Here is a 57,671-nt window from a genome sequence, read left to right on the forward strand (position 1 = left end):
CGCTAGGTCCTTCCCCTGATTGTGGATAATGGCACCATTCTCAGCGATGTAGTAGAGGTTGGAGTGGTGCTCATGTCCAGCCATGTACTGCTGGATCTTGGGCATCTGGTTGCCGGTAGCGATAGCCAGGTAGGAGCCTTGCTCCGCCAGCAGATCCATGACCCGGTCGAACTGAGCATGGTCATAGGTTTTATCTTCTGCAAGCAGCGTCCCATCAAGGTCTACAGCGTACAGGTGGGGGGCTTTCGCTTCCTTGTCATTCACCACAGGTTTTTCTCCTCGCTCACGGGTTAGCGGCTTGTCTTGACCAGGGGACCAGAGCGCTTTTGAACAAACAGCACAGCCAGAGCCCCTATGTCTGCTTGACCTTATTCTGCCAAAAGCAAGTATATAGGCCCCGCTAGAAAGAAAATCAGGGAGATCGTCCCCGGCTCTTTAGCCTGATCACCAAGGATGGACTTCTATCTAGGCCCTCTAGGCGGCTACGCTTATATAAGTTTTGATGCCACCGGTGCTGAGACTATCTACACTTAGTCCCCTAGTTCAGGAACGCATACTCTCTATGGGCGCGGAGCGATCTACTGGCATTGGAGGAATAACGGCTTTACCAGTGTTTATGGTTATCCTGTTACTGATGAAGCGTATGTAGGTAACGGTGTATACCAGGTGAAGTTCAGTTCTGGTAGGGCGATCTCTTGGAGTGCTGCCAGGGGGCTTTTCTAGTATATGAGGGAGGGGTGGTCGGTGACTGCCCCTCCTTTACATTGCATCATACGTTAATCTGGGTTCTATCAACATCTGAGGATTAAACTTGAATGATTGTTGCTTGGTCTACCCACCGAGCCAATAAACTAAAAGCCGCCAACTGTTCCAATGCTATCTGTTCCTCATCATCCGTATTTTCATGCAAGGTATGCATCGCGGGGTTTCTAATACCCGAGTACAGACCTTCAGCAAGGGCTCGCGCACCTCGATGGATACTCTGATAAGTGCGACTATCGTCATCGTCCATAAGACGCAACCGAGGTTTTCCAATTTTGGGGGCATCTAGTGAAAATGCTTGATTAAATAAATTAGTTTCAGAGACATCTTGTCGCCCTAGTTTTTTCTGCGTTTCGGCGTTTACTTGGATTGCAGCATCCCTTACTGCTTGGTGGTAGTGCCCGCCTTGCCATAAGGATTGAATATTGCCCCATACCCAAGGATGTAGGTTTGAGGTATCCATTTCAGGCGAGTTATCTCCAAGTTTTTGTGCTAGTTCTTCTTCACGTTCTAAAGCTACTTTTGCTCGTGATGCCTGTTTACGTAGCCAGCGGAAGTCTTTGTCATTCGAAGGCCTGTCTTGCTTCCAGTTGGGGATGGTCCTATCAAGAATTTGCTCAACTACATAGGCTCTTTCGGAAGCTTCTGTCAGGGGGCCTTTCATAACGGTCCCCAGATAAACGGTCCCAGGAGCTGTCCGGGGATGGACTTGAGCGGTGACTTCAAGAAATAGCTCTATTTCCCTGATTGCCCATTTTTTATCTAACTTTGTCATAGCCCTATCTTAGTAACAGTGGCGACGAGTTCAGCAAAAATTTGCTATCCTTGCCCCCCTTAGTTCTAAGCCGATGCGCTGACACGAGGACTTAAATATACTGACAGAGGAAACCCAAGGTGGAGAACACTTCCCGGATAAGGTTCTGCTTGGGAACATGAAAAGACACGGAAGAAAGCTCCCGCATCCTTTTACAGATCGTAATATCGTTTCTTAAATAAATCCCGATGCGCAGAATCAACCTCTAGATCACGATATTTTTCATCCGCACAGTCTGCTTGAATCATATCTTTAGTCTGCTCATACCTTTCCCGAATCTCAGCACGAGACAAACCTGGCTTCCACGGCTTTAACAACAAACCTACAACCCCGAAAACAATAAAGAATACAAGCGCACACACAAGACCAGCCACTGCCTCGTGAGAGATTAGAAATGCTCCCACCCCCGCCAAACAAGGGAGCACTAGAAACTCAGGTAAAGCATAGCCCCATCCACCCGGGTCACCGTGAGACGCCTTGATAATAAAGGGACGTTGCAACAGCACCACAATCAGCTCACCCCCAAGGACCACAGCACTGATAAAGACAACGAGGCTTTGACCCCCAAAATCAAGGGCAGGGAAGAGGAATGAGAGTAACCAGTAGATAAGGCCTGCCAGGAAAGCCAGAAGAGCACTAGTCATCAGGTGCCCTAGATAGGCTGCGGACAAAGAAACGTATTCTGGGTGATTCTGATCGTATGTCTGGTTAGATGTCATGAGCACTGCTCCCCTTGATTTGAGAAACACGTGGAGGGATATCTGTGATTGTATCCCTCCACTGTTGAGAATAGTTGAGATACTGTCCGTGAGGGCGTCACTGCATCCTAATATTTCTTGAAGAACGCCTGCTAAGTAGTCACCGATTTTCGCTGCGGTGGTAACGGTTCGAGCAGCACACCAGCTACCTCAAGAGTTGCGGTTTCACCGGTAGGCAATTCATCAGTAGTCCATATTGATAGGATGCCAGCCCCAAAAAACTACCCTCACGCAAAAAATTCAACCGCCAAGGATAACCAGCCCCGCCCAACAAGACCCCTCCCTTGAACCCCAAGGAGAATCCTTTACTCCTGCGGCAAATGAAGATGCCCCGGAGCTAAATCCGGGGCATCCAACATACACGGCTACTTCCTATATATTCAATATATTCCCGACTGAGCACCAAGAACAGAGGCCACTAGAAAAGCAAACGGTACAGCAAAGACCGCCAATACTGCGCTTACAATAGCCATCTTTACATTCTCCCCAAAGGCAAACAGGAAGAAGGATAGGGCAAAAAGAGAAGTAAGAGAAACTACCGTGACAAAGGTCTGAAGAGGGGTTTCGGTTCCCGTGAACAAAAGATATATGTACCAAACAACAGTGGGGGCCAAAACTATGAACCCCAGACGCGAAAGCATCTTTTCTTTATTTTTCACTGTTCACTCTCAGTCTCAGTCTCAGTCTCAATAGCTGCAGGAGACAAGAAAAACGCCCCGTTGGGCTTCAAACCAAACGGAGCGTCCTAGCAGGTGGTGCCCCCACTGGGACTCGAACCCAGAACACAAGGATTTTAAGTCCTCTGCCTCTGCCAATTGGGCTATGGGGGCTAGGGCGGTGCCAGCTCGGCGCTTAAGCCGGGCTGGCACATTCTTCGCCTCTACATTTATACCAGAAAAGTCTTTAGAGCTTGGCCTTAGACTTCTCGGGGGCGGTACCGGTCGCCTGCTGGAAAGCCCGGCGGGGTGAGCGCTGGTGGCGGATTGATGAGGTGTCACGGCCAAAGACCTGGTTGAGCGCCCAGGTAGTCATGACACGAGCGGTACGCTCAGTAGTGGGGATAGCCAGGCCGTGGTAGCCACGGTGCATAATCCAGGCCAGAGGACCGCCGATGGTCTTACCCTTGATATTAGCAACACCCTTCCACAGGCCTAGACCGGCAACAACGCCAATAGTCTCGTGGTAGTAGTCGGTCAGGGCTTCGCCACGGCGCTTAGCCAGCAGGTTCTCTGCCAGCTTGAGAGCCTGACGTGAAGCGTGCTGAGCGTTAGGCACGCAGAAGCCACCAACCCCGCCACCGGAGAGATCGGGGACAGCGGCATTATCGCCAGCGGCCCAAGCATCTTCAATCACGCCGTCCTCGCCAGCAACACGCAGGTCAGCCTGAACACGAACGCGGCCGCGCTCGTCAACGGGGAAGTCAGTTTCCTTGAGCATGGGGGAAGCAGCAACACCGGCAGTCCAAATCAAGGTGTCGGTGTCGAGCTCACCAGCGGGTGACTTATCGCCCATATTGATGAGCTTGAGGTGGCCGTCGGTTGCATCGGACAATGAGGTGTTCAGCAGAACCTCGATGCCGCGGGCACGCAGTTCAGCAACAACTTTCTCGGCGCGGTCTGCGGGGACCTCGGGCATGATGCGGGGTGCCGCTTCGACCATCACAAAACGCAGGTCAGAAACCCGCAGGCGCTCGTTACGGTTAACTGCCTCGCGGGCCATGTCTTCGAGCTCAGAGATGGTTTCCACACCGGCAAAGCCACCGCCGACGATGACGAAGGTAAGTGCACGACGGCGCTCGTCCTCATCGGTGGTCAGCGAAGCGATTTCGATGCGTTCCAGAACCCAGTTACGTACAGAGACAGCTTCTTCAACGGTCTTCATACCAATAGCAACCTCGGCCAGGCCGGGGATGGGGAAAGCACGGGTTACAGCACCGGCACCCAGGACGATTTCATCGTAGGTCAGCTCAAAAGGCTCACCGGCGTTGATGGGTTCGATGGTTGCGGTCTTGGAGGCATGGTTAATCGACAGCACGCGGCCACCGATAATTTCTGAATCGCGCAAGTGCTGACGAAGCGGAACGGTCGCATTACGGCCTTCCATGGAACCAGCGGCAACCTCGGGGAGGAAGGGCTGGTAGGTCATGTAAGGGTTGGGATCAACGATGGTGACAACACCACCGGATTCTTTGATAACCTTCTGAATCTTCTTTGCAACGGTGAAACCGACGTAGCCGCCGCCGACAATGAGAACGCGGGGGCGATCCTGTGCAATCTTGTTGAATGCCATTCGTGTTTAACTTCCTGTTGATGTGTTGCCGGTACTCCGGCAAAAAGTCTCCATGCTTATCTTGCCACTTTTAACTGCATAAATATAGTTTTTTACCCAGCATGTGATGGGCAGAGCGGTCTGAAGGGCCTTGCAGGGAATAAGACCGGGGCTAGGTTCTCTGCTTCCGCTCCCCTAGCGTCGCCGGTTACGCCGTAGGATCCCGGTAAGTTGATGAATACTGCCCAGGGTAATAATTCCTAGCCAGAAAGCGAAAGCAGCTAGCACGATAAAGGGTAGAACCCCTGAGTCTTCCACTGGCCGGGAAGGAACGGGGGCCGCAAGCGGGCTAATGCTCTCGCCCACCTTGTGCAGAGGTGTTTGGCTGGGGCTGGGATCAGCGGTAGAACTGGCCGCGTTCTTTCGGTGAACCCTGATCCAGTCCTTCATGGAGCCTAAGGGGTTGGTCTGGGTATCATCCGGGGTATCGGCTGCCAAGGCTTTGGCGGGGTTGATAATGCCGTAACCGTAGAGCACATCTCTCCCGGGTGCCCCCTCATCATCTGCCGACGAGATAATCCGTTCAATGACCTGATGGGCGGTGAGGTCCGGGTATTTCTCCATGATGAGGGCGGCCAACCCGGTCACCAGCGGTGCCGAGGCGCTGGTTCCAGACCAGGTAGCGTACTTGTTACCCGGGATAGCACCAACCATTGACTCACTCGGTGCGGACACGGCAATGGAGATACCCTGGGAGGAAGAAGACCAGGAATCCTGACGGTTGGTATCAACACCACCTACGGTGAGCACACCGGGCATGGTCGCTGGTGCCCCAACCTGGGTGATCCCAGCACCCCGATTCCCCGCAGAAGCAATCACCAGAACCCCTTTTTCTTCGGCGTAAGCAAAGGCAGAATCCCAAGATTCCGGCCACGAGGTGTCGTTGGACCCTACGGAGAGGTTGATAATGTCGGCCCCCTTGTCCACCGCGTAGCGGACGGCATCAGGTATCTGCTCGTTGATGGAAGGGCTACCGGCAACGCTGGTTCCCAGTTCAAGAGAAATCGGCAGAATGGTGGCATCGGGTGCGACCCCTATCACGCCAGCAGGTTTGCCCGGCTGACCGGGGTTAGCCGATGTTGAGCCGTCGCTGTGGCCGTGGCCAGCAATCATCGAAGCGACCAGGGTACCGTGCTCAGGCTCAAGGCCCAGGCCTTTCCACCCCTTAGAAGAACTGCTCACGCCCGAGGCATCGTAGCCATCAATGACGTTATTCACGAGGTCCTGGTGGGTTCCATCCACACCCGTATCAATGACGGCAACAGTGATTCCTTTGCCTGTGGTTTGCTTCCACAAGCCGGTGATACCGTACTGGGTCAGCCAGTACTCGCGGCTACGAATAGAATCGCCCCGGGGAGATGTCGATGCTGAGGGGCTAGCCTGAGGGTCCGCTGAAAGGCTCGGGCTGGCAGTTACTGCCTGCGCGGTGGGGGCTAGGCCCAGGGCACCGCTACAGGCTACAAAAGTAGCGCAGAGCAGGGCTAGGCCTTTTCGCAAACGCTGGTGGGCCATTGGTTCCTCTAGAGCCCCGCGCGAGATGCTACTGACAGGGCAAGGCCATCCAGAATATCCTTTTCAGAGGCCAGGGCACTGATGACGGCGCCCCCTGTCATGGCCGAAACTCGCTCTACAATGCGCGCCCAAATCACTGAGCCAGCGGGAATCACATCGACCCGCCCATCGTGCATGTACCCCAGCTTAGAGCGCTGGGCGCTAGTCATAGCCACCATGTCAGCAGCCGCCTTGCTGATGTCCTTGATGCAGATATCAGCCCGGTCGATACGGGCAGGGTCATAGCTCTCCAGGCCTAAGGCGTGAGCTGCAACCGTTGTCACGGTACCGGCCACACCGACAATGCGCTGGGTAGCGGAAAGGTCAACAGTACCCAAGGCGGTAGCAAGAGCTTTATCGGTATCGGCAATAACCCGAGCCACCTGCGAGACATTGGGCGGGTCAGAGCTAATGTGCCGCTCGGTCAGCCGCACGCAACCGATATCAACGGAACGAGCCGCAAGAACACCCTTCTGATTACCCAAAACGAACTCGGTGGAGCCACCGCCCAGGTCAACCACCAGGGTTGTTTCACCGGTGTTGCCTACCGATGACAGGGCACCCGCAAAGGACAGCTCAGCTTCTTCGGTCCCGGTTATTACCTCGGGCTCAATCCCCAGAATGTCCTGGATACCGCGGGTAAAAATATCGCGGTTACCGGCATCTCGGGTGGCGCTGGTCGCGGCAAAACGCACCTGCTTGACCCCGTACTCTTTCAGGAGCGCCGCATAGTCGCGGGTTGCCGCGAAGGTACGTTCCAGGGATTCCTTAGCCAGCCAGCCGGTCGCATCCACGCCCTTGCCCAAGCGCACAATTTTCATCTGCCGCTCTAAGTCTTTGAGCTGGATACCGTTGTCGGTGGGCTGGGCTTCAGCGATCAAGAGGCGGATTGAGTTGGTTCCGCAGTCGATAGCTCCAAGGCGCATGGGTTCTCCCTCAGATAGTCTCGGGGTGGGGGTGGCTTACTGGTGGCTGAGGTTTAGTCGCGCCAGGTGGGGTCGCAGTGACAGGTGTCAGGGGTCCACCACTGAGCAATCAAATCTAGGGTCTGGTCCCCGTAAGGGTTGATGCCGCGCCCAACCGCCAGGGTATGCCCAAGAACAGCGTGCAGGCACTTTACGCGAGTCGGCATACCCCCGGCAGAAACACCCTCAATTTCAGGTACCTGATCGAGGCCGGCAAGGGAGCGGATACGGTCGCGTTCAGCCAGGTAGTTCTCGTGGGCCGCCCTGTATGCCTCAGCTTTATCGACCTTATCGGTAACCTCATCGGTCATTTCATACATGACCCCCTCGGCCTCAAGACGGGAGACCGCGGCGGTAATCACGGGGTGAGCCAAATAAAAAACGGTGGGGAAGGGTGAGCCGTTAGCCAGCCGGGGTGCGGTTGCCGCAACCAGAGGATTCCCGCACACACAGCGGGCAGGGATTTCCACAACATCACGCACGCTTCGGCCTAGCTGTGCCGAAAGCACCCGGATATCAAGGTCGGTGGGGGCAAGAGTCTCGGCTGTCACGCCAAAGCCTTGGGGGTTGTGTGTGGTCATGGTGTCCTTTGATGTGGCCGGTGGGCATTGTCGGTTTAGTCTAGTGGGTGGCCCGTCACCGGGTACCCGGATAAATTCTAGGGAGCGGTCGGACTCCTAGGGGTTTCTGTTGGAGTAGCAGATCCCGTGGAGGTAGGGCCCTTTGCCTTCTCAGACTGAGGAGCATTGGGGTCTTCAGCCGCGAGCTGGAAGGAACCCCACAATTTAGTGGTCCAGGAGTCCTCGGGTGCTGTCTTGGCGGCGGCACTGGTGTCATCGGCAAGTTCGCTGGTGGGATCCAGCCCGACTACCAAGTAGGGGGTCTCCCCCGGCTCCACGTAGAAGAGACGGCTACGAGCCTGCTGCTTGACGTAGTTGTCGTCCTGCCAGAGGTTAACCTGATTCTGCAAATCTTTCTTCTCAGCCTCCAAGCTAGTGATATTGTCCTTGGCGGCCTTAATCTCCTGGTTCTGTTTGATAAAGGATGTAAGCGGGCTGTAGACCGAAAGCGCGATAATGACCAGGACCAGGGCGAAGGTGATGAAGTGACCCGAGAAAGAGTGCGCCGCGACAGGCTTATCGGGGAGCTCAGAGCCGGCAGAGGGCACGGGCTGTTTAGCTCGCTGAGCCCGAACAGATGAGGCGGCCGGTTTTCCCAGGCCAAAGCCAAAGAAAGCCGCAATGCGGTTAGGCTTTTTGTTCCCCTGTTGCCGTGCCATGCTGTATTTCCTGATTCTGCGGGTTGGTCCGCCGCTCTTTTGCTAGGGCTTCACTCAGAAGCCCGCATGCTCTCTTCCGTCAAGATTACCAGTCTACCCGCTCCCCCACCCACCCCACCAAGGCAAAAGGTAAGAGCTATGCCCTCATAGGCTGAACAGTGACCGAGTATAAAGAAGTGCCCCGGTAGGTAGCTACCGGGGCACCGCAGTCAGTCTATAAAACAGACTTACTTGGCAAAGCGGGGGAAAGCGCTCTTACCGGCGTAAACAGCCTGGTCGCCGAGCTCTTCCTCGATACGCAGGAGCTGGTTGTACTTAGCAACGCGCTCTGAACGCGCGGGAGCGCCGGTCTTGATCTGGCCGGCGTTGGTTGCAACAGCCAGGTCAGCAATGGTGACGTCCTCGGTCTCACCTGAACGATGTGAAACCATGCAACGGTACTCGCTGCGCTGAGCCAGTGCCATAGCGTCAAGGGTCTCGGTCAGTGAACCAATCTGGTTTACCTTGACCAGCAGGGCGTTAGCAGCACCGCCGTTGATGCCCTGGGCCAGACGCTCGGGGTTGGTCACAAAGAGGTCATCGCCAACAATCTGGACCTTGTCGCCGATTTCGGCGGTGAGGGTCTTGTAGCCCTCCCAGTCATTTTCATCCAGGGGATCCTCGATAGAAACGAGGGGGTACTTGGCAACCAGGTCAGCGTAGTAGGCGCTCATTTCAGCAGCGGTCTTCTTCTGGCCTTCAAAGTCGTATGCGCCGTCATTGTAGAACTCGGAAGAAGCGACATCCAGAGCCAATGCAATCTGCTCGCCGGGCTTGTAGCCAGCCTTCTCGATAGCCTCAATGATCAGGTCGAGAGCTGCCGCGTTGGACTCCAGATTGGGAGCAAAGCCACCCTCGTCGCCCAGACCTGTGGATAGGCCACGATCGTGCAGAACAGCCTTGAGCGAGTGGTAAACCTCAACGCCAGCCTGCAGGGCAGCAGAGTAGGTGTCGAAGCCGATGGGGGCAATCATGAATTCCTGGATATCAACGTTGGAGTCAGCATGTGAGCCACCGTTGAGGATGTTCATCATAGGAACGGGCAGAAGGTGAGCGTTGGGGCCGCCCAGGTACTTGAAGAGGGGCAAGTCAGCGGACTCAGCGGCGGCCTTAGCAACAGCCATGGAGACACCAAGGATAGCGTTTGCACCCAGCTTGCCCTTGTTATCGGTGCCGTCAAGGGCAATCATGGCTGCATCAACAGCACGCTGGTCAGTGGCATCAATACCAATAACCTCTTCAGCGATTTCATCAATCACAGCAGATACAGCGCCAAGAACGCCCTTGCCCAGGTAAACAGCCTTGTCGCCATCGCGACGCTCAACTGCCTCCCATTCACCGGTGGATGCGCCTGAGGGAACTGCTGCGCGGCCAAAAGCGCCGTCTTCCAGAAGTACCTCTACTTCAACTGTGGGGTTGCCGCGTGAGTCGAGAATCTGACGGGCATGTACTGCGGTAATCAAAGCCATGAAAATGCTCCTTGAAGGATAAAAAGGTGGAATGGCTGTATAGCGTCAAGCTGATTGCTCAATAGGCCTTTCGGCCCAGACGCGTTTATGCTTCCAGTCTACCAAAAAACCCACATAAGCACACAGAAATTCAATATTTCCCACCTTTTTCTTCAATACGTCTGTGATTTGTGGGAGCAGAGCCAACGGCTCACAACACCGGAGCCTCCGAGCTGCCGAGTCCCCCTACAGGAGAGGTGCCCTACACTGACCCGCTCAGAGAGCATTGAGGGAGAGACTATTCAGAGTGGTGCTGAATATAGGAGCGGGTGTGGCTCCTCAGGGACCGTTCAGCGTCCAAACCAGCGGCACGGGCAGCAGCCACCAGCTCAAACAGGTAAGCACCCAGGGCCTCTTCAGTCTCGATACCGGCAGGCAGACCGGCAGGATTCTCCCCCTGACACGGCCACAGACCGGCTTTTGAGGCCTTATCCAAGGTCTTATCTGCCAGAGCAAGGGCAGGCAGGTGCGGTGGAATCCCGTCCAGAAGCCCCCTACGTTCAGGCTTCTCAAGCTTCTTGAGCCGGTCCCAGGCTTCACATATTTCCTGAGCGCTCGGGCCGGGCCCATCACCCTCACGGGGAGAAAAGACGTGAGGGTTACGGCGAATCAGTTTTGCGGCCAAATCAGCTACCACATCTTCCATGCCAAACCCACCCAGCTCTGCGGGCACCTCTGAGGCCATCTGGGCATGAAAAATAAGGTTGAGAAGCACATCGCCCAGTTCCTCCCGGAGCAGGGGAAGGTTAAGACCCCGAGGGTCTTCAAGAGCTTCAAGAACCTCGTAGGTTTCTTCAATGAGATAGTGCATGATGCTCTGGTGGGTTTGTGCACCGGTCCAGGCGCACCCGCCGGGCTGACGCAGGGTCTGCATGATCTCCAGGAGCTGGGAGAAATCAGCCGCTGTGGGAGTCCTATCAGAGCCCGGTATCTGTTGCCCAGTCCCCTGCCTGTTAGTAGCTTCATGGGGTTTGGGAGTTGAGGGTTGAGGCTCCGAGGGTTTAGGCTCCTGAGACACTGCTCTCCCCTTCTTGTTCCTGGAGAGCTAGCTGGCTGTAGACCATCTGGACGCTCCGCAAGAGTGCCTGCTTCTCATCCTGGGAACAGAAAGCACCGTTAATGGCGTTGAGAGTGACCTCAAAGAATTCGGTCAGACCAAAGCCGTGATATCGGGCCAGCTCAGCAAACTCACGGGTCATGCTGGTGGAGCTCATCAGCCGGTTATCGGGGTTGATTGTTACCGCAAAGCCAGCCTGCAGGAGCAGTGCCACCGGGTGCTCCTCGTAGGAACGGGCAGGTTCAAAGTCGAGGCCGAGCCCCACCCGGTCAAGGTGTTCCGCCGCATCGGTTTGCAGGTTAGAACAGGGGCAGGTTTCCAGGGTAGTCCGGCGATTCTTAACCCATTCGGCAACCTCACCCAACTGTAGGACGGTCTGCTCCCGGTCAGCATCGGGCAGCAGCTCACCGGTCGGGTCAATCTCAGCCAGGGTACGAGCGGTAATGTCCTCTGTGATACGTACACCGTGGCCCAGGCGCAGAGCACGACCAGCCACCAGGGCGTGACGAATCGAGTCAAGCCCGTAGGCCTCTCCCGCATGAAGGGTGACCGGCAGAAAATGACGGGCCGCAAGATCAAGGGCCTCCGCGTGGTCAGCAGCAGAGAAGCCGTCCTCCGGGCCAGCTAGGTCAAAACCCACCACACCCAGGGGGCGGTAGGCCAGAGCTGTTTTCACAACCTCCAGGGAATTATTCTGGTGGCGCATGGCGCACAAAATCTGGTTGACCAGAATACGCCCGCCAGCCTGCCCTACCTGTTCCATACCGTCCATGAGCCCGTCAGCTACCGCTTCAACAGCCTGGGCCATACTCAGCCCCTGGGTCAGGTGCAGTTCGGGGGCCCAACGGACCTCGCCATAGATCACACCGTCAGCAGCCAAGGTCAAGACATGCTCCATAGCCACCCGGCGCAAGTTTTCAGTAGTCTGCATCAGCGCTACCGTGTGCTCAAAAGTTTCAAGATACCGTTCTAAAGAACGAGAATCAGCGGCCTGTTTAAACCATGCCGCTAGAGCCTGAGGCTCCTCAGCAGGCAGCTCGTGCCCTATCTCCTGCGCCAGCTCAATCATGGTTTCCGGGAGCAGACCACCGTCAAGGTGATCGTGCAGACAGACCTTGGGCAATGACTGTAACCAGGTAGTGGGGGTATCGTTCACTCGTTTTCTTCTCTCATGGTTTTCTTGTGGAAACCGCCCCGCCACACGCGAAGGTGTGCCGGGGCGGTAGCTGGGGGCCGGTCATTAGTGAAAAACCCTAGCGGTGACTAGCTAGAAATTCCAGGAGGCCAGAGCTTCACTCATATGCGCTGGGATATTAGCTCCGGTGCGGGGGAACATACGCAATTCCTCTACATACTGCTGTGCGGGCAGATGCTCGGGGTAGCGCACGAAAGCCTCTTCATCGGCGTAGTCAAAGGAGGCAACCACAGGAATACCGGGGGTAAAGCGCAGATTGATAGCCAGCGGTGAACCGTAGCCTTCCTTGTAAGAATCAGCCTTGAGCTGCAAAATGCCCAGAACATCTTCGGGAATCAGGTCAAAGGTGCGGACCTGCTCCCAGAAACCGTTCCGACGCACGTGAGTCAGGGCATCGTAGTAGGAGCCCAGGGTGCGTACACGGATCAGAACTGTTGAAACATCCAGCGCGGTACCCTTGAGGCCGAACAGGGCATCATAAGCCGGGGCAAGTCGGGACACGACCTCAGCCTCAGTCAGAATCAGGTTGCCATCTGCCTTCTGCGTCTCAGAGGGCTTGGCCTGGCTCTGCTCAGAGTAAGAGGGAGCTACGTCCACGCTGGCGCCGGTCATAGGGGCATCCAGGGTGGCAGCGGCAACCTTGCTCGGGGCGGCGGGGATAACAGAAGCAGATGCCCTTGTTGAGGGTGCGGGCTCTTCGTCAGTACCGAATTCGCTGTCGTCGATATGGCTGGGCAAATCCTCACTGGCGTAAGGGTCAGCTACGATGCTTTCACTGTCATCCTCAGCAACCAGTAGCGCCGGAACATCAGAAACAGGTTCAGGTGATGTGGCCTGGCCCAGAAGATATGAGGGAGCTTCTGCCTTCTCAGCCGGCTGCGAAGCCGCTTGAGAATCATCGACATTAACGGTGCCCTCAAAGTGTCCGCCGGTTGCCGGGTACTGGCTTGCAGACTCGGAATGAACAGCGCCTCCTTCTTCAGCCTTGTTCTCAGCTTCGACAGGCTCATGGCTGGACTCAACAGTGGGCTCTTCTACACGGGGGGCCTCTTCAATCGCTTGGGGAGCGATGTGCGCTGAGTTATCTGCAACCTCGTCACTGAAGCCCAACTCGGGGTCAAGAGTCCCAGCTACAGAAAGGCTCTCTTCCCCAGGTTCTTGGGTTCCAGCCGTGTTTTCACCCTCGTCTGTGTGAGCAAACCGCTGGGCTACGTAGCTGGTCTCAGAAACAGAGTCAGCTTGCTCAGTAGCCAGCTCAGAAGATTCTTCGACGGTCTCAGACAGGCTGAGGCTATCAATGGGTTCACCAAGGGCGCTGGCGGTTGATACCTCATCGGAACGAGTAACAGAATCGACGGTCCCTACCTCATCAGCATCGGCCTCAGCCAGATCAGCATCGAGCCCCGCACCGCTCTGAGCGGTTTCTTCTTCATCAGATGCTAGACGAGCAGAAACCCGGTGCAGTCGCTCTTCAACAGGCTCCGGATTCTCCGTAGTTTCAGGTGCTTCTTCGGTCTGAGCAGCCGCAGCTACCACAGCAGGTGCCTCGATATGGCCCAAATTCAGAGAATAGTTAAGGTTGTGGGTCCGGCTGGCCTCAGTATTCATGAAAGAAACCTGGACCGCAGTTTCGTTACCCACAGCGGGGTTGACCACAATCAGTGCCCTAGTCCATGCACCGCGTTCGCTTTTTTCCTCTTCGACGTAGAGGTCAGCTACCGGGCTGAACCACTCGCTACCGGGCTCAATGACGCCAGATTCAATTTCCTGGCCCCGCTGGTAGAGCGTGTAGCTCATCTCATTACCCGCCTGAGTCAGGCTCAGTGTTACCTGTCCATCGGCCTTGGAGCGCATCTTCTCGACCGTGGCTTTGAAGCCTTTACCTGCGTTTGCCTCCGCAGAGATTCCCGCCGCAACAGCGGTCTCAGCAGGTGGCAAGGAGGCGGAACCCGCTGATTCTTTACTGGTTTCTGCATCACTTGCAAGGACATCACGGGGTGATGCTGGGCTAGGAGCTGGCTGGTTTTTCTTTCGGCTAAAAAGTCCCACGGTTCTTCTCTTTTCTCGCGGTTGGACAGTTACTGGAGGGAGGTAACCCTATGCGTTGATTCGGTCCAAAATGATGGTGGACGGCGTGTACTCGCCGCCAATAGTCCACGCACCCTCAAGTGACTCGAGGGCTCGGGCAAATCGTTCGGGGGTATCTGTCATGAGAGTCATCAGGGGCTGACCTGCTGTAACAGTATCACCGGGCTTGGCGTGAAGCATAATACCTGCGGCAAGCTGAACGTCGTCTTCTTTACGTGCACGGCCTGCACCCAAACGCCAGGAGGCTACACCAACGGCGAGAGCATCCAAGCGGGTTAGAGTCCCTGAGCTATCAGCTAGCACGGTATGAGTTTCACGGGCTGTGGGCAGAGGTGCATCGTGGTCTCCGCCCTGAGCAGCAATCATCTGACGCCACTTATCCATAGCACGGCCATCTGCCAGCGCTTCAGCGGGGTCTGCCTCGACACCGGAGTTTTTCAGCATGACCCGGGCTAGCTCAACGGTCAGCTCCACAAGATCTGCAGGCCCCCCGCCCGCGAGCACCTCAACGGACTCAGCGACCTCACAGGCGTTACCAACGGCCAGACCCAGCGGAGTGTCCATATTGGTCAGCAGGGCACTGGTTGTTACGCCTGCGTCCTGGCCCAAATCGACCATAACCTCAGCCAGCTCGCGAGCCTGAGCCAGGTCTTTCATGAAAGCACCGGAGCCCACCTTGACATCGAGCACCAGTGAACCGGTGCCCTCAGCAATTTTCTTACTCATAATCGAGGACGCAATCAGCGGAATCGCCTCAACAGTGCTGGTGGTATCACGCAGGGCGTAGAGCTTCTTATCGGCAGGTGCCAGGCCTGAACCGGCAGCGGAGATAACCGCCCCAACACTCCCCAAAATCTCCAGGGTACGTTCCTTGCTGATATTGGCCTGCCAGCCAGGGATAGCTTCAAGCTTGTCCAGGGTGCCACCGGTATGGCCCAGACCCCGGCCTGACAGCTGGGGAACAGCGACCCCGTAGACAGCCACCAGAGGGGCCAGCGGCAGGGTGATCTTGTCCCCCACCCCACCGGTAGAGTGCTTATCGGCAGTAGCCAGCTTCTTGTCGGGACCAATGATTGAGGAAAAGTCCATGCGCTCACCAGAACGAATCATGGCATCGGTCCAGCGCACAATCTCGGGGCGGCTCATACCGTTGAGAAAAATAGCCATGGCAAGAGCACTCATCTGCTCATCGGCAACCACACCGCGAGTATAGGCATCAATGACCCAGTCAATTTGCTCGGGTGAGAGGACACCTCCGTCTCGCTTGGTGCGGATGACATCTACGGCGTCAAAAGCTTCGGTGCTCACGCTGTCCTTTCTACGCGAGTGCTACCTTGCTCCCCGCGCTCTTCTTGCTTGCTACTAACTCTATGTTCAAGTATGCCAGTTCAAACCGGCGAGCGCCCGCTCCCGGGCAGGCAACCGCAGTGAAAGATTAGCCTCTTGCTGTCTCTAACCGTTCGGGGCCAAAGGCATCGGGCAGCATCTGTTCAATCGTCATCAGCCCGCTCACAGACTGTAGGAGCATACCGGGTGCGCTGTGCTCAAAGAGGAGTTGGCGGCACCTGCCGCAGGGCATGAGCGCTTTTCCGTCCTGATCGACGCAGGCAAAAGCTACCAGCTGCCCTCCCCCGGTGCGGAAAAGTTCAGAAATCAAGGAACATTCGGCACAGAGAGTAATACCGTATGAGGCGTTCTCGATGTTGGCCCCGGTAATAACGCGGCCGTCCTCGGTGAGGGCTGCGGCACCTACCGGGTAGTTGGAGTAGGGAGAGTAAGAACAGGCCAGGGCATCGGTAGCGGCCTGGGTCAGCTCTTCCCAGTTAATCTCGGGCATCTTTGTTCCTTTGCTTAAGACAGGGGTGGCTACCGCACCAAGCGGTAGCCACCAGAGATTTATTCCTTGACGTAGGGAATGCCTACGGCTGCGGGGCCTCGTGAACGGCCCACCAGGCCTGCCACCGCGAAGATGGTCACCAGGTAGGGCAGCATGGCCAACAGTTCGGTGGGTACGCTGGTGCCCAGGATTGAGAGAACGAACTGCAGGTTCAGTGAGAAGCCAAAGAGCAGGGCGGCGCTCAGGGCACCGATCGGGGTCCAACGTCCGAAAATAAGGGCAGCAAGGGCAATGTAGCCCTGGCCGGCGGTCATGTCGGAGTTGAAGGATGAAACGGATACCAGGGTGAAGAAAGCTCCGCCCATACCGGCAACGGCACCAGCTAGCAGGACGTTGGTAGCGCGCAGGCGGTTGACATTCACACCCAAGGTATCAGCGGCCTTGGGGTGCTCGCCTACGGCGCGGGTGCGCAAGCCCCAGCGGGTCTTGTTCAGTGCGAACCAGATAGTAGCAACGACGATATACATGATGTAGACCAGGACGTTCTGGTTGAAAAGCACCGGACCGAGCACGGGGATCTCCGACAGGCCGGGGATAGCGAAAGCAGGGAGTTTGGGTGCTGAGTTCAGCACTGATGCGTTGGGCTCCAGAACTCGGGTGAAGAAGAAGCCGGTCAGACCTGATACCAGGACGTTGACCACAACACCCACGATGACCTGGTCCACCAGGTATTTGATGGCGAAGACTGCCAGCAGGGCAGAGACCAGCATGCCACCCACCATGGCAGCTACCAGACCAGCCCAGGGGCTCTTGGTCAGAGATCCGACGAGTACTGCACTAAAGGCACCCAGCAAAAGCTGGCCTTCGATAGCGATATTGACAACACCAGAACGCTCACAGAGCAGGCCGCCCATTGAACCGAAGATCATGGGAACAGAGAGCAGAACAGCACCGTTGAGCAGGGAGACCAGTGACAGCGAGGGGCTAGCTGTTGAGCCAACTGCCCAGACCAGCAGGCCGGTTGCAAAGAGTAGCCAGAAGAGAGGGGCTACCCACTTACCCAGTGTCTTACCCGCCTTGGCGGTCACCAGAGAGTAAAGGGCCAGTGCCAGCATCAGGGCCGATGCAACCCACCCGTAGGTCTGGGGGTTGATCCGCAGCGGCTCAGCGCTAAACCAGCTCACGCCGTCTGAGATACCCAGGCTAATAGTTGACTGGGGGGCGCGAAGACCTATCAGAAGGGTTGCAACTAGGGCCAGGACGGCATAGATAACAGGGTTTTTCCAGTCTTTGACGACCAGAGTTTCAGTGTCGGAAGAAAGGCTGGTTGCCTTGGTTGCTTCTACACTCATGGTTATGCCTCCACAGCCTTCTTTTGAGCTGACTTTTTCTTGGTGGTTTTGCCGGTGGGGTCGGGCAGGTGGAAGATGGAGCGAACCAGCGGGGGTGCTGCGATGAACAGAACGATCAGCGCCTGCAGAACCAGCACGATGTCGATAGAGGTACCAGTAGATACCTGCATAGAAACCCCGCCTGCACGGAAGGCACCGAAAAGCAGTGCCGCGAAGAAAGTACCAACGGGCTTGGATCGACCCAGCAGAGCCACGGTGATAGCGTCAAAACCCAGTGAACCTGCAATACCTGTGGTAAGTACCTTTTCGCTACCTGCCACCTGGGCGGCACCGGCCAGACCAGCGAGGGCACCGGAGAGCGCCATGACGATGATGTAGCCTGAGGCCACCTTGATGCCTGCGGTGCGAGCAGCGTGCGGGTTAGCGCCAACGGCACGCAGCCGGAAACCAACGGTGGAGCGGTTCAGGAGCCACCAAACAAAAGCTACAGCCAGGATAGCTACGATAAAGCCCAGGTGCAGGCGGAAGGCTGGCCCAAGAAGCTGGGGGAAGACCGCCGTATCGGGCAGTTTCTCGGAGATGGGGTTGGAGCTACCCGCACGCTGAAAGAGCGGGGTCTTGAGCAGGTAGACCAGCAGGTTGGCGGCAATGTAGTTCATCATGATGGACAGGATGACCTCGTGGGCACCAGTCTTAGCTTTGAGGACACCGATGATACCGCCCCAGAGGGCACCACCGACGATACCGCCAACAATAATCAGGGGAACCATAGCAGCTAGGGGCAGGCCAGCGTTCAGTGCAACCCAGCCTGAAACCAGGGCACCAAGGATAAGCTGGCCCTGGGCACCGATGTTAAAGAGACCGGCCCGGAAGGAGAGGGCGACAGCTAGGCCCGCAAAGATCAGCGGGGTGGCTACAGTCAGGGTTTCGGTGATGGGGCGAAGCTGCTGGTTAAAGGTGCGCCCGTTGGGGTTGAAAATCGCCCCCTGCAGCAGTGCCATGTAGGCGTCATAAGCTGCGCTCCAGCCTGCACTGAGGGTGTCAATGGGGCGGGCAAAGAAGTACTTTGAGGCGGCCTGGGTGGCGGGGTCCGTCGCGGCAATGAGCAGGCCACCCACGATAAAGGCGGCCAGGGCGGCACCGATTGACAGGCCGATGTTACCGCCGGCAATGCGGGCAAAGGTGGAAGGCTTGGGCTGGATGACGGTCTGACTTTCAGTTGCCGGCGCGGGGCTAGTAGCCGCACTCTTGGCAGTCTGAGCGGGGTCTACCTGCTCGGCTGCGGGCTTGTTGTCACTCACGCTTATTCTCCTTCTGCCCAGGGGGTTTGGGGGGTGGTTACGGCTGAAACTTCTTCATGTTCATCGGCGGCTCTCTGGGCCTCCTCGTAGGTTGCCCCGGCCATCATCTGGCCCAGTACCGAGCGGGGTGTCTCAGGCGGGACAATGCCCATGAGCTCCCCGTGGAAGAACACGGCGATACGGTCAGCAAGACCGTAGACCTCATCAAGTTCAGTCGAGACGATAATGACCGGTAGGCCCTTATCTCGTTCCTCAACAATGCGCTTGTGAATGAATTCGATGGAACCAACATCCACGCCACGAGTGGGTTGGGAGGCCACAAAGAGTTCGAGGGGGCGGCTGAGTTCGCGGGCCACCACAATTTTCTGCTGGTTACCACCAGAAAGAGTGGACGCGGTATGTTCTTTGGAGCCCATGCGGATATCAAATTCGGCTCCGGCGCGGTCCGCGTTCTCAGAAATCTTGGACCGGTTGAGGGTTCCCATGGACGAGAAATCTTTGCTGTCAAAGAGGTCAAGAATCAGGTTCTCGGAGATAGAGAAGGAGCCGATCAGGCCGTCCTTGCTGCGGTCTTCGGGAACAAAGCCAACACCCGACTGTAGGACCTGCTTGGTGGAAAGCCCCAGCAGTTCTTTACCGTTGAGCTTCATGGATCCGGTTGCCTTGGGGTGCAAACCGATAATACTTTCTGCCAGCTCGGTCTGCCCGTTGCCCTGAACGCCGGCTACGGCCAGGATCTCGCCGCCGCGGACGCTGAAGCTAACGTCCTTGAGTAGAGGAACACCGTTACTGGCAATCAGGGTAAGGTTTTCAAGCTCGAAAGTCTTTTGGGTGAGCTGGGGGGCGCCCTTATCGACGGTGAGCTGAACGGCCTTACCGACCATCATGGAGGCCAGCTCGGTAGTGGACATAGCGGGGCTGGCCTGACCCACCACCTTACCGCGGCGAATGACGGTAATATCATCGGAGATCTCACGGACTTCACGCAGCTTGTGGGAGATAAAGAGCAGGGATTTGCCGTCTTTGCGCAGTTCGTCCATGATGCCCAGGAGCTGGTCGGTTTCTGCGGGGGTGAGCACAGCGGTAGGCTCATCGAGAATCAGGATTTCGGCCTCCCGCACCAGGGCCTTAATAATTTCAACGCGCTGCTGAACACCCACGGGCAGGTCTTCTACTACCGCGTCGGGGTCCACGGCAAAGCCGTAGCGGTCAGAGATTTGGCGGATTTTACGGCGGGTAGTTTCCAGATCCAGGGTTACCCCCTTAAGGCTCTCTGAACCCAGAGCCACATTTTCTGCCACGGTAAAGACCGGAACCAGCATAAAGTGCTGGTGAACCATACCGATACCGGCGGCCATAGCATCGGAGGGGCCGGAAAACTCGACCGGCTGATCATCAATATAGATTTGCCCCTCGGTGGGCTGATAAAGGCCGTAGATGACGTTCATCAGAGTGGATTTACCAGCACCGTTTTCACCCAGCAGACAGTGAACTGTCCCCGGGGTGACCGTCAGGTCGATGCTATCGTTCGCGGTAAAATCACCAAATCTCTTGGTCACCTTGCGCAGTTCGAGTTTCATGGGGGTGGCTTTCTGTGAGAGAACCTGGGCACATCACCGCGCGGGGCGGCAGAAAGGTTTGCTTCGTGCTTTAGTTTAGCGGGTTGAGGCTTACTTACTGGACACTGCCCCTTCACCGCACAAACGGCTCACCCCTCTAGCGGGTAGAGGGTGTGAGCCGTTGCGGGGGTTAGCAAGTGGCTAACGGGTGCTTATTATGCAGCAGTGGGTGAGCCTTCAGTCTCAACCTTGATGGTGCCGGAGATGATATCTTCCTTAATCTTGTCCAGCTCCGCCTTGGTCTCATCGGAGACCTTGCTGTCGAAGTTGTGGAAGGGAGCCAGGCCAACGCCGTCGTTCTCCAGGGTACCGATGTAGGCCTCGGAGGTGAACTTGCCGTCCATGTCAGCCTTGATGGTCTCGGTGATAGCTTCGTCCATCTTCTTCATGATGGAGGTCAGGATGATGTCCTGGAAGTCGGGGTTGGTTTCGTAGCCATCAGCGTCAACCCAGACAACGGAGGCGGGGGCATCGGCGTGAGCCGCGTTGTATTCCTTAACAGCTTCAAGGGTGCCTGCACCTACGGGGCCAGCAACGGGCAGAATGATATCGGCGCCCTGGTCCAGGAAGTTCTGGGTATTGGTCTTGCCCTTGGTGGCATCTTCGAAGTCACCGGTGAAGGTGCCGGACTGGTTCTCGGTGTTCCAACCGAGGACCTCAACCTTGGTGCCCTTCTGCTCGTTGTAGTATTTGACGCCCTGGGCAAAGCCGTCCATGAAGATGGTTACGGTGGGGAACTGGGCACCACCGTAGGTTGCGACCTTACCGGTCTTGGTCTGGGAAGCGGCCAGGTAGCCAGCCTGGAAAGCGGCCTGGGCGGTGTCAAAGACGATGGGGCGCACGTTATCGAGCTCGATGGAGTTATCGTCCACGATGGTGAAGTGCAGGTCGCTGTTGGCTTCTGCTGCTTCCTTGGTCGCGTCTGCCAGACCGTAACCCACGGTGACGGTCAGCTTACAGCCGGCCTGGACCATTTCGTTGAGGTTGGGAGCGTAGTCAGTCTCAGCGCTAGACTGAGCCTTCTTTTCCTGAATGCCGTATTGGGAGACGGCGTCGGTCAGACCCTTGTAGGAGTTCTGGTTGAAGGACTTGTCGTTGAAGCCACCGGAGTCAGAGACGATGCAGCCCAGGTAGTCTTTGTTGTCGCCGGAGGCCTTGGAGGACTCTTCGGGGGCTGAGCCGCAGCCTGCCAGAAGCAGGGCGGAGATGCCCAGGATAGAACCGGTTGATGCGAAGTGCTTGCGTGAGAGAGCCATGAAGGTCCTTTTCGTGCCACTCTGGGAGGTAGGTGCATCAGTGCACTACTACCCGCGTGTGATGTGTAATCCCAGAAGAAATTTTGCGTAACACAACACATCATAGTGTGATTTATCTTCCGGTTCATCTCTGATTCACCCAAAAAGGAGTGACCCCAGCAACAAGGCTCTGCTATTTAATCACACCGGGATTATTCGCCCTGATCACCCAGCACCCCTAGGTAAAGAGTGCCAATTTGTTCCAATGGTGCTCAGCTGACCAAAGAAGCGACACCTCTTCCTCAAAAGTGGGCAGACACTTTTTAGGCAAGCCGTGAACGCTCTAGACTAATAGCCTTTAAAGCGGTAGCGGCCATTACCCGAACGCCATATTCGATAGCCCGCTCATCGGGGGCATAGTCTCCCCGGTGTAAATCGTAGGTTATTCCACCTGGCACACGAGTACCTAGGCGAATGAGGGCACCGGGGACTTCCTGCAGTATCCAGGCGAAGTCTTCACCCCCCATAGATTGTTCCACTAGCACCACAGAGTCCTCCCCTAGTTCAGCCCTGCTGGCTGCTTCGACCAGGGCGACTTCCTCTTCGGTGTTAACGGATGGGGGTACGCCGCGAAAATGCTCTAGTTCAATCTCGACCCGGTAGGGGGCCGCGACCTGCTCCACCACCTGATCGAGCATGGCTCCTGCCTGTTTCCAGACCTCAGCGTCTAAGCAGCGCATAGTTCCGGCCAGGAAAGCGGTGGAGGGGATTGCATTGGGGGCCACTCCGGCTTCGATCTGCCCCCAGGCCACTAGCACACCACTGCGTACATCGGTCTTGCGTGAGAGCACTGCTGGGACGTTGATGGCTATCTGGGAGAGGGCGTAGATGATGTCTTCGGTCAGGTGGGGCCGAGAGGTGTGCCCGCCGCGGCCTTTGAGGCTGATTTTGATGGTGTCGGAGGCGCTGGTTATAGCCCCAATACGGGTGCCAATTTTGCCCACATCTACCTTGGGTTCACAGTGTAAGGCAAAAGCGCGCGGCACCCCTTCTAGGATGCCCTGGGCAATCACATCAACAGCCCCGCCAGGCAGTTGTTCTTCGGCAGGCTGGAAGATGATGCGGATGCGCCCGCCCAGGGGCCTGTGCTGGTCAAGCCGATGCAGGAGGATGGCAACGCCCAGCATGACGGTCTGGTGGATGTCGTGCCCGCAGGCGTGCATGATCCCGGGGTGGCTGGAGGCGTAGGGCAGTTCTGTTTGCTCTTGAATGGGTAGAGCATCAATATCTGCGCGTAGGGCTGCTGCCAGGGGGCCCTGCCCTACATCCACATAGCAGCCGGTGCCCTTGAGGTGGCGGGGCGCTAAGCCTTCCTGGGTTAGGGCGCTAAAGATTCGCTCCGTGGTTTTTTTCTCTAGGTAGGAAAGCTCCGGCTGGCGGTGAACCTCCCGGCGGAAGGCTTTCAATTCAGGAATCAGGTTGTCTACCGAGTTTTTGAGTATATCTTCAGTCTGTGTCGAGCTCAGCCCTGGAAACCCTGAAACTACGTCTTGAGTCGTAGAAGATTTATCCATAAGCCTACCTTACTGGCAGTATGGGGTATAACAGAAGAATGTTTAGACAGCTCCTAGTCGAAGGGCTCTTTCGATAAGTTAAAAATAGCCCTAACTGACCAATAAATTAACAAAAACAGATTTATTGTCAGAAAAAAGGGTTTATCTATCCCCCACTTAGTACATGGTAGCTGGAGGGCCAGACTCGGCCAGTAGGCAGTAGATGTGATTAAACTAATCTATATCCCCAAATTGTCTAGCCCGTAGGGCAAACATCCGCATATACAGTTAAAAATGTAGCTATAGCTGATTTTTAAAATTTAGCGCACTGGTTGGTTAATGACGATTGACCTCGCCTTATAGTACAATAGAGTGAGCATCGGTAGAAGAGCTTAAATTAGGTTCACCCTGGTTTGCCCTCTAGGTAACGCTTAGGGATTATAGCTTAACTGGGCATACCCCCTAGAAGCTCACCTACTCTTGAACTTGAACATCATTGATCGAAAGAAATCACGCACCATGACCCCTCAAATTTCACGCCGTAACATCGCCAAGGGCGCCGCCTGGGCCGCCCCGGCTGTTATCGCCACCTCAGCAATTCCAGCCTACGCAGCATCCTCATCTGATCGCACCCCCAATGATCCCTTGGGCACTATCTGCTCCCTCTTCTTCGGCGGAGGCAATGTCAATTCACAGACAACCTCGGTTTACTTGGCTGTTGAATCTGCCGACGGCTTTATTCACGCTGGCGAAACCGTCTCCTGGGTAGTCGATATGAGCCGGGGTACTGTGCCTGGCCTTAATTACCCCCAGGATGGCTCCTGGACTCTGACCACAAGCGTTCCCAAGGGTCAGTCCGCTACCCAGTTTGTAGTTACCCTAACCGCTAACCAGGATGTCCCCGTCCAGAACGTCAACTGCGTGGCTCGTATGATCTGGGATGGCTCTGCCTCAGCAGGTTCCTCCAACATTAGCCCCAAGAGCACTCTATCTGTAAGCTCGAGTGGCAACGATACCACCTATTCCAGCAAGATTACTATTCCCAAACGTTACGGAACCTCAGTCAACGATTCAAGTCGTACCCCCGTGTACATTGACGGTGCCTGCTACCCCACCATCCAGTGGTCCTATCTGGGGAACTCTACCAAGTATGATCTGGACGACCTCCTGGTCTTCAACGGTGGTAGCTCTATCAAACCTGATAGCCACGCAGATAATAACCAGAAGGTAACCACCGGCACCTGCTAAGTAAGCGCCGACAGGTCTAACCCTTCAGGGCGAGCTACTCCTTTTGACAGGAGCAGCTCGCCCTTTAGTGTGCTCTCAGCCTGCCCTGATTCAAAACTTCAGACCAGTTACAGGGGTCTAACTGTCAGCCTTTCTAAAGCTAAAGCCGGTGCCTACCAGGCAGACCAAGAGCTTGCCCCCTCCCCTAGGCCAAGCTCACACAGCACAAAAAGTCCTCCCGGCCTTACCCCCTGATTGGGGTAGGCCGGAAGGACTAAGCGCGCTAGCAAGGCCAAGCAGCTAGCCGGTCACTCAGAGCCACCAAAGCACAGCCAGCTGAGAGCAGCTAAAGAACCCTAGCCACCACAGCCTGCTTGACCTCGGCAATAGCCTTGGTGATTTCAATACCACGGGGGCAGGCCTCAGTACAGTTAAAGGTGGTGCGGCAACGCCAGACACCCTCCTTATCGTTGAGGATCTCCAGGCGCATATCCCCGGCATCATCACGCGAATCAAAAATGAAACGGTGGGCGTTCACAATAGCTGCCGGGCCAAAGTACTGCCCATCAGTCCAAAAGACAGGGCAGGAGCTTGTGCAGGCCGCACAAAGAATACACTTGGTGGTGTCATCGAACCGGGCCCGGTCCTCCTGGGACTGCAGGCGCTCACGCTCAGGCTCGTGGGTGTCATTGACCAAGAAGGGCATGATTTCCCGGTAGGCCTGGAAGAAGGGCTCCATATCAACAATCAGGTCCTTCTCGCAGGGCAGGCCCTTAATTGGCTCAACGGTGATCGGCTTGGACAGGTCAAGATCCTTGAGCAGGGTCTTACAGGCCAGGCGGTTACGGCCGTTAATACGCATGGCATCAGAGCCACAAATACCGTGAGCGCAAGAGCGACGGAAAGACAGTGAGCCGTCAATCTCCCACTTAATCTTGTGCAAGGCATCGAGCACCCTATCGGTGCCAAACATGGTCAGCTTAAACTCATCCCAGTGGGCCTCTGCCGACAGTTCAGGGTCGTAACGGCGGACCTGGACGGTCACATCAAAAGTAGGGATAGCGCCAGCTTCACCGGCCTCAGCCTTAAGAACGACCTTGGATTCTGGTTCGCGTGCTTCAAAATCAGCCATTTTAGTACTTACGCTCCATCGGTTCGTAGCGGGTGAAGGTCACGGGCTTGGTATCAAAGCGTAGACCCTTAATGCCTTCCATCTCTGCCTGCTCATCCAGGTAGACCATGGAGTGCTTCATGAAGTTGGCATCGTCGCGGTCAGGGTAGTCCTCACGGAAGTGACCACCACGAGACTCCTTGCGGTGCAGAGCAGCTACCGACATGACCTTAGCCAACTGGAGCAGGAAGCCCAGCTCAACGGCTTCAAGCAGGTCCAGGTTAAAGCGCTTGCCCTTATCCTGAATCTGAATGTTCTGGTAGCGCTCTTCCAGCTCAACAATCTTGTTGACCGCATTGTGAATGGTCTCTGCGGTACGGAAAACCTGCATGTCTGCATCCATGACATCCTGCAGTTCCTTACGCAGCTGGCCGACCTTTTCGGTGCCCTCGCCCTTGCGAATCTGGTTCAGCAAGGCCAGGGTTTCATCGGCTGCATCATCGGGGACGGGCAGGAAGTCCGCAGAAGCGGCGTACTCGGCAGCATACATGCCAGCACGCTTACCAAAGACGTTAATATCGAGCAGGGAATTAGTACCCAGGCGGTTAGAGCCGTGCACCGATACACAGGCAACCTCACCGGCGGCGTAGAGGCCGGGGATGATGTCCTCAGAATTGGAGTGGACCTCAGCCTTAATGTTGGTGGGGATACCGCCCATAGCGTAGTGGGCTGTGGGGAAGACCGGCACCGGCTCGGTGTAAGGCTCAACGCCCAGATAGGTACGAGCGAACTCGGTAATATCGGGTAGCTTCTCGTCAATATGGGCGGGCTCCAGGTGGGTCAGATCCAGCAGGACGTAATCCTTATTGGGGCCACAGCCACGGCCTTCGCGCACTTCGTTTGCCATCGAGCGGGCAACAATGTCGCGGGGCGCCAGGTCCTTAATGGTGGGTGCGTAGCGCTCCATGAAACGCTCACCCTCAGAGTTACGCAGAATACCGCCCTCACCACGGGCAGCCTCAGAAACCAGGATGCCCAGGCCGGCAAGACCCGTGGGGTGGAACTGCACGAATTCCATATCCTCCAGAGGAATACCGTTGCGTAGGGCAATAGCCATACCGTCACCGGTCAGGGTGTGGGCATTGGAGGTGGTCTTGAAGATCTTGCCGCAACCGCCAGAAGCGAAGACAACTGACTTAGCCTGGAAGACATGCACATCACCGGTTGCCAGGTCGTAGGAGACAACACCGGCGGGGCGGCGGACGCCCTTTTCATCCTCCACCATGACCAAATCGAGCACGTAGTACTCGTTGTAGAACTCCACGTTGTGCTTAACGCAGTTCTGGTAGAGGGTCTGAAGAATCATGTGGCCGGTGCGGTCCGCAGCGTAGCAGGCGCGGCGCACAGGAGCCTTACCGTGGTCGCGGGTGTGACCACCAAAGCGACGCTGATCAATACGGCCCTCGGGGGTGCGGTTGAAGGGCAGGCCCATCTTTTCCAGATCCAGCACAGCGTCAATGGCTTCCTTAGCCATGACCTCTGCCGAGTCCTGATCTACCAGGTAGTCCCCACCCTTGATGGTGTCAAAGGTATGCCACTCCCAGTTGTCCTCTTCGACATTGGCAAGAGCTGCACACATACCGCCCTGGGCGGCACCTGTATGGGAGCGAGTGGGGTAAAGCTTGGTCAGAACAGCAGTGCGAACACGCTGGCCTGCTTCGATGGCGGCTCGCATACCTGCGCCACCTGCACCGATGATAACGACGTCGTACTTATGTACCTGCATTGTGGGAATGCTTCTTTCTAAAATCTAGAGCGCTGTAACTTTAGGGAGCAGTGCAGAAGGAGGGCAGAAGCTCTGCGCTAGCACCGGCGGGGCAGGGATCGAAGGTGAAAATCACCAGGGTTCCGAGCAGAATCACGAAAGCGGTTGCCAAGAAGAGCGCAATCTTGAGGACGGAACGAACACCGTCCTTCTCTGCGTAATCGTCGATGATGACGCGGATACCGTTGGCACCGTGCATCATAGCCAGCCAGAGCAAAAGCAGATCCCAGACCTGCCAGAAGGGGTTAGCCAGCTTGCCACCCACAAAACCAAAGTCGATGCGGTGGACGCCTTCGCCCATCATCAGGTTGACGAAGAGGTGGCCAAAAATCAGGACAACCAGCAGAACGCCTGAGACTCGCATGTAGAGCCAGGCGAACATCTCAAAGTTGTTGCGCTTGGAGGAAGAGCGGTTGTATTTGACTCCCGAGACGGTGTTATCGCGGCTACGAGGAACTGAAATCTTAGTTTTGAGAGGTGTTGCCATGTCTTAGTGACCCCCAAAGGCGAGCATGAGGTGACGGATAAGGAAGGGAACCATAACCAGGGCCCATAGAATCAGAACACCCCAGAGCATGGCCTTCTGGTTCTTGGCACCGTTCTTCCAGAAGTCAACCAGAATAATACGGATACCGTTGAAGGCATGGTAGACGATAGCCGCAACCAAAGCGGCTTCACCCATGGCCATCAGAGGATTCTTGTAGATATGCATGATGGAGTTATAGGCCTCCGGTGAGATGCGTACAACTGCCGTGTCAAGCACGTGAATCAGCAAGAAGAAAAAGATAGCGATACCGGTGATGCGGTGGGCAACCCACGACCACATACCTTCGCGGCCGCGATACAGCGTGCCCTTGGATGTATTCGGCACTGAATAACCTCCTGTGTGATGCGGGCAAAGCGCCAGTTTTGTACCACATGGCGCCCGCACACCAACCTAGTGTGTGTTCTACTCAACAGCAAGATTAGCAGGTTTTGAGGCAACTTACTTACAGGGTGTCACCAGTATCGGGCAAGAGAATCCCAAAAAATAGTAAACATTTTAATGCCCTTAACCCCTATAATCCCAGTATTTCTCGGAATTATAAGGTCGGAATCCCTCAGAAAGTGACTGCCGTCGTAGAAAGAACCCCAAAAATTTCAACACGATGACTTTAAAATATCGGTACACTATAGGGATAATGAGAACTCCACTTGAACGGTTCTACCCCCTCATTCCGGCCGGCGGCGTAGGGTCCCGCCTATGGCCTCTTTCTCGCGCTGTAGAACCTAAATTCCTTCTTGACCTGACAGGAACAGGCTCATCCCTGCTCCGCTCCACCTACGATCGGCTGGTTGACCTAGCCCCCAAGGGCATTATGGTCGTTACCGGGCAGGCCCACGCCAAGGCCGTAACCCAGCAGCTCAGCGAGCTCCGCGGATCCGATTTGGTTCTTGAACCATCACCGCGTGACTCAGCGGCTGCAATCGGTCTTGCCTGCGCTATCCTGCACGAGCGCGACCCCGAGGCCATCATCGGATCCTTCGCAGCCGACCATATTATCGACCCCGTAGAAGACTTCCAGGATGTCGTGCGTGAAGCCGTGCACGCCGCAGCCTCGGGTAAGATCGTCACCATCGGCATTGAGCCAACGGAACCTTCCACGGCTTTCGGTTACATCAAGGCCACTCAAAACCTAGGTCTGGACCATGCCCCCAGCGCCCTAGCAGTTGAGCAGTTTGTTGAGAAGCCTGATGAGGCGACCGCAAGCTCCTATGTAACTTCCGGCGACTACACCTGGAACGCAGGTATGTTCGTGGCACCTGCGGCTCTCATGCTCAAGCACCTTGAAGCTAAGGAACCCGAGCTCTACGCAGGCATCATGGAAATCGCCCGCGCCTGGGACACCTCAGAGCGCGACATCTGCATGAACCGCCTCTGGGAGAACCTACCCAAGACCGCCATCGACTACGCTGTAGCCGAGCCGGCCGCCGCAGCCGGCGATGTCGCTATGGTGCCGGGCCGCTTCAGTTGGGATGACGTCGGTGACTTTGACGCCGTTGCCCGTCTTAACATTGAGAAGAGCGGTGATGACCTCTTTGTTCTTGGCAACAAGGACAATGTCATTAGCGAAGGTAGCACCGGCATTATCGTCAACAACACCAACCGCAAGATTTCTGTGATTGGTATTGAAGATATCGTCATTGTCGATACCGCAGACGCTCTGCTGGTAACCGTCCGTGACGATGCCCAGAGTGTGAAGAACACGGTAGCTACACTCAAGGAGCAGGGGCTGAACAATCTGCTCTAAGCGCTAACTTCTTACATAGCTCATGGCCCGCACTCTAAGGGTGCGGGCCTTACTTTCACTCAGCATATGCAAACGATTCTCATTTAAGTTAGCATGGGGGCATGCTTACACCACGACGAGTCTTCATCCCCACCATGACCTGCCTAACCGCCCTCATCATTAGCGGATGTAGTGCAACCCCCACCCCCGCACCCTCAGCCACCACAGAGACCGGTAGCACAAGCACCCAAAACACCACCATCTCCGAAGCCTCCTCCCCCAGCTCCCGCCTGGCCCTGACCTACGACGGCGGCATCATGATCCTGGACGGCAAAACCTTTGAAATTCTCACCAGCATAGACAAAGAAGGATTCCTCCGACTCCACCCCGCAGGCGACAACCGCCATCTAGTCGTCGCAGACGGCTCCAGCTACACCATGCTCGACCTAGGAGCCTGGACCCAAGAACACGGCGACCACAACCACTACTACACCACCACCCCCTCCCTCACCCAGCTGACCTTCCCCGCCGACAAAACCGGGCACATCATCAGCAGCCACGGCAAAACCGCCATGTTCGCAGACGGCACCGGCACCTTCCAGGTCTACAACCCCGCCCAACTCACCCAGGAATCCCAAAACACAGCCAGCTCACTCGATACCCACACCATCACATTACCTGCGGCCCACCACGGCTTCGCCATTCCCCTAGCCGACGACCGCTACCTAGTCTCCCGAGGAACAGAAGAAAGCCGCACAGGTGCCGCAGTTATCGATGCCCAAGGAAACGTACTCTCAGAAAACAAGGACTGCCCCGGCATCCACGGCCAAGCCCAGGCCGCCAACGACACCTACACCCTCGGCTGCCAAGACGGCGCACTCATCTACACCAAGGGCACCTTCACCAAAGTCACCAACCCCCAAGACCCCTACTCGCGCTCAGGCAACCAGGCAGGCGACCCCGACTCCCCCATCGTCCTGGCCGACTACAAAACCGATCAAGACGCCGAGCTAGAACGACCAGAACAGTTCGCACTCATCAACACCCTCACCCAAGAACGGACCATCATCCCCCTCCCTGAAGGGGTCTCCTACACCTTCCGGTCCCTGGCCCGCGGCCCCGAAGGTAGCCACCTCATGCTCACCACAGACGGCAAGCTCCGCTACTGGGCAGAAGACGGCACAGAACTAGGCGCTGTAGACATTATGGAACCCTGGACAGAATCAACCACCTGGCAAGACCCCAGGCCAGCGATCTGGGTAGACGGAGACACAGCCTATGTGACCGACCCTGCCAGTAAGAAGCTCCACGTCATCTCGCTAGCACAGATAGAGCAGGGAAGCGCAGAAGTTTTCGCAAGCATTGACCTACCGCACGTGCCCAACGAAATTAACGGTATTTCCAGGTCAGCTCACCCAGGGACGGATTCTGGGCACCAGTAAAATAAGTTCTTTTGTCTCTTTAGATTGCTTGGCATCTTGCCTGACAACTCCCTTAAAGGCCAGCCCCCAGCCAGTTGGCAAGCAAGATGCCACACAGCCTTGAAGGCGGTTCTAGCCCAGGCTCACTATACCCAGGGCCTCCCAGCCCCCCTCCACAAATCTGTAGACACCCAAACGACTTACCGCGAACCGGGTCAGTTCATGGGGCAGATCCGAAAAATCAGCTATAGAAGCACGCAAGATAGCCGGATCATTCTGGTGGGCCAGGGTCACATGCGGCTCATAGGGGAAGGGGGAAACAGAAGGCCCAACCACCTCAGTACACAGGGTATGTGCTCGCGCCAGCTGCCAGGCACCGCCCACCACAGGCAAATAAGTCACGGGGGTAACCGGCTCAAAACTCAAAGGGGAACCTAGCGTGACCTCAAAAGGTTTCAGGCACGCCAGCCTGCCAGCTAGCACCTCCAGAAGACTCTCCCCACTCTGATCGGCACCAATAAGCACCGTAATATGGCAGGTCTCAACGGCAGGGCCAACCAGTCCGCGCTCAGCCCGCCAGCCCACAACACGCTCAGCCAGGGAGCCAGGCACCTCAGCAAGAACACTCAGATAACTAGCTCCCGGAACCAGAGTAGGTGATGCGGACATGAGCTCAACCAGCCAGCTCTACAGGGCAGGCAAGAAGCCAACCGCATCGTAAGCATTCTTCACGGTCACCGACGCAATCTCGCGGGCCTTAGCCGCCCCAATTGCCAGCAAACGATCCAGCTCAGCCGGGTCAGCCATCAGCTCCAAGGCACGCTCACGAATGGGCGATAGCTCCTCAACCACAATCTCGGCCAGGTCAACCTTGAGGTGGCCGTACATCTTGCCCTCATACTCAGCTACGATTTGGTCAATCGGCTTACCTGTCACTGCCGAGTAAATAGAAAGCAGATTCGAAACACCCGGCTTATTCTCCCGGTCATAACTAATCTCGCTTCCCGCATCGGTCACCGCAGACTTAATCTTCTTAGCGGTCTTCTTGGGGTCATCGAGCAACCAGATAATGCCCTTATCGGTGGTTGCCGACTTACTCATCTTGGAATCTGGAGTCTGCAAGTCATAAATCTTGGCGGTCTCCTTAAGAATCACAGCCTCAGGCACCACAAAAGTATCGCCAAAACGAGAGTTAAACCGCTGAGCCAGGTTACGGGTCAGCTCAAGATGCTGGCGCTGGTCCTCACCCACCGGCACAACATCGGACTGGTAGAGCAAAATATCTGCAGCCATCAGAACCGGGTAAGTAAAGAGACCCACAGAAGCGTTATCGGTGCCCTGCTTAGCGGCCTTATCCTTAAACTGAGTCATACGAGCCGCCTCACCGTAACCGGTAATACAGTTCAAAACCCAAGCCAGTTGAGCGTGCTCAGGCACATGCGACTGCACAAACAAGGGGGTCTTGGCCGGATCAATCCCAGCCGCAATATACTGGGCTGCCGTCTTGCGGGTGCGCTCCAAGAGCACAGCAGGATCCTGCGGAACAGTAATGGAGTGCATATCCGGAATAAAGTACAGGCACTCGTGGTCCTTCTGCAGACCCACCCAGTTATTCACCGCACCAATATAGTTACCCAGGTGCATGGAATCAGCCGAAGGCTGCGCCCCCGAAAAAGCGCGAGGCACCCCCCTTGAAGCATTTGGGATAGCGGCTTTAGGATCACGGTCGGGTGTCTGTGAAGTATTCACGGGTTCGTCCTTTGCTAGGAATACATCTGCGGGGCAGGCCTCTGCTGAAGTGACCCACCGGCCCACACACAGCGGGCACAAAAATGAGGGAGAGATTAGGAGCCTTCGCGGGCCAGCTCCATACCGTTCTTCGCGGTGAAATTAATGGTGTCCAAGGCACGATTGATCATGTCACGAGAATTTTCATCGTTCACATCCAACTGCTCAGCAATCACCTTGGACTGCACCAAACAAATCTGGAAAGAATGCGCCAGTTTCTCGGTATGCACATCAGCCTCATATTCAGCGCGCTGGATAGCATGACCCTCATAGGCGCGGCGCTGGGCAGCAAGCGTACGGTTAACATTCACCAGTAGATAAACAGCAATACCGAGCCAGGCAGTGATAATACCGGCCAGAATCCAACCCAGCGCCGAGGCCTCATGAGCAGACTGAATAATCGCCCACACCAGCAGGACAACTAAAATACCCATACCGATAGCAGCACCAATCAAGACGGTCTTGGTGTTCTGTTCTTGAGCTGTTTTTTCTAAGCCGTTATATTGCATGGTTCCCATTATGTCAAAGGAATGCGGTCGCAGTGAACCTTAGACTAGTCCCACCGCGTAAAGTGGTGAGCATGATGGTAAGTGCCAGAGAAACCAAATACCAGGCAGTGGCCCGTCATATCTGCGACCGCTACCTCACCGATACTCAGCCACACTCCCCTCTTCCGACAGAAAGAGAGCTTCAAGACCGCCTCGGTGTCTCCCGCGATACCGTACGCCGAGCTATCCGAGAGCTCATCGACCGGCAACTGGTCTACAACATTCAGGGATCAGGTACCTTTGTCGCCCCCCAAGAATCACCATCACGAGCGCCATTGCTACGCCCCTTCACCCAAGACATGCTCACCAGAGGGCATACCCCGCACTCACTGACGCTCTCCTGCCACCTGGTCATAGCTCCCCTGCACGTCCAAAGAGACCTAGCCCTCGACCCAGACAGCAAAGTCATCGAAATTAGCAGGCTCCGTCAAGCTGACGGCTCGCCCATCGCCCTCGAAACAGCCTACTTCCTGCCCGAAGCCTTTTCCCAAATGCAACCCGAAGCCTCCACTTCGCTCGATGCCCAAATGCGGGCCAGCGGCTACCAAGTAGAAACAGCCCAGGTCAAAGTTACCGCCACCAACCTCACCCAGGCAGAAGCCCACCACCTAGGTGTACCCCAGGGAGCGGCAGCCCTGCGAGTAGACAAGGTAGGCTACACCGCCCGAGGCCTGGCCGTTGAAAGCACCCACACCCTCTACCGGGGTGACCGCTACGACTACGAGTTCCAGCTCCACCGCAGGCAAACCCACCGCTGAGGCATCCTAACTCATCCCCCGATGAAAGAACCGGGGCCGCTCCTCCCCTCCAGGAAGTAACGGCCCCGTTTTGCTTGGTGACCCTAAGCGGTTTCAGCCAAACGCTCAGCGGTCTCTACCACATTCACCAGCAACATAGCGCGGGTCATAGGACCAACACCACCGGGATTAGGCGAATACCAGCTCGACTTAGCGGTGGCCTCGGGAGAGATATCACCGGTCAGCTTCTTCTTACCGGTTTCGGTATCTTCTACGCGGGAAACACCAACGTCCAGGAGGACAGCACCCTCCTTGACCTGGTCCGCTGTCACCACATGAGCAAGACCCACGGCCGCCACAATAATGTCAGCCTGGCGCAGGGCCTCACTCACATCCTCGGTACCGGTGTGAACCAGGGTAGCCGTGGAGTTTACATCCTTGCGTGTCAGGAGCAGACTCAGGGGGCGGCCCACAGTAATACCGCGCCCCAGCACAGCGACCTTCTTGCCCTTCCAGGAGATACCGTGACGCTCTACCAACTCAATCACGCCGTTGGGAGTGCAGGGCAAAGGCGAGTTCAGAGGCTCACCCACATTCAAAACCAGGCGACCCAGGTTCATGGGGTGCAGGCCGTCGGCGTCCTTCTCGGGAGCAATTTTCTCAAGAACCCGGTTGGTATCTAGGTGCCGGGGCAGGGGTAGCTGCACGATATAGCCGGTACAAGCCGGGTCGGCATTGAGCTTATCCAGCTCGGCCTCTAGCTCATCCTGGCTGATATCCTCGGGGAGTTCAACACGGATAGAGGCAATACCCACCTCGGCACAGTCGCGGTGCTTACCGCCCACATAGGAACGGGAGGCCGGGTCATCGCCTACCAAAACGGTGGCAAGCCCCGGGGTAATCCCCTCTTCCTTGAGCTTGGCAACGCGCTGGGCCAGCTCACTCTTAATCTGGGCCGCTGTGGCAACCCCGTCAAGAATCTGAGGCACTCCTACCACTCCTCAATACCGGAGTAGAGCGGGAACTTCTCGCACAGAGCGGTCACGCGAGCACGCTGGGAGGCCACATCGACACCGGGCTTAAGAGTCTCAGCAATAATATCGGCGACTTCGGTAAAGGCCTCGGAATTAAAGCCACGAGTTGCCAGCGCGGGAGTACCGATGCGCAGGCCGGAGGTCACCATGGGCGGGCGGGGGTCATTGGGCACAGCGTTACGGTTTACAGTAATACCGGCTTCGTGGAGCAGATCTTCAGCTTCACGACCGTTAATCTGGGCATCGCGCAGGTCCACCAGAACCAGGTGAACGTCGGTGCCACCGGAGATAACCTTTACACCGGCTTCGGCCATATCTGACTGGTTGAGGCGGTCAGCCAGAATCTTTGCACCCTCTAAGGTACGAGCCTGACGGTCCTTAAAATCATCGGAGGAAGCAATCTTGAAAGCTGTTGCCTTACCGGCAATAGCGTGCATGAGCGGACCGCCCTGCTGGCCGGGGAAAACAGCCGAATCAATCTTTTTCTTGAGGTCTTCAACGCACATGATGAAACCTGAGCGGGGGCCAGCCAGGGTCTTATGTACGGTTGAGGACACAACGTGAGCGTGAGGTACCGGGTTGGGGTGTAAGCCAGCGGCGACCAGGCCAGCGAAGTGAGCCATATCCACCCAGAGATAGGCACCAATCTCATCAGCGATCGCACGGAAAGCCGCAAAATCAAGCTGACGGGTATAAGCAGACCAGCCCGCAATGATGAGCTTAGGCTTCTCAGCCAGCGCCAGCTCACGAACTTCGTCCATGTTGACCCGACCGGTTTCTTCATCTACACCGTAGGCAACAACCTGGTAAAGCTTGCCCGATACGTTCAGTTTCATGCCGTGGGTTAGGTGACCACCGTGTGCCAGGGACAGACCCATAATTTTGTCGCCGGGATTCAGCAGGGCATGCATGACAGCGTTATTGGCCTGAGCACCGGAGTGGGGCTGGACGTTCGCGTGCTCAGCACCAAAGAGAGCCTTGGCCCGGTCGATAGCGAGCTGTTCAACGACGTCCACAAATTCACAGCCGCCGTAGTAACGGCGGCCGGGGTAGCCTTCAGCGTACTTGTTGGTCAGTACAGAGCCTTGAGCTTGAAGAACAGCGCGGGGGGCAAAGTTCTCGGAGGCTATCATCTCGAGGGTGTTCTGCTGGCGGCTCTGCTCCTGGGCAATAGCCTGAGCGACTTCGGGGTCGACTTCGGCCAGGGGTAGGTTGGTGACGTTGGGTGAAAGGTTGGTCATGCCACTTCCTTGACTAGGGTGGATCGAGGTTTTCCTTTTGTGCGGACTTGGTACCACTCAAAGCCCGATACTTGGGGACTCACCCACCTTGGGGAGCCATCACCTTTAAAGTGTAAATTACCTCTAGGTGATGCAGGGCATATCTCTTCACATATGAGATTTTTTCTCTAGACGTCTACCCACACAATGTATCTAAAATCACAGAGAGGTATGTGTGCGGTGCACCCAAGGGGAGCCGACGCCACAAGCCCCGCTTCTACGCCTGCTTGAGGATTGTTCGCGCGAACTCAAAGTAGCTATCAGGATCAAAATCTGTGACGGTCGCCGCTTGCACAAGGAAGCCGGTCACAACAGCCAGCACAGCCGACCCTATGGGGGTGAAAGCCAGCTCTCACGTCCTGACTCGGTGATCTCAAGTTCGGTTGCGGCCCAGCCCCGGTAGCTCTCAAGAATCCTCTTCCTCAGGTCTGTAAGTTGCTCCTGCGCTACCTTTTGGATCGCTGGCAAGGCATCTACTCTGCGCTAACCTTGGGCACCCGTCCACCTTAAAACAGACAAGCTGCTTGCCCCGAAGAAGGCCCCCCGCAAACCGCTTTCTTGCTAGACTAGAGGGCGAACTAGCCGTAGTTACCTGTTCCAGTTACTACACAGGAGAGTTACCGGGTAGCGCACACCTGGATACCCCCATCTCGTCACCCATCACTCATGCATTAGGGAAGAGGCCTCACAATCGTGACCGAAACTCCAAAATCACGTCGCCAACAGCGCCTTGAACAACAGAAGAAGGCCAGCCGCAAGTGGATCGCAACTGGCGCAGCCGCAATTATCCTGCTCAGTGGCGGTGCTATCGCCTACGTCAACATGACCGGCGATAAGACCCCTTCAACCCCCAGCGGGCAGGCCGTCCCTGCAGCTTGCTCCACCACACAGTCTGTAACTGTTGCTACTACTGATGCCATGGCAACCGCACTTAAATCCATGCCGGTTGATGAGGACACCTGCGTAACCCTCGATATCACCACCACGAAGACCGCTAGCAACATCGTGACCGAAGTAGCCGGTGAGTCCGCCTCAACCAACCTGTGGATTCCCGATTCCAGCGTCCGTGCCCAGCTCGCCATGGCCGAAGCCAAAACAGAGCTAACCCCCATTGCTGAATCTCTGGCGAAGAGCCCCGGTGTTCTTGTATCCGAGAAAGACACTACCTACTCCAACTGGCTTGATGTTCTCAAGGCCCCGGACGCCGTTGGCATGGGCGATCCTAAGGTAGAAGCAGGCGCTTTCTCTGCGCTCATGGGCGGTATCTCCGAAGCTTCTAGCGGCACTGTCAGTCTTGAAGACCTCACTAGCGGTAGCGCCCTGCGCGCGCAGTCTATTGGGGTTGACGAACCCGCGCAGAACGCATCTGAGCTCCTTGAGGCTGTTGACAGCGGCAGCAAAGACGCAGTGGTTGTCAGCGAAGCTGATTACGCAACCTACGCCGCATCGCACAGCGACTCAGGCCTTAAGGCTACCGTCCCCGGTGACGGCTCTTTTACCCTGGATTATCCCCTCTACCAGGCATCCTCTAGCACCAACACCACCGTTGATGAGGCAGCCCAGCAGATCGTTAAATTCATGTCCAGCGAAGAGGGCAAGCAGGCTCTGGCACAGGCCGGTCTACGCACCGCTGAGGGCACAGTTGTTAACAACGATAAGAACGTCGGTGACTACAAGGCGCTTGTTCCTAGTAACAAGGAAACCCTGGGCCAGATGTGGACTTCCTACTCCTTGCAGTCCGCTCCCCTGAACGCACTGGTTGTGCTGGATGCTTCCGGCTCCATGCTCGATAAAGTAGCTGGTACTGATAAGACCCGTATGGATATTACCGTTGAGTCAGTACTGGCTGGTTCTCAGCTCTTCCCGGCCCGTGACTCTATGGGCCTGTGGAAGTTCTCCCGCAACATTACAACCGCTGATGGCAAGGTCTCGGACTATGAAGAGCTGGTCCCCGTTCGCGGCCTTGAAGAAACCGTTGACGGCAAGACTCAGCGTGAGTTGCTTCAGGAGGCTGGTGCTGGTATTGCAGCTACCATTAACCCCGATGACCAGACCGCTCTGAACGATACCTTGCTGGCAACTTTCCGTTCTGCCAAGGCTAACTACCAGCCCGGCTCTGTTAACGCAGTCATTATGCTGACCGATGGCAAGAACTTTGATCCAGATTCGATTAGCCAGGAAGAGCTCATTAGCACTATCCAGGCTGAGCAGGATCCTGAAAACCCTGTGTTTGTGATTCTGATTGGCATTTCGGAAGAGGCTGATATGAACGCTCTGACAACCATTGCTCGGAGTGTTGGCGGTGAGGCTCACATCGCATCATCGCCCACCGATATTCAGCGTATTTTCGCTGAAGCTCTAACCGGCATCTCTGACGCCGCTAGTGAGGCCGCTGCTGCTCAACAGCATTAAGGTATCAGCCGGGTAGTTTTTGTTCCGGTATTCCGTTGATTCAGAGTCCCGCCCTACGATTCATCGTGGGGCGGGACTTTTGTGTGTGTTGGGTTGGGGTTTGGTGGAAGAAGTGGCGTGATGGAGGGCAGAATTCTGAGCGAGCGAAGATGAAAATTCTGCCTGTAATCGGTGCACGCCTCCCGAGGAAAGTTTTTAGTGGAAGAAGTGGCGTGCACCGGTAAAGTACATGCTCACTCCCGCTTCTTGGGCGGCTTGGATGACTTCTTCATCGCGGATGGAGCCACCAGGCTGGACAAGAGCGCGGATACCGGCGTTAAGAAGGACCTGAAGGCCGTCTGCGAAGGGAAAGAAAGCGTCAGAAGCCGCTACGGAGCCGCGGGCACGTTCTTGGCCTTGGGCTAGGGTGTTGGCGCGTTCTACGGAGAGGCGGCAGGAATCTACGCGATTAACCTGTCCCATACCGATGCCGACCGCGGCACCGTCCTGGGCGAGCAGGATTGCGTTGGATTTGGCGGAGCGTAGGGCTTTCCAGGCGAAGGCGAGGTCTGCCAGGGTCTGAGGATCAGCGGCTTGGCCGGCAACCAGCTGCCAGTTGGCGGGGTCATCGCCTTCGGCCTGTAGACGGTCGGCATCCTGCAGAAGAGCGCCGCCGGAGATTTGGCGGTACTCGATGCTGTCGCGGGCAAAGTCTGCAGGGAGCTGGAGGATACGCAGGTTCTTCTTGCTCTGTAGAATCTCCAGGGCTTCGGTGGAGTATGAGGGGGCGATAATGACCTCGGTGAAGATACCCTTGACGGTTTGGGCCATTGCGGCGGTGACTTCACGGTTGGCGGCAATGACGCCGCCGTAGGCGGAGAGCGGGTCGCAGGCATGGGCCTTGGCGTGAGCGTCAGCAATGGGGTCGGCGGCCTTGGCGGCACCGACGGCAATACCGCAGGGGTTGTTGTGCTTGATGATGGCTACAGCGGGTTCCTCGAAGTCGTAGGCGGCGCGTAGGGCGGCATCGCCGTCCACGTAGTTGTTGTAGCTCATGGCTTTGCCGCCAAGTAGCTCTGCCTGGGCGATACCGGGTGCTGCGGTGGGATCAACGTAGAGTGCTGCGGCCTGGTGGGGGTTTTCACCATAGCGCAGGGACTCACTGCGCTCGAAGGAGAGACCGGCGAAGGGGGGCCAGTAGTTGGCCTCCCCGTCTTTTTCGAACTGGGTGGCAGTCCAGGTGGCTACGGCGGTGTCGTAGGCGGCGGTGTGGGCGAAAGCGGCTGAGGCCAGGCGGCGGCGTTCTGCCAGGTTGAAGCCACCCTTCTGGGCGGCTTCAAGAACAGCACCGTAAGAGGCCGGGTTAACAACGACCGCTACAGCGTCGTGGTTCTTAGCTGCGGCACGCACCATGGAGGGGCCCCCGATATCAATCTTTTCGATGATGGCGTCCTGGTCAGCGCCTGAGGCCACGGTATCGACGAAGGGGTAGAGGTTGACAACCACCAGGTCAAAAGGCTCAATGTCCATTTCTGTCAGGGTGTCAATGTGCTCTTGCTTGCGGCGGTCTGCCAGGATACCGGCGTGGATGCGGGGGTGCAGGGTCTTCACGCGGCCTTCAAGACATTCGGGGAACCCGGTGATATCGGAAACCTCAGTGACGGGCACTCCGGCGGCGGCGATGGTGGCGGCTGTTGAACCGGTGGAGACTAGGGCTACCCCAGCTTCGTGTAGGCCACGAGCCAGGTCTTCTAGCCCTGTCTTGTCATAGACAGAGATGAGGGCGCGTTTGAGGGGTAGGCGGTCAAGCTTAATGAGACTCACAGATCTTCTCCGTTTCGTATGCCGGCGAGGGGACCGGCAGGTTGTTACCTGAGTGTGAGTCGCTTTATCTGGAGCCCCGACCCTAGGCCCAGCCCCGAGTGGGGCTATAACTAGGGTTAGGCGGTGGGCTCTTGCGCCAGGGAGGCTATGGTGGCTACCAGGAGTTGGCGTTCTTGCACTTTGATACGTTCGTGCAGGCTCTCTTCGGTGTCACCGTCAAGAAGGGGAACGGCGGCCTGGGCCAGGATAGGGCCGGTATCAACTCCCGCATCGACCAGGTGTACGGTCACGCCGCTGATCTTGACCCCGTGGGCCAGGGCGTCACGCACGCCGTGGGCTCCTGGGAAGGACGGTAGCAGAGCCGGGTGGGTATTAATGATGCGCCCGGTGAAGCGTTCCACGAGCTGAGCATCGACGATCCGCATGAAGCCGGCAAAAACAATGTAGTCGGGGGCGTAGCTCGCTATTTTTTCTTCCAGCGCCCGGTTCCAGTCAGCGCGGGTGGAGAAGTCCGCAGGTTCTAGGAGGAAAGTTTCAATCCCGGCGCCCTGTGCTCGTTCTATGCCGAGGCAGGGCTTATCGGCTCCTACCGCCACAATATCGGCGGTTAGCTGACCATCTGCAAGGGAGTCAAGAATGGACTGTAAATTTGTGCCCGAGCCGGACACCATCACCACAATGCGCATGAACACCAGTGTATCGCACGCCACGGCTAACGATGGAGGCATGTCCATGATAATCAGCCAGGATGAGTGGGTTCTATCCTCCTCTGAAATTCTATGAAGTCCACTGAGGTTGTACAGTGGTGCTTATGTCAGAGAATCAGCAGGTTTCCCCCTACTCCGAATCAGCCCTTGAATCAGTCAAGGTGTGGTCGCGTTCTTCCTTCCTCCTGATAGTTGCTACGGTCGGTACCACCTATTTTGCTGGTACCCTAGCTGTTGCGACCTTGCTCTTAGCGCTACTGACCGTAGCCTGTGCTATCACGACCCTGGTCAAAATGGTTAAGGTGCGTTTCCCGGGGTTCTCCATCATGCTCATGGTCATGATTGTGCTCTGGTCCCTCTTCCTCAGTTTTGGGGCCGGTCTCCAGCTGATTTTTTCCGATGCCTCTTCTGCCTATTCAGAATGTCTGCAAGGGGCTTTGACGATTACCCGCCAGCAGGAGTGTGCTCAAGAAATGAGCGACGGACTCTTCAAGCAGATGATGGGTAACTAGCCTCACCTGGGCACCGTATGAGAAGCCCCGCCCCGCGGTGTGCGGTCTGGGGCTTCTTGAGCAGAGATTCTGCTGATGCGCTTATAATCTGGGTTCTTCCTCAGCTTGATCTTGAAGCTGCTGATTCCAACGGCGGCGCAAGGACTTAGGGCGTTTGACCACGGGGGCGGACTTCTTAGTAGGTTCCGCCTGCCTTTCTTCAGCATCGGCCAAGCTCTTAGGGGCCTCTGCCTCAGAATCAGTTTTTTCTGTTTCTTCGTCGTCCGTTTCGGGCTCTGTTTCAGGCTCAGCATCGGCTAAGTCTTTATCTGCCCTATCGGTCTGTTCTCGGGGAGCATCCACCGGGGAGTTCGAATGGGCTAGGTTTGGTTCGGTCTCAGGACTGTTTTCTGAAGCTTCCTCTTCCTCAGCCGCCGGGTATTCATCCTTCTCACCCTGATCGCTGACCGCTGCCGCGGCTCTTTTCTTTTCTGCCCGTTCAGCGACACGCTTGGCCTTGGCTTCGGCCTTAGCCTGCTTCTTCTGGGCACGGGTGGGCTTCTGGTCGGCAAATCGCTCCAGTTCAAGGCTGCTATCACGGACCAGCAGATGAGCCAAGCCCAGGCCGATTATCAGACCCAGTACCAGCAGAAGGGCACCGCAAGCGCCGAACAGCAGGGGTGAAGGCCCGACCTCGGTAAAGCGACCAAGCCCCAGGGAACCGTGAGCGGCCCAGCCCAGAAGGAAGAGAAGAATAAAGGAGGGAATAAAGGCAAGCGCGGCAAGGCCCAGGGTGGACAGCGGCCAGGAGATCCAGCGGAAGCGAATCTTAAGAGAAAGCCACTCATCAAAGTGGTTTTCTCCCTCGCGGAAGAACCACCAGCCACCCACAGCACCTGCAATCAGGGGCACCGCCAACCCGATGTAGCCCCAGGGTTCAGCGGTATGCGGAAGAGCGCCCAGTACGGGGAGGGAGGGCATGATGCCCACGCTGGTGCCGGTGGGGCCTACGGAGGTCCCCACGCCCAGGGAGAAGCCCGCGCCGGAGCTCCAGGCCATAGAGTAAATCACCAGGTTCAGGAGCAAACCTAGCTGTAGGAGCGTCAGGGCAAATCCGCCCACTGCCCCGGAGTGCAAAGCCTGGTAAAGGCCCACCACCTTGTCCCAGTGCACAAAAAGACTGGTCACAAGGAGCAAAGAACCACCGGCAACATAAGCCATAACCCCTACCAAGGAAGCCCGAACCATAGCCCAAATATAGGATCCGGCCCAGCGTGAGTACTGGCTAAACTTCTTGACCCAGTCGGCGGCATCCACACCAATCATGGCAGCTAGGGACCGCGACTCAGCAAAGCCCCCGGCAAGAATACCCAGGGCAGTCACCCACAGGGGAATGATAGCCGCAAGCACCGGTGAGGTGGTGAAATAGTCATCGGTAGATATCAGGCTGATGCCGGCGCTCACCAGCGAGTAGGCCACCATGCCACCTACAAGAGGTTCCCAAAACTGGCCCTCGTAGCTAGCACGGGCCAGCCTGCGACCCGACCTGTAGCACAGGGCCAGCGGAATAAGAGTGAGGCCCAGTGGGACCAGGCTCATCGTCCCAGACACCGCCGAAAAGCTACCCTGCGCGGGTATGTTCATATTCAGGGGGACACCGTGGACCAGCAACCAGATATGGCCCGCCACGGACAGGGCGCCGGCAACGGTATCGGTATTAAAACCGTTGGTGTACCAGACCGCTGTGAGCATGAGCCCAACGGTGATATAGGAGACCAGGGCAACCAGAGCAAGTTCAACGGCGCCCTGAAGCCACAGGGGCATGGGAAAGGTTCTTTTGGGGTGCACGGTGGTATTCATCGCCTTTCATCATGTCATGTTTCCTGTCTCTACGCCTGGTCACGAACCGTAAGAATACTAGGTGCGGTGAAAATAACCTCAACCACGGCAGACAACGGACGATATTGCCGGGGAGTAGAGTGTCCCTATGAGTATCGAGAACACCTATGTTTTGGTCACCGGCGCTTCTGCCGGCATCGGCGCCGAGTTCGCCCGGCAGTACGCCGCAGCGGGCTATAACCTGGTGCTGACCGCGCGTAGGGAGAAGACCCTAGAAAATCTGGCTGGCCAGCTCCGCTCAACCTACAGGGTAGAGGTTGAGGTCATCCCCGCGGACCTACTGGTTTCCGGTGACGTTCAAAAACTCGTTGACCGGCTAGCTCAGGCTAAGCGCCCGGTGGAAATTTTGGTCAATAATGCGGGCTTCGGTTTGGGCCAGCCTTTTGAGGAGGCCCCCGCCCAGCGGCATCTGGATCAGGTGCAGGTCCTGGCAGCTGTCCCCCTTCAGCTCATGCACGCCGCAATCCGCGCCATGCTCCCAAGGGGCAGGGGCCGCATTATCAATGTCGCATCGGTGGCGGCCTTTACACCAGGTGGCACCTACTCAGCAGTCAAACGGTTTATGGTAGTTGTCTCAGAGTCAGCAAATATCCAGTACCGGGACCGAGGTATTGATGTAACCGCCCTCTGCCCGGGCCTGACCCGCTCGGATTTTCATCATGCCATGGGGCAAGAACAGCCCAAAGTGCCGGGCGTATTCTGGCTCAGCCCCCAGCAGGTAGTTACCGAAGCCATAGCTGCGGTCAATGCCGGTAAACCGGTCTGTGTGCCCTCCCTGCCCTATAAGGTAGCAGCGGGTATCTCGCAGATTATCCCCCGCAGGGCAGTGGCGGCGCTGATTTCCCGCACACGGAACTATTAGAATCCACAGGCTGGGGGTGCTCTTCCCTGCTTAGTCCTCCCAGGGGTTAACAGCGCTAACCCCCCAGGTGCGGTAGACATCGGCTTTCCCCGAAATAATCTCAAGCCGGTGGACGGTCGCTGTGGCCGCCATCAGCCCCTCCAAAACAGCCCTTGCCAGGGGAGCCTGGCACTCAGAGCCCACCGCCTGCAAGGGCCTCTCAGCATGACGACCGGCCCACTCCAAAGACACCCGCGTGTCCACCTCAAGGAGGTGGTCACCAAACCGGTCAATCAGCTCAGCCAGCCACCGTTCAGTCTGCGGGTAGGGGTAGAGCCCTTTAAGCTCGCCCAGGCTTAGCACCGAGACGTACATGGTGCGGTAGGAGTTCCGGCGCAGGCAGTTCACAACCTGCTGGTGAGGGGTAGCCTTGCGAATCTCGGCAAGGACATCAGAATCAAGGAGCAGACCGACGTGGCTCATGCAGCTTTCAGCGCACCGTACTCAGGGGCTGGGATACCGCTGGGGTTAGGAGCCAGAAGGAAGTTAAGGAACTCACTGCGCTCATTCGAGATACGCGCATAGTCCTGAATACTGATAGCGACAAAACCACCGCAGGCAGGCGTCGCAGCTGCAGACCTGTTCTTTTGAAGAGTGACATGGGGGCGGGTGTTTGACATATCGCCGTTGCGCTTAAGGTGCGCATTCCTTTCGAAACTTGCTCTTGTCTACACCAAACAGCGCCAATATGCGCGATGAAGACCGCTTCGTCATCCGAGCCACCCGTGAACATGGGGTTGGCGTTCAACCAAGTCGGAGCTTGACAGTTGAATCTCTTGAAGCTGGTATAACCATAACTCACACCGCAGGCACCTGTAAACTCTTGCCCAGATTTTTTAAAACGTGACCTCCCTCTCATCTTCTGGTGCCAGCTTTCATCAGCGTGCGATACGCTAGAAGACTAGGTCTATTTACTCCGCACGCGTGAGGTTTTTTGTGGCAGATTCAGCACCATTTCCCGACATCCCAGTCACAGCACCCGCCATTATTCGGCAGGTGGGCTCAGGCACCTACACCCGGGGGCAGGGCGCTATGCGGAAAGGGAGCGTTATCCGCTACCACTACGACGAAAACGAACGGGTTCTCGAAGGCCAGGTAGCAGGCTCAACAGCCCAGCCCTACAGCACCCGAATCACTTTCCCGGCCCAAGTTGCGGCAGGCTCCTACTCCTTTTCTGCCACCTGTTCCTGCCCCGTGCTCCACAATTGCAAGCACGCTGTGGCGCTCATGCTGACCGCCATCGACCGTTCAGCCAAAGCCAAGCGGGCGCTCACGGCCTCATCAAGCACCTGGACCACCCGCGCTACTGAGAGCGGCCGCACCCGACCCAGCGCAGAAGCCATGCGGGAACTCGAAAAATTTGGCATCACCACCGCCTCATCTCTGGCTGCCCCCCAGGACAGCCTGCCCCTTGAGCAACCTGCTCCCGCCGACAGCACCCCGGACCAGAGCGCCCTACCCACCTGGCGGCGTACCCTGGCCCATTCCCTAGCCGCCCGCCCCGGCTACGACAACCGCAACCACGGAGTATCCGGTGCCCTTGACCTGCGCCTGACCGTCCCCGGCAAATATGGCTGGACCAAAAGCAGCGGCTCACCCCGCATCACCATTGAAGCTCGCCCCCTGATGATGGGTGCCCGTGACCGCTGGATTAAAGGCGGGCTAAGCTGGGAAAAGTTCTCGGGAAACCCCGCGGGCTCCGCCGGAACCGGACTGCTAGCTGAGCACGCCACCTGGTTCAACGAGTTCTACGCCGTCATTCGCGGCTCCCAATCCATATACACCTCCCACCGCGACTGGGCATCGCTTTCCACCGTAGATTCATCCCTACTCTGGCAGATGCTCCGGGCCGCCGACGACATCAACCTGCCCATTCTGCTCCACGGCAAAGAAACCGGGCTGGTCATTGCCGACACCCCGCAGGTAGAACTGGAACTCACGCCCGTCCCCGAACGCGGCAGCTCCCAGGACGCCCTCCAACTCACTCCCCTGCTCCGCTGGGGCTCCTACACCATTCCGGCAAGCTACACCCACAAGATGGGCACCAACCGGCAGGGCTTAATCGCCCTGGGTGGGAGTGCCCAAGCTAATTACGTAGAAGCTGCCGCCGCCGCCCGCTGGGACTCCGCCCTGCCCTCGGCACTAGCCCATGTGGAGGAAAGCGCCCCCATTCACACCGGCCAGCCAGAAACTCAACAGGCCCACCAGGCACCCGTGCCCCACCAGCACCGCCCTCGCTGGCTCAGCCCAGAAGCCGAGCTAGTCCTTATTCCGCTGGACGAACCGCTCGATGCCGTCGCCGAATCCCTGATGTCCAGTCAACCGGTCACCGTTCCTTCCAAAGACCTACCGGCCTTTTTCTCTGACTTCTACCCCGCCCTCACCCGCGCCCTGCCGGTAGCGACCACCTCCGAAAAGCTGGAGCTCCCCACAGTACGCACCCCCTCCCTGGTTCTGACCATCACCTTTAGTGAACCCGGCCCGCCCTTTAGAGCCAGCACCGCCTGGCACTGGGAGTACCCCGCCAACCCCACCGGCACCGACGACGAAACCATCGTGCTCGATGCCCTGGGCTACCCCGGGGAAGACCGCGCCGATATCCGCGACACAGCCCACGAATATCGAGTACTCAAAGACGTCAAGCGAATCCGCCCCGGTGTGCCCTTTACCAAGCACATCACCGAAAACTGGGACACCCGAACCCTGCTCGAAACCTACCTACCCGCCTACCAGAAGATTGACGGGGTCAGGGTTCAGGTCCGGGGGCCACAGCCAGAGTTCAAGGAACTCGACCAGGCCCCAGACATTGTTGTGACCGTTGATGACACCCGCCGCCGAGACTGGTTCGGGCTGGGTATCGCCATCAAGGTCGGTGAATGGACTGTAGGCTTTGCCGACATCCTGGCCGCTCTGGCTAAAAACCAGACCCACCTGCTCCTGGGCAACGGCCAGTACTTTGCCCTGGACCGGCCCGAGTTCATAAAATTACAAGACTTGCTCCGTGAAGCCCAGCAGCTCACCGATAAGACAGGACCCCTGGAAATCAACCGCCACCAGGTAGGCCTGTGGGAAGAACTCGAAGAACTCGCCGCCGAAACCCACACCGTCACCGCCTGGGACGAGCAGGTCAGTGCCCTGCTTAACCTCGAACACCACCGTCTGGCGGAAGTTCCCGCCTGCCTGCACACCACCCTGCGCCCCTACCAGGTAGAGGGCTACCAGTGGCTTACTTTCCTGTGGGAGCAGTCCTTGGGTGGCGTGCTAGCCGATGATATGGGCCTGGGCAAGACACTGCAAACCATTGCGCTCTTTGTGCACGCCGCCGAGCAAGCCAGCGAGCGCCGGGAGCAGATGGCACCTTTCCTGGTAGTTGCTCCCACCTCCGTTGTGCCCAACTGGGTACGGGAGATTAAGAAGTTTGCGCCCTCGCTGACCGTGGTAGGAGTCGAGGAATCTGTCCGTAAATCCAAACGCCCCCTGGAAAAGACCATTGCCGGGGCGCAGGTTGTGGTGACCAGCTACGCCCTCTTTAGACTCGATGAGGAAAGCTACTACTCTCTCGGTACCGCCCAGCCCTGGAACGGACTGATACTCGACGAGGCCCAGTTCGTTAAGAATGCCAAGACCAAGGCCCACCAGGCTGCCCGCGACTTACCGGCCCGCGTCAAAATTGCGGTCACCGGTACCCCCATGGAAAACAACCTCATGGAACTGTGGTCCATGTTCTCCATTACCGCGCCGGGGCTCTTCCCCTCCGCCCGCGCTTTTAAAGATTCCTACGCTACTCCCATCGAATCGGGCGAGGAAACTAAAGCTCTGGGCCGCCTGCGCCGCCGGATCCGCCCACTCATGAAACGGCGCACCAAGGAAGTAGTGGCCGCTGACCTACCTGAGAAAACAGACACCCGCATTGACGTCCCACTGGCCCCTGCTCACCGCAAGGCCTACGACACCCACCTGCAACGGGAGCGACAGAAGATTCTGGGCCTGCTACAGGATATGGACAAGAACCGTTTTACTATCTTCCAGTCCCTCACCACCCTGCGCCGTTTGGCGCTCGATGCCTCACTGATTGACCCCGAAAAGTACGCTCAGGTGGACTCATCCAAGCTGGACTACCTGGCAGAGAACCTGCCCGAGATCATTCACGACGGGCACCGGGCCCTCATTTTTAGCCAGTTCACCGGCTACCTACGCAAGATTGCCGACCGCCTCGCAGAGTTGGGCATCCCCTACCTCTACTTGGACGGCTCAACCCGCAACCGGGGCGAGCTCCTGCGGTCCTTTGAAGAGGGCGCCGCCCCGGTCTTCCTCATTTCGCTCAAGGCTGGTGGCTTTGGGCTTAACCTGACCACCGCCGATTACTGCTTCATCATGGACCCCTGGTGGAACCCCGCCGCCGAACAGCAGGCTGTGGACCGGGTCCACCGCATCGGGCAGACTAAGAACGTTATGGTTTACCGCCTGGTTTCCGCCGGGACGATTGAGGAGAAGGTCATGGAACTCAAAGAGTCCAAGGCCGCCCTCTTTGATGCTGTTGTTGATGAGGGTGCCTTCTTTTCCTCCCAGCTCACGGCGGCACAAATCAGGGACCTGCTTACCGACGCGGAACCCACCAGCTAGGTAACCGGTGCGGGCTTTCCTTCCAGATGCGGGGGTACCGCGCGTGTTTAGCAGGAAACTGTGTATCTGGCACCAGGACAAGGGTACGAAAGGAGAATAAGGGGTGGCTAAACTGCTGATGGATCTGACCCCTCTGAGCTACTCCCCTGCCTTGAGGCGAATCTGGTTGGGCGGTATTTTCTCCACCGTGGGGTACTCCATTACCGGTGTTGCTATCTCGCTGGAAATCTACGCGCTGACCTCATCGGCGGCGGCAGTAGGAGCGGTTGGCCTGGTGGCGCTGGTGCCGCTTGTTCTGGGTGGCCTCTACGGCGGGGTTATTGCTGATACCTATGATCGGCGCAAGGTGGCCCTGGCCGCGACGCTGAGCATGTGGGTGCTGACCGCGCTCATGGCCGCTCATTCCTGGCTCAATATCCACTCGGTCTGGGTGCTCTATGCTCTGATTGCCGCCGAATCCCTGTTTCAGCCCATTAACCAGGCAGCTCGCGGTGCCATTATTCCCCGGCTGGTCAAGCCCCGCCTACTGCCAGCGGCCAATACTCTCATGATGTCGGTGGGTACTCTGGGCATGAGCCTGGGCCCCATTCTTGGTGGTGTTCTGGTGGCGACTCTGGGCTATCAGCTGACTTATTCCATCAATGTTCTGGCTATGACGGTGGGTATCTGGGCGCTCTACCGGCTCCCGGCCATGAAGCCTGAGGGCACCGCCGAGCGACCACGGCGCGGCGGCCTGTCGTCCATTGCTGAGGGCCTGCGTTTTGTGCGCGGTAACCAGGTGGTGGGCATGTCCTTCCTCGTGGATCTTTTGGGTATGTTCTTTGCCCAGGCCCGCCCTATTATTCCGGCGCTTGCGGCCCTGTCCTTTGGTGGCGGTGAGATAGGGGCAGGGTTCCTGCTGGCGGCTGGCCCTATCGGGGCTCTCACAGGTATTGCCTTCTCGGGTTTCCTCAAAGACCTCTCGCGCCAGGGCCGCTTTTTGACTCTGAGCTATGCGGGCTGGGGGCTGGGCTTTACCGCTTTCGGTCTGATTGCCTGGGTTTTTGACGGCCAGGGGCAGGGGGCCTCGGTGCGCGAGAGCCTCTTGAGACTTTCGCTGGCGGGGCTTGCTCTTGCTTTTATGGGCTGGGCCGATGCCCTGGGCGGGGTCTACCGTTCTACCATTATTCAGACGGCTGCCCCCGACCATATTCGAGGCCGGATGCAGGGGCTCTTCATTATTACCGTGGTCGGTGGCCCCCAGTTGGGCACCGCTGGGGTGGGGTTTGCGGCTGAGGCTATGGGTGCCCCACTGACGGCGGTTATGGGTGGTGCTCTGGTGATTATCACGATTGCCCTGGCGACGGTGCGTGTGCCGGCCCTATGGCGCTATGTGTCTGAGCCGGTCCCTGATACCCGGCAAATTCCCTCCGTCTAGCCCAGCGGTCTAACAAACACCCGCCCTTTATCTCTTGCCCCCGGACTTATACACCGGGGGCAAGAGAGAAAGGGCGGGTGTTAGATGTAACGGGCCGATTTAGAAGTCGATGGTTGCCGGGTCGGGGCCGATGCGTCCCTCGGCAGAAGAGAGCGCATCAATGGCGGTGATGTCATCATCGGTAAGAGTGACCTTCAGTGACTCAAAGTTAGAGACAATACGCTCGGGGGTCACAGATTTAGGGATAGCCACAATGCCGTGAGCACGATGCCAGGCCAGGATAACCTGCGCCGGGGTTGCGCCGTGAGCCTGAGCGATTTGACCAATGACAGGGTTTTCCAGCAGGCCAGAACGGTTACCCATACCCAGCGGGCTCCAGGCCTGGGTGATAATCCCCAGCTCTGCGTGCACCTGGCGCAAGCGCTCCTGGGCAAAGTAGGGGTGCAATTCAATCTGGTGAATCGCCGGGGTCACCCCGGTCTCGGCGATAATCTCGCGGAGCTGTTCCTCGGGGAAGTTGGACACACCAATCGACTTAGCCCTACCCTGCTTCTGGAGCTCAATCAGGGCCTTCCAGGTCTCCACGTAGAGGCCCTGAGAAGGCTTAGCCCAGTGAATCAGGAGCAGGTCAACATAGTCGGTGCCCAGACGTTTCAGGGATGCCTCCACAGCGGTCATAGCCTGCTCGTAGCCCTGCTCGTCGTTCCAGACCTTGGTGGTCACAAAAACTTCCTCGCGGGCAAGACCGGAAGCCGCGATAGCCTTGCCGGTGCCTTCTTCGTTCCCGTAGATTTTGGCGGTGTCGATGTGACGGTAACCGGCTTCCAAGGCCAGGCCCACCACCTTTTCGGCTACGTCGTTCTCTACCTGCCAGACACCGTAGCCTAGCTGGGGAATGGTCTTGCCGTCGTTAAAGCTTAGACGGGGTGCAGAAGTCATGGAAGGTATCCTTTCGCGGGGGGTTGGCTACCTCCCACTGTATGCCCGTGATCTGGCTCCCGGCTAGTAGTGTTCGGTAGTGGTGAACCAGATCTTAGGCTCAGGGACGTTTTTTACCTTTGTGCTGGGCGCCCCGCCCACGATGAGCCGATCGGGTATCTTCCAGAAGCAGGGAAAGCGAAATACGGCGGCGCTGAGGGTCAGCCTCCACCACCCGCACCTGCACAATCTGCCCCGAGTGGACGATGGTGTGCGGGTCTGAGACAAAGTTTTCGCTCATCTGCGACACGTGAATCAGCCCGTCCTGGTGAACCCCAATATCCACGAAAGCACCGAAAGCAGCCACGTTCGAGACGGTTCCCTCCAAAATCATGCCCGGGGCCAGGTCCTTGATGTTTTCCACGCCCTCAGCAAAGGCGGCGGTGCGGAAGCAGGGGCGGGGGTCGCGCCCGGGGGCGCTAAGTTCAGCAAAGATATCGGTAACGGTGGGCAGGCCCACGCTCTCGGTCACAAAGTTACGGGGGTCAAGCTGGCTGAGAGCTTCTGAGGGCACCCGGCTACCGTCCAAGCCACCGGCGGCCTGCACGATGGTGCGGGCCAGCGGGTAGGACTCGGGGTGAACACCGGAGGCATCCAGCGCTTCGCTCCCACCCACAATGCGCACAAAACCAGCGGCCTGCTCGTAGGCTTTAGGCCCCAGGCGGGGTACATTGAGCAGGTCACGGCGGCAGGTGAAAGGGCCGTGCTCGGTCCGGTAGGCCACAATATTCTCGGCAATCGTCTTATTGAGGCCAGCTACCCGCGCCAAAAGAGCCGGGGAGGCAGAATTGACCAGCACGCCTACCGCGTTCACGCAGTCCTCTACCACAGCATCCAGCGAGCGTGTCAGGGCTGCCGGGGTGACGTCGTGCTGGTACTGGCCCACGCCAATGGATTGGGGGTCAATTTTGACCAGCTCGGCCAGGGGGTCTTGCAGGCGGCGGGCGATGGAGACGGCTCCGCGCAAGGAGACGTCTAACCCGGGCAGTTCACGCGAGGCCAGTTCTGAGGCGGAATAGACTGACGCCCCGGCTTCGGAGACCACGACCTTTTGAACACCCCGGTGCCCGGCGGCGGTCAGGCCTTGAATGAGCTGGCCGGCCAGCTTATCGGTTTCCCGACTGGCTGTGCCGTTACCCACCGCAACCAACTCTACTGAGTGCCGGGTCACCAGTTCTTCCAGGGTGGTCAGGGCGGCCTCCCACTGGTTGCGGGGGGCATGCGGGTAGATCACGGCGGTCTCCAGCACCTGGCCGGTAGCGCCCACCACGGCCACTTTAACCCCGGTCCGCAGGCCGGGGTCCAGTCCCAGGGTGGGGCGGGAACCGGCCGGGGCGGCTAGCAGAACATCGCGCAGGTTAGAGGCAAAGACGGCAATGGCATCCTTCTCGGCCTGCTCAAAGAGCTGAGTACGCACCTGGCTGGCAAGACGCGGGAGCAGCCGTTGCCGCCAGGCCAGCCGCACCGTCTTGGCCAGCCAGCCCAGCACCATCTGCTCATCCGAGACAGTGTTGAGTACCTGGGCACCAATGCCCAGGGCCTCAGCTACGGTGCGTTCGTACCAGCCGCGCTCGCGCTCGTATTCCTCGGACAGGATCTCGGCGGCTTCGCGGGCCGCACCCTTGAGCTGGCTCTTGGGCGGGGGCAGAACATCTACATCGATATTGACTTTGACGGCCCCGGCTTTCTCCGCACGGAACAGGGCCAGCACCCGGTGGGAGGGGATCCGCCGGATTTCTTCGTTGAACTCAAAGTAGTCACTGAACTTAGCGCCGGTTTCCTGCTGTCCAGCAATGAGCCGGGAGGTAATCACACCCCTGCGAGTAAAGCGCTGGCGCAGGGTCTCTGCCAGGGTGGGGTCGCTCACGGCCTGTTCAATGAGCAGAGCACGGGCACCCTCCAGGGCATTCTCAACGGAGGCGACGGTGGCTTCTACGGTTCCGGGTTCAGCGTCTGCAAGCTCCGGCTCAACGTAGGCATCGGCAATATCTGCGGTGGGGGCAAAGGGTACTTCTAGCAGGTCCTCCACCAGAGAGTCCAGGCCGGCTTCGCGTGCTAGGTAAGCCAGGGTCTTGCGCTTGGTCTTGTGCGGGGCGTAGAGGGCTTCTAGCTCGTTCTTTGTCGGTGCCAGCGCCAAGGCCCGGGCTAGTTCCTCGGTCAGGACAGCCCGCTCGTGCAGGGTATTGACGATGGCTACCCGGCGCTCTTCCAGCTCGCGCAGGTAACGCAACCGCTCAGCAAGGGTACGAAGCTGGGTATCGTCTAACCCACCGGTCGCTTCCTTGCGGTAGCGGGCGATAAAGGGGACGGTAGCGCCGTCATCGAGCAGGGCAAGAGCCGCTATCACCTGCTCTGGCCGGACGCCCAGCTCCTGGGCAATCCGCTGCTCAATGGGGGAAAGTTCTGCCTCACCTGCTCTTGTCATAGTTTCTAGTTTCTCATTAAGACAGAGTGCCCAGAACCTATGCCGCTAGGCGGGCTATTTATACCGTGCTGACCGGCCAAGGCACCGCCTTGTACCATGGCAGGTTCGAGAGTCATAATGAGCTTATTTGTCTGTAACAGTTGGGCCTATGGTGGTCAGACAGGTGCCCAGCCACCTAAAGTGGTGTCAGGGGACTCAGGATCTCATATATCTATGGCCTAGCCTCAGCTACAGGTTTCTTCCCCCTCCAGTTCACCCGTCCCCTTTGCTTTGGAGAACCACGTGCCAGATGCAACCGATTTCGAATACGCCGACTTCTGCGAGAATTATGGCTCCTTGCTAACCGGCCTCGCCCGTATGGGGTGGACTGCATCTGAGGCCTTTAGCCGGATCGTTGTTCTTTACCCCAGCATTGACCGTGAGCTGCTAGAACGCGCTATCAACTCGGGCCGCTGGGTCTTTGAGGGCCGCAAAGAGCAGATTCACACCAATGTGCTGATGGCATCAGCCCTCTGGTACGCGGTTGCTATCACCTACGACCTAGAAGCTGACTACGAGTACGCCGCGACGGGCCTTGACCCCACCATCGTCCAGGACCTGCCCCGCATGCTGGAATCTTTCTCAGTACCCGCTCAGGTAATCGCCGAGGTGGTGGGCCGCATCGGTGCCGCTCTCAAATACATGGCAGAGCACCCCTACACCGAGCTCGATGAGCAGACTTACGACGATTTTGTAGTCAACCTACCGGCAGAAGTTGATTACATCTCTCGGGACGACTTCGCCTGGCCGCCCTCTCGCGCCCTCATCGAAGACCGCCTGGGCAACCGTTCCTGGAGCAGGGCTCTGCTCAAAGTCGGCATCTGCCCGCCGCATGCGGACTCCCACGGGCTCAAACTGGCTGCAACGAGCCTGAGCGAACGCACCTTCCGCAATACCCTGGGCGATTTCCTCAGCTACTGCATCCGCTACGACCGTAAACCCTCCGTCTTGCTCTACGGTAGCTGGGCCGAAGACCCCGCCCGTACTGGCCGGGTGCCTCACCTGGGTGCTGTCCGCGCCAAATATGACTCTTGGAACCGGGCCCTACAGGTAGGCCGCCAGATGATTAGTGATGCCCTGAGCAGCGCGGCCGCCAGCATACCCGCGGGTGGGGGGCATCAGCAGGCTTCCGCGCCCACAGGCTCCCTCAAAATCAAAGATATCCAGGCGCAGGGAATCGGCGTTGTCCGGCCCAAGTCTCTCACCGACGATGAGCAGATAGCCCGTGCCTGGCAGGAACTCACCGATGTCATGCGTCAGCGCCTTGAAGAGCTCCCCTGGAACCTGTCCCTACGCCTTTACTACATCTCACCGGAGGTTGTAGAAACCGGTGACTACACCAGCTACGTCAATATCCTGCGCTCACCGGCTGGCTATTTCTGTGAACTCACCTCACCCGACGAGTTTGAGACAGTCCTGGTTCAGCTCGACACCCAAGCCCTGCTCAACCGGGGCTGGACCGCCCCCACGGGCTCAGGTCGCTGGACCCGGAACTTCCTCTCTGTGACCGACGCCGCCGATGGAATTATTAGCGCCATGCGCATGGGCATGGGGTGCGGCCAGCCTGACTACTACCAGTCTGATGACCCCACCGGTAGCGCCACCGTAGATGCTGCCCACCCTGGCACCGGGTCTATCCCCATGGTGCCGGTAACAGGCCAAGGCTACGTTGTGGTCGAGGACTTTAGCTAAAGCTCACCTCCCGCTCCGTTTGAGGTTCTGAGCCCTGCGCTTTCTTGTGCGCACCGCTAGAATGGTGTGCCTATGGCAATCTTCAAGAAGGCCCGCAGGGCACCGCGTCTTCCAGCTTCCGGTTTTACGGGCAAGCGCCGGGGAGTTTCTTCCTCCTCGGGATACAAGCCAACCCTGGCGATCATTCTTCTGGTTCTTCTGCTGGTCACCGGTGCTCTCTGGTTGCGATCCCATAACTGGGATCTCCGCGCCGGTTTTGAGAGCATCACCGGTGGTGGACGACCGGTCAGCACCGGCTTCGCGGGCTCAGGGGTCGAAACCTACTCGACTGCCTCCCAGGTCCTTGAAACCATCACCGTGGCCAAACCCTATAGCGGGGGCGGTTACAAGCGTTCAGCTTTCGGCCAGGCCTGGGAGGATATTGACGGCAATGGGTGTGACCAACGCAATGATATTCTGGCCAGGGACCTCACCGACCTGGACCTATCTAAGAACTGTAAGGTGCTTTCCGGGACCCTTACTGACCCCTACACCACCGAGATCATTAGCTTCAGGCGCGGTGAAAAAACCAGCGAAGCTGTGCCCATTGACCATGTTGTAGCGCTCTCTAACGCCTGGAGTTCAGGGGCCTGGCAGTGGAGTCTCACAGAGCGCACCCTTATAGCAAACGACCCGCTCAACCTCCAAGCAGCCGGGCAGTTCAGCAACACCACCAAGTCCAATAAGGACGCCGCTAGCTGGCTCCCCCAAACAGGCTACCGGTGCGAGTACGTTGCCCGGCAGATTTCAGTCAAGGCTGCCTATCATTTGACCATCACCTCAGCGGAAAAACGAGCCATGCAGGGGGTCCTGGCAACCTGCCCAGATCAGCCCGCCTACCGTTCCAGCTTTGCTCGTGGCTAGCGCTTTGACCGGCTTGCCGGTGTGTCACCCAGCGCAATAAAGACACTCACAGAGATCTCCCCGGTTAAGGTTAGATGTGCCACCTGTCACCAAGGCCCGGAGGAAGACCTTGACCTACACCTTTGAAGGCTACCGGGGCGGAAGCCGTGAATACCGGCGGCTGCTCACAGCCCTCTTTGCTGCGGGGGTCGCAACCTTTGCCCAGCTCTATTCCCCCCAACCACTGATTCCCCAGATAGCCCGCGACCTGGCTATCTCAGCGGACCGCGCCGCTCTCACCATCTCCTGCTCCACCGCAGGTCTTGCCCTCTGCACCCTCCTGTGGGCGGCATTAGCTGACCGTTGGGGGCGGGTTCGCACCATGACCCTAGCTCTGTGCGGGGCAACCCTTCTGGGGCTCATAACCCCCTGGATCCAGCTCTACCCTCTGCTCCTTGTTCTTCGAACATTCGAAGGGGCCTTTCTGGGCGGTGTTGCGGGGCTGGCGGTAGCCGTCATTGTGACAGAAGCCCATATTTCGGTCCGGGCTGCGGCCGCCGGGCTTTATATCTCAGGAACCAGCGTGGGCGGGCTCATCGGTAGATTACTCTCCGGGGCACTGACCGAACTGTTAAGCTGGCGGGTAGCTATGTTCTCGGTCTCCTTCACCGGCTTCATGGCCGCGCTAATCTTTATCGTGCTCATGCCTGCCTCACATGACCGTCCCTGCCAAAGAACTGCAGCCTCTGCCCCCTACGCTGACAGCTCCTGGGCAAAAGTGGGGGCACTGCTGCGCAACCGTCAAGAAGTAACCCTCTTCACCGCAGGGTTTGCCCTCATGGGTGCCTTCGTCAGCATCTACAACTACATCGGCTTCAAGCTCCAGGCCGCTCCCTACCACCTCTCACCGCTCCTGCTCT

49 protein-coding genes, 1 tRNA gene and 1 riboswitch (2 of these 51 cut by a window edge) are annotated in these 57,671 nt (G+C 57.5%); of the genes, 13 read left to right on the forward strand and 37 right to left on the reverse strand.

The features are described from left to right. On the reverse strand, positions 1-267 hold the 5' portion of the coding sequence (locus tag ACN082_RS05815; RefSeq protein WP_419099910.1) for an HAD-IIB family hydrolase. The gene continues 636 nt to the left of window position 1, outside the view; only the first 267 of its 903 coding nucleotides appear in the window; its start codon is at positions 265-267; its stop codon lies beyond the left edge, outside the window. Between the two features lie 309 nt (positions 268-576). Between ACN082_RS05815 and ACN082_RS05820 the strand changes: the two genes are divergently transcribed. Beyond that, positions 577-723, forward strand: a complete 147-nt coding sequence (locus tag ACN082_RS05820) for a hypothetical protein (RefSeq protein WP_419099998.1) — start codon at positions 577-579, stop codon at positions 721-723. A gap of 82 nt (positions 724-805) precedes the next feature. On the opposite strand, the gene ACN082_RS05825 is transcribed toward ACN082_RS05820, so the two are convergent. The 20 genes from ACN082_RS05825 to ACN082_RS05920 all read right to left on the reverse strand — a co-directional run bounded on the left by ACN082_RS05825 (position 806) and on the right by ACN082_RS05920 (position 23,262). Next, positions 806-1,537, reverse strand: a complete 732-nt coding sequence (locus tag ACN082_RS05825; RefSeq protein ID WP_419099911.1) for a TIGR02391 family protein — start codon at positions 1,535-1,537, stop codon at positions 806-808. 191 nt (positions 1,538-1,728) lie between these two features. Next, positions 1,729-2,295, reverse strand: a complete 567-nt coding sequence (locus tag ACN082_RS05830; RefSeq protein WP_419099912.1) for a hypothetical protein — start codon at positions 2,293-2,295, stop codon at positions 1,729-1,731. A 419-nt stretch (positions 2,296-2,714) separates the two neighbouring features. Then, positions 2,715-2,993 carry a hypothetical protein gene (locus tag ACN082_RS05835; protein ID WP_419099913.1) on the reverse strand — a complete coding sequence of 93 codons (279 nt, stop codon included), beginning with the start codon at positions 2,991-2,993 and terminating at the stop codon, positions 2,715-2,717. A 94-nt stretch (positions 2,994-3,087) separates the two neighbouring features. Next, positions 3,088-3,164 (reverse strand) — tRNA-Leu (locus ACN082_RS05840). 73 nt (positions 3,165-3,237) lie between these two features. Then, positions 3,238-4,623 carry an NAD(P)/FAD-dependent oxidoreductase gene (locus ACN082_RS05845; RefSeq protein WP_419099914.1) on the reverse strand — a complete coding sequence of 462 codons (1,386 nt, stop codon included), beginning with the start codon at positions 4,621-4,623 and terminating at the stop codon, positions 3,238-3,240. A 174-nt stretch (positions 4,624-4,797) separates the two neighbouring features. Beyond that, positions 4,798-6,174 (reverse strand): S8 family peptidase, encoded by a 1,377-nt coding sequence (locus ACN082_RS05850; RefSeq protein WP_419099915.1) that lies wholly within the window; start codon positions 6,172-6,174, stop codon positions 4,798-4,800. An 8-nt stretch (positions 6,175-6,182) separates the two neighbouring features. Beyond that, positions 6,183-7,139: an exopolyphosphatase gene (locus tag ACN082_RS05855; protein ID WP_419099916.1), complete on the reverse strand. Its 957-nt coding sequence runs from the start codon at positions 7,137-7,139 to the stop codon at positions 6,183-6,185. 53 nt (positions 7,140-7,192) lie between these two features. Continuing rightward, entirely contained in the window at positions 7,193-7,759 is a 567-nt protein-coding gene (locus tag ACN082_RS05860; protein WP_419099917.1) for a DUF501 domain-containing protein, read from the reverse strand. 77 nt (positions 7,760-7,836) lie between these two features. Further along, positions 7,837-8,457, reverse strand: a complete 621-nt coding sequence (locus ACN082_RS05865) for an FtsB family cell division protein (RefSeq protein WP_419099918.1) — start codon at positions 8,455-8,457, stop codon at positions 7,837-7,839. Between the two features lie 227 nt (positions 8,458-8,684). Beyond that, positions 8,685-9,965, reverse strand: a complete 1,281-nt coding sequence (gene eno, locus ACN082_RS05870) for a phosphopyruvate hydratase (protein WP_419099919.1) — start codon at positions 9,963-9,965, stop codon at positions 8,685-8,687. Positions 9,966-10,242: 277 nt separating this feature from the next. After that, positions 10,243-11,022 carry a MazG nucleotide pyrophosphohydrolase domain-containing protein gene (locus ACN082_RS05875; RefSeq protein ID WP_419099920.1) on the reverse strand — a complete coding sequence of 260 codons (780 nt, stop codon included), beginning with the start codon at positions 11,020-11,022 and terminating at the stop codon, positions 10,243-10,245. Beyond that, entirely contained in the window at positions 11,006-12,217 is a 1,212-nt protein-coding gene (locus tag ACN082_RS05880) for an adenosine deaminase (protein WP_419099921.1), read from the reverse strand. The genes ACN082_RS05875 and ACN082_RS05880 overlap by 17 nt, the downstream gene beginning before the upstream one ends. A gap of 111 nt (positions 12,218-12,328) precedes the next feature. After that, on the reverse strand, positions 12,329-14,305 hold the full coding sequence (locus ACN082_RS05885) for a hypothetical protein (protein ID WP_419099922.1): 1,977 nt from the start codon (positions 14,303-14,305) through the stop codon (positions 12,329-12,331). Between the two features lie 48 nt (positions 14,306-14,353). After that, on the reverse strand, positions 14,354-15,652 hold the full coding sequence (locus ACN082_RS05890) for a thymidine phosphorylase (RefSeq protein ID WP_419099923.1): 1,299 nt from the start codon (positions 15,650-15,652) through the stop codon (positions 14,354-14,356). 127 nt (positions 15,653-15,779) lie between these two features. Continuing rightward, entirely contained in the window at positions 15,780-16,181 is a 402-nt protein-coding gene (locus ACN082_RS05895) for a cytidine deaminase (RefSeq protein WP_419099924.1), read from the reverse strand. Between the two features lie 59 nt (positions 16,182-16,240). Further along, positions 16,241-17,533 (reverse strand): ABC transporter permease, encoded by a 1,293-nt coding sequence (locus ACN082_RS05900; protein ID WP_419099925.1) that lies wholly within the window; start codon positions 17,531-17,533, stop codon positions 16,241-16,243. Positions 17,534-17,535: 2 nt separating this feature from the next. Next, positions 17,536-18,834 carry an ABC transporter permease gene (locus ACN082_RS05905; protein WP_419099926.1) on the reverse strand — a complete coding sequence of 433 codons (1,299 nt, stop codon included), beginning with the start codon at positions 18,832-18,834 and terminating at the stop codon, positions 17,536-17,538. A gap of 2 nt (positions 18,835-18,836) precedes the next feature. Continuing rightward, positions 18,837-20,414, reverse strand: a complete 1,578-nt coding sequence (locus ACN082_RS05910; RefSeq protein WP_419099927.1) for an ABC transporter ATP-binding protein — start codon at positions 20,412-20,414, stop codon at positions 18,837-18,839. 194 nt (positions 20,415-20,608) lie between these two features. Further along, a complete protein-coding gene (locus ACN082_RS05915) occupies positions 20,609-21,709 on the reverse strand; it encodes a BMP family lipoprotein (protein ID WP_419099928.1) in 1,101 nt (366 codons plus the stop codon). Between the two features lie 302 nt (positions 21,710-22,011). Beyond that, complete coding sequence (locus ACN082_RS05920; RefSeq protein WP_419099929.1) at positions 22,012-23,262, reverse strand: amidohydrolase; 1,251 nt, start codon at positions 23,260-23,262, stop codon at positions 22,012-22,014. A gap of 498 nt (positions 23,263-23,760) precedes the next feature. On the opposite strand from ACN082_RS05920, the gene ACN082_RS05925 reads away from it, so the two are divergent. After that, a complete protein-coding gene (locus ACN082_RS05925) occupies positions 23,761-24,489 on the forward strand; it encodes a hypothetical protein (protein ID WP_419099930.1) in 729 nt (242 codons plus the stop codon). Between the two features lie 325 nt (positions 24,490-24,814). Here the strand turns inward: ACN082_RS05925 and ACN082_RS05930 are convergent, their stop codons facing one another. The 4 genes from ACN082_RS05930 to sdhC are packed head-to-tail and all read right to left on the reverse strand — an operon-like array spanning position 24,815 to position 28,275. Beyond that, positions 24,815-25,600: a succinate dehydrogenase iron-sulfur subunit gene (locus ACN082_RS05930; protein ID WP_419099931.1), complete on the reverse strand. Its 786-nt coding sequence runs from the start codon at positions 25,598-25,600 to the stop codon at positions 24,815-24,817. Position 25,601: 1 nt separating this feature from the next. Then, a complete protein-coding gene (gene sdhA, locus ACN082_RS05935; protein ID WP_419099932.1) occupies positions 25,602-27,365 on the reverse strand; it encodes a succinate dehydrogenase flavoprotein subunit in 1,764 nt (587 codons plus the stop codon). Positions 27,366-27,405: 40 nt separating this feature from the next. Beyond that, positions 27,406-27,891 (reverse strand): succinate dehydrogenase hydrophobic membrane anchor subunit, encoded by a 486-nt coding sequence (locus tag ACN082_RS05940; RefSeq protein ID WP_419099933.1) that lies wholly within the window; start codon positions 27,889-27,891, stop codon positions 27,406-27,408. Between the two features lie 3 nt (positions 27,892-27,894). Beyond that, positions 27,895-28,275 carry a succinate dehydrogenase, cytochrome b556 subunit gene (sdhC, locus tag ACN082_RS05945; protein ID WP_419099934.1) on the reverse strand — a complete coding sequence of 127 codons (381 nt, stop codon included), beginning with the start codon at positions 28,273-28,275 and terminating at the stop codon, positions 27,895-27,897. Positions 28,276-28,585: 310 nt separating this feature from the next. Here sdhC and ACN082_RS05950 point away from each other — a divergent pair, with 310 nt between their 5' ends. Both ACN082_RS05950 and ACN082_RS05955 read left to right on the forward strand, forming a co-directional pair. After that, positions 28,586-29,695: a mannose-1-phosphate guanylyltransferase gene (locus ACN082_RS05950; RefSeq protein WP_419099935.1), complete on the forward strand. Its 1,110-nt coding sequence runs from the start codon at positions 28,586-28,588 to the stop codon at positions 29,693-29,695. A 101-nt stretch (positions 29,696-29,796) separates the two neighbouring features. Further along, positions 29,797-31,116: a hypothetical protein gene (locus tag ACN082_RS05955; RefSeq protein WP_419099936.1), complete on the forward strand. Its 1,320-nt coding sequence runs from the start codon at positions 29,797-29,799 to the stop codon at positions 31,114-31,116. Positions 31,117-31,227: 111 nt separating this feature from the next. Here the strand turns inward: ACN082_RS05955 and ACN082_RS05960 are convergent, their stop codons facing one another. The 3 genes from ACN082_RS05960 to ACN082_RS05970 all read right to left on the reverse strand — a co-directional run bounded on the left by ACN082_RS05960 (position 31,228) and on the right by ACN082_RS05970 (position 33,392). Continuing rightward, positions 31,228-31,764 carry a 2'-5' RNA ligase family protein gene (locus ACN082_RS05960; RefSeq protein WP_419099937.1) on the reverse strand — a complete coding sequence of 179 codons (537 nt, stop codon included), beginning with the start codon at positions 31,762-31,764 and terminating at the stop codon, positions 31,228-31,230. Between the two features lie 18 nt (positions 31,765-31,782). Continuing rightward, positions 31,783-32,844, reverse strand: coding sequence for a tryptophan--tRNA ligase (trpS, locus tag ACN082_RS05965; protein WP_419099938.1), 1,062 nt, complete (start codon positions 32,842-32,844; stop codon positions 31,783-31,785). A 95-nt stretch (positions 32,845-32,939) separates the two neighbouring features. Continuing rightward, positions 32,940-33,392 (reverse strand): hypothetical protein, encoded by a 453-nt coding sequence (locus tag ACN082_RS05970; protein WP_419099939.1) that lies wholly within the window; start codon positions 33,390-33,392, stop codon positions 32,940-32,942. 71 nt (positions 33,393-33,463) lie between these two features. Here ACN082_RS05970 and ACN082_RS05975 point away from each other — a divergent pair, with 71 nt between their 5' ends. Next, entirely contained in the window at positions 33,464-34,189 is a 726-nt protein-coding gene (locus tag ACN082_RS05975; RefSeq protein WP_419099940.1) for a GntR family transcriptional regulator, read from the forward strand. A gap of 83 nt (positions 34,190-34,272) precedes the next feature. Here ACN082_RS05975 and ACN082_RS05980 read toward each other — a convergent pair whose 3' ends face one another. Beyond that, positions 34,273-35,157: a bifunctional methylenetetrahydrofolate dehydrogenase/methenyltetrahydrofolate cyclohydrolase gene (locus ACN082_RS05980; protein WP_419099941.1), complete on the reverse strand. Its 885-nt coding sequence runs from the start codon at positions 35,155-35,157 to the stop codon at positions 34,273-34,275. 2 nt (positions 35,158-35,159) lie between these two features. Then, positions 35,160-36,443, reverse strand: coding sequence for a serine hydroxymethyltransferase (gene glyA / locus ACN082_RS05985; RefSeq protein ID WP_419099942.1), 1,284 nt, complete (start codon positions 36,441-36,443; stop codon positions 35,160-35,162). 732 nt (positions 36,444-37,175) lie between these two features. Between glyA and ACN082_RS05990 the strand changes: the two genes are divergently transcribed. Continuing rightward, positions 37,176-38,894, forward strand: coding sequence for a substrate-binding domain-containing protein (locus tag ACN082_RS05990; protein WP_419099943.1), 1,719 nt, complete (start codon positions 37,176-37,178; stop codon positions 38,892-38,894). Positions 38,895-39,089: 195 nt separating this feature from the next. Here ACN082_RS05990 and purH read toward each other — a convergent pair whose 3' ends face one another. Together purH and purN are read right to left on the reverse strand one after the other, a co-directional pair. Beyond that, the gene (gene purH, locus ACN082_RS05995) at positions 39,090-40,697 is read right to left on the reverse strand and encodes a bifunctional phosphoribosylaminoimidazolecarboxamide formyltransferase/IMP cyclohydrolase (RefSeq protein ID WP_419099944.1); all 1,608 of its coding nucleotides are present in this window, start codon (positions 40,695-40,697) and stop codon (positions 39,090-39,092) included. Between the two features lie 116 nt (positions 40,698-40,813). Continuing rightward, positions 40,814-41,383 (reverse strand): phosphoribosylglycinamide formyltransferase, encoded by a 570-nt coding sequence (gene purN / locus ACN082_RS06000; RefSeq protein WP_419099945.1) that lies wholly within the window; start codon positions 41,381-41,383, stop codon positions 40,814-40,816. Between the two features lie 125 nt (positions 41,384-41,508). Between purN and ACN082_RS06005 the strand changes: the two genes are divergently transcribed. Then, complete coding sequence (locus tag ACN082_RS06005) at positions 41,509-41,916, forward strand: hypothetical protein (protein WP_419099946.1); 408 nt, start codon at positions 41,509-41,511, stop codon at positions 41,914-41,916. 81 nt (positions 41,917-41,997) lie between these two features. Here ACN082_RS06005 and ACN082_RS06010 read toward each other — a convergent pair whose 3' ends face one another. After that, positions 41,998-43,719, reverse strand: a complete 1,722-nt coding sequence (locus tag ACN082_RS06010) for a DUF6350 family protein (RefSeq protein WP_419099947.1) — start codon at positions 43,717-43,719, stop codon at positions 41,998-42,000. 163 nt (positions 43,720-43,882) lie between these two features. On the opposite strand from ACN082_RS06010, the gene ACN082_RS06015 reads away from it, so the two are divergent. Continuing rightward, the gene (locus ACN082_RS06015) at positions 43,883-44,656 is read left to right on the forward strand and encodes an SDR family NAD(P)-dependent oxidoreductase (RefSeq protein ID WP_419099948.1); all 774 of its coding nucleotides are present in this window, start codon (positions 43,883-43,885) and stop codon (positions 44,654-44,656) included. 30 nt (positions 44,657-44,686) lie between these two features. Here the strand turns inward: ACN082_RS06015 and ACN082_RS06020 are convergent, their stop codons facing one another. Both ACN082_RS06020 and ACN082_RS06025 read right to left on the reverse strand, forming a co-directional pair. After that, positions 44,687-45,118 carry a plasmid stabilization protein gene (locus ACN082_RS06020; protein ID WP_419099949.1) on the reverse strand — a complete coding sequence of 144 codons (432 nt, stop codon included), beginning with the start codon at positions 45,116-45,118 and terminating at the stop codon, positions 44,687-44,689. Further along, entirely contained in the window at positions 45,115-45,315 is a 201-nt protein-coding gene (locus tag ACN082_RS06025; RefSeq protein WP_419099950.1) for a nuclease PIN, read from the reverse strand. The genes ACN082_RS06020 and ACN082_RS06025 overlap by 4 nt, the downstream gene beginning before the upstream one ends. A gap of 35 nt (positions 45,316-45,350) precedes the next feature. Beyond that, positions 45,351-45,477, reverse strand: a riboswitch (SAM riboswitch). Between the two features lie 154 nt (positions 45,478-45,631). Between ACN082_RS06025 and ACN082_RS06030 the strand changes: the two genes are divergently transcribed. After that, a complete protein-coding gene (locus tag ACN082_RS06030; protein WP_419099951.1) occupies positions 45,632-49,318 on the forward strand; it encodes an SNF2-related protein in 3,687 nt (1,228 codons plus the stop codon). A 103-nt stretch (positions 49,319-49,421) separates the two neighbouring features. Beyond that, positions 49,422-50,735, forward strand: coding sequence for an MFS transporter (locus ACN082_RS06035; protein WP_419099952.1), 1,314 nt, complete (start codon positions 49,422-49,424; stop codon positions 50,733-50,735). Positions 50,736-50,834: 99 nt separating this feature from the next. Here ACN082_RS06035 and ACN082_RS06040 read toward each other — a convergent pair whose 3' ends face one another. Both ACN082_RS06040 and ACN082_RS06045 read right to left on the reverse strand, forming a co-directional pair. Next, on the reverse strand, positions 50,835-51,674 hold the full coding sequence (locus ACN082_RS06040) for an aldo/keto reductase (RefSeq protein WP_419099953.1): 840 nt from the start codon (positions 51,672-51,674) through the stop codon (positions 50,835-50,837). Positions 51,675-51,774: 100 nt separating this feature from the next. Continuing rightward, on the reverse strand, positions 51,775-54,138 hold the full coding sequence (locus ACN082_RS06045) for a Tex family protein (RefSeq protein WP_419099954.1): 2,364 nt from the start codon (positions 54,136-54,138) through the stop codon (positions 51,775-51,777). Positions 54,139-54,420: 282 nt separating this feature from the next. Here ACN082_RS06045 and ACN082_RS06050 point away from each other — a divergent pair, with 282 nt between their 5' ends. The 3 genes from ACN082_RS06050 to ACN082_RS06060 form a co-directional block, all read left to right on the forward strand. After that, positions 54,421-55,869 (forward strand): TY-Chap domain-containing protein, encoded by a 1,449-nt coding sequence (locus ACN082_RS06050; protein WP_419099955.1) that lies wholly within the window; start codon positions 54,421-54,423, stop codon positions 55,867-55,869. Between the two features lie 72 nt (positions 55,870-55,941). Continuing rightward, positions 55,942-56,772 (forward strand): HNH endonuclease family protein, encoded by an 831-nt coding sequence (locus ACN082_RS06055; protein WP_419099956.1) that lies wholly within the window; start codon positions 55,942-55,944, stop codon positions 56,770-56,772. Positions 56,773-56,881: 109 nt separating this feature from the next. After that, positions 56,882-57,671, forward strand: partial view of an MFS transporter gene (locus ACN082_RS06060; protein WP_419099957.1) — the 5' portion only. It continues 434 nt past the right edge of the window; only the first 790 of its 1,224 coding nucleotides appear in the window; it begins with the start codon at positions 56,882-56,884; its stop codon lies beyond the right edge, outside the window.

The sequence above is a fragment of the Rothia sp. CCM 9417 genome, from assembly GCF_048513575.1.
In the GTDB taxonomy this organism is placed as follows: domain Bacteria; phylum Actinomycetota; class Actinomycetes; order Actinomycetales; family Micrococcaceae; genus Rothia.

Coding starts and splice junctions, on each gene's coding strand:
- glyA (WP_419099942.1), bottom strand. CDS start 36,443: ATGACCAACCTTTCACCCAACGTCACCAACCTACCCCTGGCCGAAGTC.
- ACN082_RS06055 (WP_419099956.1), top strand. CDS start 55,942: ATGGCAATCTTCAAGAAGGCCCGCAGGGCACCGCGTCTTCCAGCTTCC.
- ACN082_RS05940 (WP_419099933.1), bottom strand. CDS start 27,891: ATGGCAACACCTCTCAAAACTAAGATTTCAGTTCCTCGTAGCCGCGAT.
- ACN082_RS06020 (WP_419099949.1), bottom strand. CDS start 45,118: ATGAGCCACGTCGGTCTGCTCCTTGATTCTGATGTCCTTGCCGAGATT.
- ACN082_RS05960 (WP_419099937.1), bottom strand. CDS start 31,764: ATGTCCGCATCACCTACTCTGGTTCCGGGAGCTAGTTATCTGAGTGTT.
- ACN082_RS05830 (WP_419099912.1), bottom strand. CDS start 2,295: ATGACATCTAACCAGACATACGATCAGAATCACCCAGAATACGTTTCT.
- purN (WP_419099945.1), bottom strand. CDS start 41,383: ATGCGCATTGTGGTGATGGTGTCCGGCTCGGGCACAAATTTACAGTCC.
- ACN082_RS05930 (WP_419099931.1), bottom strand. CDS start 25,600: ATGGCTGATTTTGAAGCACGCGAACCAGAATCCAAGGTCGTTCTTAAG.
- ACN082_RS06045 (WP_419099954.1), bottom strand. CDS start 54,138: ATGACAAGAGCAGGTGAGGCAGAACTTTCCCCCATTGAGCAGCGGATT.
- ACN082_RS06015 (WP_419099948.1), top strand. CDS start 43,883: ATGAGTATCGAGAACACCTATGTTTTGGTCACCGGCGCTTCTGCCGGC.
- ACN082_RS06005 (WP_419099946.1), top strand. CDS start 41,509: ATGTCAGAGAATCAGCAGGTTTCCCCCTACTCCGAATCAGCCCTTGAA.
- ACN082_RS05915 (WP_419099928.1), bottom strand. CDS start 21,709: ATGGCTCTCTCACGCAAGCACTTCGCATCAACCGGTTCTATCCTGGGC.
- ACN082_RS05865 (WP_419099918.1), bottom strand. CDS start 8,457: ATGGCACGGCAACAGGGGAACAAAAAGCCTAACCGCATTGCGGCTTTC.
- ACN082_RS05895 (WP_419099924.1), bottom strand. CDS start 16,181: ATGCCCGAGATTAACTGGGAAGAGCTGACCCAGGCCGCTACCGATGCC.
- sdhA (WP_419099932.1), bottom strand. CDS start 27,365: ATGCAGGTACATAAGTACGACGTCGTTATCATCGGTGCAGGTGGCGCA.
- ACN082_RS05860 (WP_419099917.1), bottom strand. CDS start 7,759: ATGACCACACACAACCCCCAAGGCTTTGGCGTGACAGCCGAGACTCTT.
- ACN082_RS05950 (WP_419099935.1), top strand. CDS start 28,586: ATGAGAACTCCACTTGAACGGTTCTACCCCCTCATTCCGGCCGGCGGC.
- ACN082_RS05850 (WP_419099915.1), bottom strand. CDS start 6,174: ATGGCCCACCAGCGTTTGCGAAAAGGCCTAGCCCTGCTCTGCGCTACT.
- eno (WP_419099919.1), bottom strand. CDS start 9,965: ATGGCTTTGATTACCGCAGTACATGCCCGTCAGATTCTCGACTCACGC.
- ACN082_RS05845 (WP_419099914.1), bottom strand. CDS start 4,623: ATGGCATTCAACAAGATTGCACAGGATCGCCCCCGCGTTCTCATTGTC.
- ACN082_RS05855 (WP_419099916.1), bottom strand. CDS start 7,139: ATGCGCCTTGGAGCTATCGACTGCGGAACCAACTCAATCCGCCTCTTG.
- ACN082_RS05975 (WP_419099940.1), top strand. CDS start 33,464: ATGATGGTAAGTGCCAGAGAAACCAAATACCAGGCAGTGGCCCGTCAT.
- ACN082_RS05970 (WP_419099939.1), bottom strand. CDS start 33,392: ATGCAATATAACGGCTTAGAAAAAACAGCTCAAGAACAGAACACCAAG.
- ACN082_RS05955 (WP_419099936.1), top strand. CDS start 29,797: ATGCTTACACCACGACGAGTCTTCATCCCCACCATGACCTGCCTAACC.
- ACN082_RS06010 (WP_419099947.1), bottom strand. CDS start 43,719: ATGCCCCTGTGGCTTCAGGGCGCCGTTGAACTTGCTCTGGTTGCCCTG.
- ACN082_RS05910 (WP_419099927.1), bottom strand. CDS start 20,414: ATGAAACTCGAACTGCGCAAGGTGACCAAGAGATTTGGTGATTTTACC.
- ACN082_RS06025 (WP_419099950.1), bottom strand. CDS start 45,315: ATGTCAAACACCCGCCCCCATGTCACTCTTCAAAAGAACAGGTCTGCA.
- ACN082_RS05920 (WP_419099929.1), bottom strand. CDS start 23,262: ATGGATAAATCTTCTACGACTCAAGACGTAGTTTCAGGGTTTCCAGGG.
- ACN082_RS05925 (WP_419099930.1), top strand. CDS start 23,761: ATGACCCCTCAAATTTCACGCCGTAACATCGCCAAGGGCGCCGCCTGG.
- ACN082_RS06040 (WP_419099953.1), bottom strand. CDS start 51,674: ATGACTTCTGCACCCCGTCTAAGCTTTAACGACGGCAAGACCATTCCC.
- ACN082_RS05825 (WP_419099911.1), bottom strand. CDS start 1,537: ATGACAAAGTTAGATAAAAAATGGGCAATCAGGGAAATAGAGCTATTT.
- ACN082_RS05900 (WP_419099925.1), bottom strand. CDS start 17,533: ATGAGTGTAGAAGCAACCAAGGCAACCAGCCTTTCTTCCGACACTGAA.